Annotated in this window: 53 protein-coding genes (1 of these 53 cut by a window edge); 32 read left to right on the forward strand and 21 right to left on the reverse strand. The window is 68.6% G+C overall.

Annotation, left to right across the window (positions count from 1 at the left end; translation table 11 throughout):
• Nucleotides 1–1064: murein transglycosylase A (gene mltA / locus AC07XP_RS17185; protein WP_495265359.1), on the forward strand; the 1064-nt coding region annotated here is incomplete at its 5' end.
• A gap of 160 nt (nt 1065–1224) precedes the next feature.
• Nucleotides 1225–3480 (forward strand): PhoX family protein, encoded by a 2256-nt coding sequence (locus tag AC07XP_RS17190; protein ID WP_492698409.1) that lies wholly within the window; start codon nt 1225–1227, stop codon nt 3478–3480.
• A gap of 119 nt (nt 3481–3599) precedes the next feature.
• Here AC07XP_RS17190 and AC07XP_RS17195 read toward each other — a convergent pair whose 3' ends face one another.
• Nucleotides 3600–4073, reverse strand: coding sequence for an Lrp/AsnC family transcriptional regulator (locus AC07XP_RS17195; RefSeq protein ID WP_062480783.1), 474 nt, complete (start codon nt 4071–4073; stop codon nt 3600–3602).
• A 105-nt stretch (nt 4074–4178) separates the two neighbouring features.
• Here AC07XP_RS17195 and mdeB point away from each other — a divergent pair, with 105 nt between their 5' ends.
• Nucleotides 4179–6839 (forward strand): alpha-ketoglutarate dehydrogenase, encoded by a 2661-nt coding sequence (mdeB, locus tag AC07XP_RS17200; protein ID WP_495265360.1) that lies wholly within the window; start codon nt 4179–4181, stop codon nt 6837–6839.
• A 5-nt stretch (nt 6840–6844) separates the two neighbouring features.
• Here the strand turns inward: mdeB and AC07XP_RS17205 are convergent, their stop codons facing one another.
• Together AC07XP_RS17205 and AC07XP_RS17210 are read right to left on the reverse strand one after the other, a co-directional pair.
• Nucleotides 6845–7813, reverse strand: a complete 969-nt coding sequence (locus AC07XP_RS17205) for a hypothetical protein (protein WP_369630648.1) — start codon at nt 7811–7813, stop codon at nt 6845–6847.
• Nucleotides 7797–8462 (reverse strand): DUF6932 family protein, encoded by a 666-nt coding sequence (locus tag AC07XP_RS17210; protein WP_495261359.1) that lies wholly within the window; start codon nt 8460–8462, stop codon nt 7797–7799. The genes AC07XP_RS17205 and AC07XP_RS17210 overlap by 17 nt, the downstream gene beginning before the upstream one ends.
• 79 nt (nt 8463–8541) lie before the next feature.
• On the opposite strand from AC07XP_RS17210, the gene AC07XP_RS17215 reads away from it, so the two are divergent.
• The 9 genes from AC07XP_RS17215 (at nt 8542) to AC07XP_RS17255 (ending at nt 17238) form a co-directional block, all read left to right on the forward strand.
• Entirely contained in the window at nt 8542–9318 is a 777-nt protein-coding gene (locus tag AC07XP_RS17215; protein WP_070063260.1) for a FadR/GntR family transcriptional regulator, read from the forward strand.
• Between the two features lie 157 nt (nt 9319–9475).
• The gene (locus AC07XP_RS17220) at nt 9476–10801 is read left to right on the forward strand and encodes an MFS transporter (RefSeq protein WP_139700796.1); all 1326 of its coding nucleotides are present in this window, start codon (nt 9476–9478) and stop codon (nt 10799–10801) included.
• A 16-nt stretch (nt 10802–10817) separates the two neighbouring features.
• Nucleotides 10818–11747: an L-threonate dehydrogenase gene (gene ltnD / locus AC07XP_RS17225; protein ID WP_495265361.1), complete on the forward strand. Its 930-nt coding sequence runs from the start codon at nt 10818–10820 to the stop codon at nt 11745–11747.
• A gap of 43 nt (nt 11748–11790) precedes the next feature.
• Nucleotides 11791–12804: a D-erythronate dehydrogenase gene (gene denD / locus AC07XP_RS17230; protein WP_495265362.1), complete on the forward strand. Its 1014-nt coding sequence runs from the start codon at nt 11791–11793 to the stop codon at nt 12802–12804.
• Between the two features lie 3 nt (nt 12805–12807).
• Complete coding sequence (gene otnK / locus AC07XP_RS17235) at nt 12808–14079, forward strand: 3-oxo-tetronate kinase (RefSeq protein ID WP_495265363.1); 1272 nt, start codon at nt 12808–12810, stop codon at nt 14077–14079.
• The gene (locus AC07XP_RS17240; protein WP_495265364.1) at nt 14076–14741 is read left to right on the forward strand and encodes a class II aldolase/adducin family protein; all 666 of its coding nucleotides are present in this window, start codon (nt 14076–14078) and stop codon (nt 14739–14741) included. Before otnK ends, AC07XP_RS17240 begins: the two co-directional genes overlap by 4 nt.
• A gap of 12 nt (nt 14742–14753) precedes the next feature.
• Nucleotides 14754–15572 carry a 2-oxo-tetronate isomerase gene (gene otnI / locus AC07XP_RS17245; protein WP_307695228.1) on the forward strand — a complete coding sequence of 273 codons (819 nt, stop codon included), beginning with the start codon at nt 14754–14756 and terminating at the stop codon, nt 15570–15572.
• Complete coding sequence (locus tag AC07XP_RS17250; RefSeq protein WP_495265365.1) at nt 15569–16774, forward strand: amidohydrolase family protein; 1206 nt, start codon at nt 15569–15571, stop codon at nt 16772–16774. The genes otnI and AC07XP_RS17250 overlap by 4 nt, the downstream gene beginning before the upstream one ends.
• Nucleotides 16771–17238, forward strand: a complete 468-nt coding sequence (locus AC07XP_RS17255) for a RidA family protein (RefSeq protein ID WP_062479653.1) — start codon at nt 16771–16773, stop codon at nt 17236–17238. The genes AC07XP_RS17250 and AC07XP_RS17255 overlap by 4 nt, the downstream gene beginning before the upstream one ends.
• Here AC07XP_RS17255 and AC07XP_RS17260 read toward each other — a convergent pair.
• From AC07XP_RS17260 to AC07XP_RS17300, 9 genes are all read right to left on the reverse strand, one after another.
• On the reverse strand, nt 17231–17881 hold the full coding sequence (locus AC07XP_RS17260; RefSeq protein ID WP_495265366.1) for a TetR family transcriptional regulator C-terminal domain-containing protein: 651 nt from the start codon (nt 17879–17881) through the stop codon (nt 17231–17233). The genes AC07XP_RS17255 and AC07XP_RS17260 overlap by 8 nt on opposite strands.
• The gene (locus AC07XP_RS17265) at nt 17878–18840 is read right to left on the reverse strand and encodes a PDR/VanB family oxidoreductase (protein ID WP_495265367.1); all 963 of its coding nucleotides are present in this window, start codon (nt 18838–18840) and stop codon (nt 17878–17880) included. The genes AC07XP_RS17260 and AC07XP_RS17265 overlap by 4 nt, the downstream gene beginning before the upstream one ends.
• A 21-nt stretch (nt 18841–18861) precedes the next feature.
• Nucleotides 18862–19455 (reverse strand): NAD(P)H-dependent oxidoreductase, encoded by a 594-nt coding sequence (locus AC07XP_RS17270; RefSeq protein ID WP_139700783.1) that lies wholly within the window; start codon nt 19453–19455, stop codon nt 18862–18864.
• Nucleotides 19456–19595: 140 nt separating this feature from the next.
• A complete protein-coding gene (locus AC07XP_RS17275) occupies nt 19596–20624 on the reverse strand; it encodes an ABC transporter substrate-binding protein (protein WP_492687034.1) in 1029 nt (342 codons plus the stop codon).
• Nucleotides 20625–20680: 56 nt separating this feature from the next.
• The gene (locus AC07XP_RS17280; protein ID WP_495265368.1) at nt 20681–22078 is read right to left on the reverse strand and encodes an FAD-binding oxidoreductase; all 1398 of its coding nucleotides are present in this window, start codon (nt 22076–22078) and stop codon (nt 20681–20683) included.
• A complete protein-coding gene (locus tag AC07XP_RS17285) occupies nt 22050–22937 on the reverse strand; it encodes an ABC transporter permease (RefSeq protein ID WP_495265369.1) in 888 nt (295 codons plus the stop codon). Before AC07XP_RS17285 ends, AC07XP_RS17280 begins: the two co-directional genes overlap by 29 nt.
• Nucleotides 22915–23724, reverse strand: a complete 810-nt coding sequence (locus AC07XP_RS17290; protein ID WP_062479639.1) for an ABC transporter ATP-binding protein — start codon at nt 23722–23724, stop codon at nt 22915–22917. The genes AC07XP_RS17285 and AC07XP_RS17290 overlap by 23 nt, the downstream gene beginning before the upstream one ends.
• Before the next feature lie 14 nt (nt 23725–23738).
• Nucleotides 23739–24560, reverse strand: coding sequence for a creatininase family protein (locus AC07XP_RS17295; RefSeq protein WP_062479637.1), 822 nt, complete (start codon nt 24558–24560; stop codon nt 23739–23741).
• A gap of 170 nt (nt 24561–24730) precedes the next feature.
• Entirely contained in the window at nt 24731–27349 is a 2619-nt protein-coding gene (locus tag AC07XP_RS17300; RefSeq protein ID WP_495265370.1) for an autotransporter family protein, read from the reverse strand.
• Between the two features lie 201 nt (nt 27350–27550).
• On the opposite strand from AC07XP_RS17300, the gene AC07XP_RS17305 reads away from it, so the two are divergent.
• The 6 genes from AC07XP_RS17305 to AC07XP_RS17330 are packed head-to-tail and all read left to right on the forward strand — an operon-like array spanning nt 27551 to nt 32730.
• Nucleotides 27551–28066 carry a hypothetical protein gene (locus AC07XP_RS17305; protein ID WP_062479635.1) on the forward strand — a complete coding sequence of 172 codons (516 nt, stop codon included), beginning with the start codon at nt 27551–27553 and terminating at the stop codon, nt 28064–28066.
• 57 nt (nt 28067–28123) lie between these two features.
• The gene (locus AC07XP_RS17310) at nt 28124–29293 is read left to right on the forward strand and encodes a c-type cytochrome (protein WP_495265371.1); all 1170 of its coding nucleotides are present in this window, start codon (nt 28124–28126) and stop codon (nt 29291–29293) included.
• Complete coding sequence (locus AC07XP_RS17315; RefSeq protein ID WP_495265372.1) at nt 29290–31077, forward strand: cytochrome c oxidase subunit I; 1788 nt, start codon at nt 29290–29292, stop codon at nt 31075–31077. Before AC07XP_RS17310 ends, AC07XP_RS17315 begins: the two co-directional genes overlap by 4 nt.
• Nucleotides 31074–31691, forward strand: coding sequence for a cytochrome c oxidase subunit 3 family protein (locus tag AC07XP_RS17320; RefSeq protein WP_159274119.1), 618 nt, complete (start codon nt 31074–31076; stop codon nt 31689–31691). Before AC07XP_RS17315 ends, AC07XP_RS17320 begins: the two co-directional genes overlap by 4 nt.
• 11 nt (nt 31692–31702) lie before the next feature.
• Entirely contained in the window at nt 31703–32395 is a 693-nt protein-coding gene (locus tag AC07XP_RS17325) for a heme-copper oxidase subunit III family protein (protein ID WP_070063243.1), read from the forward strand.
• An 11-nt stretch (nt 32396–32406) separates the two neighbouring features.
• Nucleotides 32407–32730: a cytochrome C oxidase subunit IV family protein gene (locus AC07XP_RS17330; protein ID WP_495261370.1), complete on the forward strand. Its 324-nt coding sequence runs from the start codon at nt 32407–32409 to the stop codon at nt 32728–32730.
• A 12-nt stretch (nt 32731–32742) separates the two neighbouring features.
• Here the strand turns inward: AC07XP_RS17330 and AC07XP_RS17335 are convergent, their stop codons facing one another.
• The 4 genes from AC07XP_RS17335 to AC07XP_RS17350 form a co-directional block, all read right to left on the reverse strand.
• Nucleotides 32743–34368 carry an MFS transporter gene (locus AC07XP_RS17335; protein ID WP_095950483.1) on the reverse strand — a complete coding sequence of 542 codons (1626 nt, stop codon included), beginning with the start codon at nt 34366–34368 and terminating at the stop codon, nt 32743–32745.
• A gap of 30 nt (nt 34369–34398) precedes the next feature.
• Nucleotides 34399–35169: an amino acid ABC transporter permease gene (locus tag AC07XP_RS17340; protein ID WP_070063241.1), complete on the reverse strand. Its 771-nt coding sequence runs from the start codon at nt 35167–35169 to the stop codon at nt 34399–34401.
• A 93-nt stretch (nt 35170–35262) separates the two neighbouring features.
• Nucleotides 35263–36021 carry a basic amino acid ABC transporter substrate-binding protein gene (locus AC07XP_RS17345; protein ID WP_062479619.1) on the reverse strand — a complete coding sequence of 253 codons (759 nt, stop codon included), beginning with the start codon at nt 36019–36021 and terminating at the stop codon, nt 35263–35265.
• 81 nt (nt 36022–36102) lie between these two features.
• A complete protein-coding gene (locus AC07XP_RS17350) occupies nt 36103–36825 on the reverse strand; it encodes a hypothetical protein (protein ID WP_495265373.1) in 723 nt (240 codons plus the stop codon).
• Nucleotides 36826–37026: 201 nt separating this feature from the next.
• Here AC07XP_RS17350 and AC07XP_RS17355 point away from each other — a divergent pair, with 201 nt between their 5' ends.
• From AC07XP_RS17355 to AC07XP_RS17370, 4 genes are all read left to right on the forward strand, one after another.
• Nucleotides 37027–37650: a hypothetical protein gene (locus AC07XP_RS17355; RefSeq protein WP_369630630.1), complete on the forward strand. Its 624-nt coding sequence runs from the start codon at nt 37027–37029 to the stop codon at nt 37648–37650.
• A gap of 12 nt (nt 37651–37662) precedes the next feature.
• Nucleotides 37663–38205, forward strand: a complete 543-nt coding sequence (locus AC07XP_RS17360) for a GTP-binding protein (RefSeq protein WP_495265374.1) — start codon at nt 37663–37665, stop codon at nt 38203–38205.
• Nucleotides 38202–38591, forward strand: coding sequence for a roadblock/LC7 domain-containing protein (locus AC07XP_RS17365; RefSeq protein ID WP_495265375.1), 390 nt, complete (start codon nt 38202–38204; stop codon nt 38589–38591). Before AC07XP_RS17360 ends, AC07XP_RS17365 begins: the two co-directional genes overlap by 4 nt.
• Nucleotides 38592–38688: 97 nt before the next feature.
• Nucleotides 38689–39048: a hypothetical protein gene (locus AC07XP_RS17370; RefSeq protein WP_307695214.1), complete on the forward strand. Its 360-nt coding sequence runs from the start codon at nt 38689–38691 to the stop codon at nt 39046–39048.
• 84 nt (nt 39049–39132) lie between these two features.
• Here AC07XP_RS17370 and AC07XP_RS17375 read toward each other — a convergent pair whose 3' ends face one another.
• Complete coding sequence (locus tag AC07XP_RS17375; RefSeq protein WP_062478228.1) at nt 39133–39609, reverse strand: Lrp/AsnC family transcriptional regulator; 477 nt, start codon at nt 39607–39609, stop codon at nt 39133–39135.
• 179 nt (nt 39610–39788) lie between these two features.
• On the opposite strand from AC07XP_RS17375, the gene AC07XP_RS17380 reads away from it, so the two are divergent.
• The 5 genes from AC07XP_RS17380 to AC07XP_RS17400 all read left to right on the forward strand — a co-directional run bounded on the left by AC07XP_RS17380 (nt 39789) and on the right by AC07XP_RS17400 (nt 49457).
• Complete coding sequence (locus AC07XP_RS17380; protein WP_495265376.1) at nt 39789–43400, forward strand: indolepyruvate ferredoxin oxidoreductase family protein; 3612 nt, start codon at nt 39789–39791, stop codon at nt 43398–43400.
• Between the two features lie 258 nt (nt 43401–43658).
• A complete protein-coding gene (gene yajC / locus AC07XP_RS17385) occupies nt 43659–43994 on the forward strand; it encodes a preprotein translocase subunit YajC (protein WP_062478234.1) in 336 nt (111 codons plus the stop codon).
• A gap of 89 nt (nt 43995–44083) precedes the next feature.
• The gene (gene secD / locus AC07XP_RS17390; RefSeq protein ID WP_495265377.1) at nt 44084–45967 is read left to right on the forward strand and encodes a protein translocase subunit SecD; all 1884 of its coding nucleotides are present in this window, start codon (nt 44084–44086) and stop codon (nt 45965–45967) included.
• Between the two features lie 18 nt (nt 45968–45985).
• Entirely contained in the window at nt 45986–46948 is a 963-nt protein-coding gene (secF, locus tag AC07XP_RS17395; RefSeq protein WP_062478240.1) for a protein translocase subunit SecF, read from the forward strand.
• 112 nt (nt 46949–47060) lie between these two features.
• Nucleotides 47061–49457, forward strand: a complete 2397-nt coding sequence (locus tag AC07XP_RS17400) for a DUF1631 family protein (RefSeq protein ID WP_062478243.1) — start codon at nt 47061–47063, stop codon at nt 49455–49457.
• 60 nt (nt 49458–49517) lie between these two features.
• Here AC07XP_RS17400 and AC07XP_RS17405 read toward each other — a convergent pair whose 3' ends face one another.
• Genes AC07XP_RS17405 through AC07XP_RS17415 form a run of 3 tightly spaced genes read right to left on the reverse strand, consistent with a single transcriptional unit; the run spans nt 49518 to nt 52513 of the window.
• Nucleotides 49518–50054: a Smg family protein gene (locus tag AC07XP_RS17405; RefSeq protein ID WP_489060728.1), complete on the reverse strand. Its 537-nt coding sequence runs from the start codon at nt 50052–50054 to the stop codon at nt 49518–49520.
• 59 nt (nt 50055–50113) lie between these two features.
• Nucleotides 50114–51256 carry a DNA-processing protein DprA gene (gene dprA, locus AC07XP_RS17410; protein ID WP_139700754.1) on the reverse strand — a complete coding sequence of 381 codons (1143 nt, stop codon included), beginning with the start codon at nt 51254–51256 and terminating at the stop codon, nt 50114–50116.
• A gap of 33 nt (nt 51257–51289) precedes the next feature.
• On the reverse strand, nt 51290–52513 hold the full coding sequence (locus AC07XP_RS17415) for a LysM peptidoglycan-binding domain-containing protein (protein WP_070063232.1): 1224 nt from the start codon (nt 52511–52513) through the stop codon (nt 51290–51292).
• Between the two features lie 160 nt (nt 52514–52673).
• On the opposite strand from AC07XP_RS17415, the gene def reads away from it, so the two are divergent.
• From def to AC07XP_RS17440, 5 genes are read left to right on the forward strand one after another with little or no spacing between them, the layout of a single operon-like run.
• Nucleotides 52674–53195, forward strand: coding sequence for a peptide deformylase (gene def / locus AC07XP_RS17420; protein WP_070063231.1), 522 nt, complete (start codon nt 52674–52676; stop codon nt 53193–53195).
• The gene (locus AC07XP_RS17425; protein ID WP_495265378.1) at nt 53192–53689 is read left to right on the forward strand and encodes a hypothetical protein; all 498 of its coding nucleotides are present in this window, start codon (nt 53192–53194) and stop codon (nt 53687–53689) included. Before def ends, AC07XP_RS17425 begins: the two co-directional genes overlap by 4 nt.
• Nucleotides 53686–54642, forward strand: a complete 957-nt coding sequence (fmt, locus tag AC07XP_RS17430; protein WP_495265379.1) for a methionyl-tRNA formyltransferase — start codon at nt 53686–53688, stop codon at nt 54640–54642. Before AC07XP_RS17425 ends, fmt begins: the two co-directional genes overlap by 4 nt.
• Nucleotides 54642–55382 carry an AzlC family ABC transporter permease gene (locus AC07XP_RS17435; protein WP_495265380.1) on the forward strand — a complete coding sequence of 247 codons (741 nt, stop codon included), beginning with the start codon at nt 54642–54644 and terminating at the stop codon, nt 55380–55382. The genes fmt and AC07XP_RS17435 overlap by 1 nt, the downstream gene beginning before the upstream one ends.
• Nucleotides 55379–55720, forward strand: a complete 342-nt coding sequence (locus tag AC07XP_RS17440) for an AzlD domain-containing protein (protein WP_095747259.1) — start codon at nt 55379–55381, stop codon at nt 55718–55720. Before AC07XP_RS17435 ends, AC07XP_RS17440 begins: the two co-directional genes overlap by 4 nt.
• A 10-nt stretch (nt 55721–55730) precedes the next feature.
• On the opposite strand, the gene AC07XP_RS17445 is transcribed toward AC07XP_RS17440, so the two are convergent.
• On the reverse strand, nt 55731–55798 hold the 3' portion of the coding sequence (locus tag AC07XP_RS17445) for a Bug family tripartite tricarboxylate transporter substrate binding protein (RefSeq protein ID WP_159274110.1). It continues 907 nt past the right edge of the window; only the last 68 of its 975 coding nucleotides appear in the window; its start codon lies off the right edge, out of view — the gene reads right to left on this strand; it ends in the stop codon at nt 55731–55733.

Below are 55798 nucleotides of genomic sequence, written 5' to 3' on the forward strand. Positions count from 1 at the left end.
CCCCCACCCGACCCACCGTCACCCCGCCGCGCGACCTCGGTCCGCTGACCGGATCGCTCGCGCATCCGAAAAGCCGCTGGGTGCCCGTGGGCTGGTCCGAACTGCCGGGCTTCAGCGAAGACCCGCTGCATGAGGCGTGGATCGCGCTGCTGGCCAACTGCGCACGCCCCAACGCCGCCTTCGCGCCGCTGTGCCGCGAGGTGCGCCAGCTCGCCATCGCCACGCCCGAGGAGCAGCGCCGCTGGATGACCGACCGGCTGCAGCCCTACCGCGTCGAATCGCTCGCGGGCCAGAGCGAAGGCAAGCTCACCAGCTACTACGAGCCCGTGTACGAGGCCTCGCGCGTGCCCTCGGCCGGCTTCAGCGTGCCGCTGTACCAGGCGCCCGACGGCCTCGTGCCCAAGCGCCCCTGGTTCACGCGCCAGGAGATCGAGACCCTGCCCGAGGCCCAGGCCGCGCTGCGCGGTCGCGAGATCGCCTGGATGGCCGACCCCATCGACGCGCTGATGCTGCACATCCAGGGCTCGGGCCGGCTGCGCATCACCGAGGCCAACGGCTACCAGCACACGGTGCGCGTGGCCTACGCGGCCACCAACGAGCAGCCCTATCGCAGCGTGCAGCAGTGGCTGATGAGCCAGGGCGTGGCCAAGGTCGGCAAGTGGCCCGACGACACCAAGGCCTGGGTGGCGCAGAACCCGCAGCGCGTGTCGCAGCTGCTGTGGAGCAACCCGCGCTATGTGTTCTTCCGCGAAGAGACCATGAGCGAGCTCGACGCCGCCTTCGGCCCGCGCGGCGCGCAGGGCGTGCCGCTGACGGCGGGGCGCTCCATCGCGGTCGACCGCGAGAGCATTCCCTACGGCACGCCGGTGTGGCTCGCATCGAACGGCCCGACCGCGCAGCTGCAGAAGCTCGTGGTGGCGCAGGACACTGGCAGCGCCATCCTGGGCGCCGTGCGCGCCGACTACTTCGCCGGCACCGGCGCCGAGGCCGGACGGCTGGCGGCGAGCGTGAACCAGCCGCTGCGGCTGTGGGCGCTGTGGCCGAGGCAACTGCCGGCGCCCTGAGGGGCGCAGCGTCCGCGCTGCAACGTGTGGCGCGGATGTGAAGGTTTTTTGACGAAATCTCGCCGCATTCCACCAACGGCCGAGCGTTTCACGCGCATGTCATGCGAAGTGCCTAACTTCGCGGGCTGGTTTCAATCCCAACCCACGAAAGATATTGCGCATGACCGCAAACACCCGCACGGACGCCCACGGCGTCGATCTCGACGATGTCGGCACCAACCCGACCGCGAACCCGTCCTTCACCGACCTGATCGCGTCGCGCCTGAGCCGCCGCCATCTGTTCGGGCTGGGCGTCGGCACCGCCGGCACCGCGCTGCTGCAGGCCTGCGGCGGCGGCAGCGGTGGCGGCTCCGCGTTCCCGATCCTTCCGCCCGCACCGGCTCCCGCGCCGGCGCCGGCTCCCGTCCCGGCCCCCTCGCCGATGAAGCTGGGCTTCAATGCCGTCGCGAAGAGCCTCGACGACGTGGTCACTGTGCCCGCCGGCTACACCGCCAGCGTGCTCTACCGCCTGGGCGATCCGATCGCCGCCGGCGTGGCCGCGTACAAGAACGACGGCACCGACGATCCGGTCACCTACGATCGTCGTGCCGGCGACCACCACGACGGCATGACCTTCTTCGGCATGAACGCGAGCAACAAGTGGGACGCGGCCAACCCTTCGCGCGGTCTGCTGGTGATGAACCATGAAGCCATCACGCCGCTGTTTCTGCATCCCAAGGGGCAGACCATCTCCGGTACCGCTGTGGCTGCGGTTCGCACCAGCACTGACGAAGTGCTGCGCGAGTTCTACCTGCACGGCGTGAGCGTGATCGAGGTCAACAAGAGCGGCAACGCCTGGAGCTACAAGCAGGATTCGAGCTTGAACCGCCGCGTCCACACGCTGACGGAAATGACCTTCTCGGGCCCGGCCGCCAAGACCGACTACCTGAAGACCAAGTACTCGACCGACGGCAGCAAGACCCGCGGCACGCTCAACAACTGCGCCAACGGCACCACGCCCTGGGGCACGTACCTGACCTGCGAAGAGAACTGGGCGGGCTACTTCCGCCGCATCACGGCCAACGACGATGCCAAGCGCAGCGTCAAGGAGCTGGCTTCCTTCAAGCGCTACGGTATCGGATCGAAAAACTCCAACGGTGTCGACACCGCGACGGGGCGTGAACTGTGGGCCACGCCGACGCCTGACACCAGCGATGACCTCTACGGCCGCTGGAACACCGAGGTCCTTGGCGCCTCCGCCGTCGCTGACTATCGCAACGGCCACAACACCTACGGCTGGGTGGTCGAGATCGATCCGTTCAACCCGACGAGCACGCCGAAGAAGCGCACCGCCCTCGGCCGCTTCGGCCACGAAGGCGCCTGCCTCGGCCCGGTCGTGGCCGGCAAGCCGCTGGTCTGGTACATGGGCGACGACTCGCGCAACGAGTACATCTACAAGTTCGTCTCTACCAAGAACTGGGACGCGGCCGACATCGGCGGCGGCATCGCCGCGGGCGACAAGTACATGGATGACGGCCGCCTCTACGTGGCCAAGTTCAACGCCGACGGCACGGGCGTGTGGCTCGAGTTGAAGCTCGGCGTGAACGGCATCACCTCCAGCAATTCGACCTACGCCTTCGCCGATGCCGCCGACGTCGTGACCAACGCCCGCCTGGCCGCCGACGCCGCGGGCGCGACCAAGATGGACCGCCCCGAGTGGGCCGCCGTCAATCCGAAGACCGGCGATGTCTACGTGACGCTGACCAACACCAATGCCAGCGCGCGCCCGATCGGCAGCACCGACGCGGCCAACCCTCGCTTCTACAACGACAAGAAGGGCGCGGCCGACCAGAAGGGCAACCCCAACGGTCACATCGTGCGCTTTGCGGACGACAACGCCGACCCGACCTCGCTGAGCTTCAAGTGGGACGTGTACCTCTTTGGCGCGCGCTCGACGGCCTCGGCCGACGTCAATCTCTCGCAGCTCACGGCCGACAACGACCTGTCCAGCCCCGATGGCATGTGGTTCAGCCAGGCCGCGCCCGGCCTGCTGTGGCTCGAGACCGACGACGGCGCCTACACCGACGTCACCAACTGCATGCTGCTGGCGGCTCTGCCTGGCAAGGTGGGCGACGGCGGCGCGAAGGCGATCACCAACGTCGACGGCGCCACCACCCGCACGCAGAACACCTTCGTGGGCAAGGCGCCCGGCACGGATGGTCTGCGCCGTTTTCTGGTCGGTCCGAAGGACTGCGAGATCACCGGCATCGCCGAATCGGGCGACGGTCGCGCGCTGTTCGTGAACATTCAGCACCCCGGTGAAGACACGAAAGATGTCGCGGTGCCGAACAGCCACTGGCCGGACGGCGGCACGTCCCGCCCGCGCTCGGCCACCGTGGTCATCACCAAGAACGACGGCGGCCTGATCGGCCTGTAAACGCCCTCAACCCCCTTCGGGAAACACCGTGGAGCCGGCTTCGCCGGGCCACAGGTGTTGCCCCCGGCGAGGGGGTTGGCGCAGCGACACGAAGTGCGCGAAGCCTGGGGGAGGACCTATTACAACGGCGCTGCTGGCAACGGCAGCGCCGTTTTGTATCTCACCTGCTTGAGCGCAAAGCTCGAGCGGATCTTCTCGATCCCCGGGATCGGCGTGAGCTGCTCCATGATGAAGCGCTCCAGCGCCGCCATGTCGGCCACGGCGATGCGGATCAGGTAGTCGCTGTCGCCGGTCATCAGGTAGCACTCCATCACCTCGTCGTGCTCGGCGATGCGCTGCTCGAAGTCGGCCAGCGACTGCTTGCTCTGCGTGGTCAGGCTGATCGAGATGAACACGTTGAGCCCCAGGCCCAGCGCCTTGGCGTTCGCGAGCGCCACGTAGCGGTCGATCACGCCGCTGGTCTCCAGCACCTTCACGCGCGCCAGGCAGGGCGAGGGCGACAGGTGCACGCGGCGCGCCAGTTCGACGTTCGACAGGGCGCCGTCGCGTTGCAGCTCGTCGAGAATGCGCAGGTCGATGGCATCGAGTTCCATGAAATTCCGCGAAGCTGTTGAATGACGGCATTTTATGCTTCTGAATAGCCATGAAATCAGAGGTGCCGGTAGCTAATTTTCCCCGAGGCGGCTTAAAGTGCTGGCATGAACGCCCCGATCTCCGCCGACCAGATGCGCGCCCTGTTGCTCGACACGCCGCCGTCGCACGACCCCGACCCCGAAGAGACCGCCGAATGGCGCGACGCCTTCCTGGCGCTGGCGCAGACGCAAGGTCCCCAGCGCGCGCGCCAGATGCTGGCCGAGCTGGCGCGCCTGGCGCGGCAGCAGCGCATCGGCTGGCAGCCCGAGCTGGCCACGCCGTACGTCAACACCATCGCCGCGGCCGACCAGCCGCCGTTCCCGGGTGACCTCGCGGTCGAGGAAAAGCTCGCCTCGCTCATGCGCTGGAACGCGCTCGCCATGGTGGCCAAGGCCAACCAGGCGTACGGCGAACTCGGCGGCCACATCGCCAGCTATGCGAGCGCGGCCGACCTGTTCGAAACCGGCTTCAACCACTTCTTCCATGCACGCAGCCCGGCGCACCGCGGCGACCTCGTGTTCTTCCAGCCGCACAGCGCACCCGGCGTGTATGCGCGGGCCTACCTCGAAGGCCGCCTGAGCGAAGAAGACCTGAACCACTACCGCCAGGAACTCACCGCGCCCGCCTTCACCGACGGCAGCGGCGCGCGCGGCCTGTGCAGCTACCCGCACCCGTACCTGATGCCGGACTTCTGGCAGTTCCCGACCGGCTCGATGGGCATCGGCCCGATCAGCTCGATCTACCACGCGCGCTTCATGCGCTACCTCACGCACCGCAACCTCTTGAACTGCGAAGGCCGCAAGGTCTGGGGCGTGTTCGGCGACGGCGAGATGGACGAGCCCGAATCGATGAGCGCCCTGACGCTCGCCGCGCGCGAAAAGCTCGACAACCTCGTGTGGGTCGTCAACTGCAACCTGCAGCGCCTCGATGGCCCGGTGCGTGGCAACGGCCGCATCATCGACGAGCTCGAGAAGCTCTTCGCCGGCGCCGGCTGGAACGTCGTCAAGCTCGTGTGGGGCAGCGACTGGGACGGCCTGTTCGCGCAGGACGTGAGCGGCGCGCTCGCGCGCGTGTTCGCGGAAACCGTCGACGGCCAGATGCAGACCTTCGCCGCGAAGGACGGCCGCTTCAACCGCGACAACTTCTTCGGCCAGAACCCCGAGCTCGCGCGCCTGGCCGAAGGCATGACCGACGAGCAGATCGACCGCTTGAAGCGCGGCGGCCACGACCTCGTGAAGATCCACGCCGCGTACGCCGCCGCAGCTGCGCACAAGGGCCAGCCCACCGTCATCCTGGCCCACACCAAGAAGGGCTACGGCATGGGCAGCGCCGCGCAGGGCAAGATGACCACGCACTCGCACAAGAAGATGGGCGACGTCGACCTCATCGAGTTCCGCGACCGCTTCAACCTGCCGCTCACCGACGCGCAGGCCACCGCGATGGACTTCTACCGCCCGGCCGAAGACAGCGCCGAGATGCGCTACCTGCGCCAGCACCGCGAAGCGCTCGGCGGCGCCATGCCGCGCCGCGAAACCGCCTGCGACGTCGTGCCCAAGCCCGACATCGCGGCCTACGCGCAGTTCGCCACGGCCGCCGCGGGCAAGGAGATGAGCACCACCATGGCCTTCGTGCGCATGCTGGGCAACCTCATGAAGGACAAGGCGCTCGGCCCGCGCATCGTGCCCATCGTGGCCGACGAGGCGCGCACCTTCGGCATGGCCAACCTGTTCAAGCAGGTCGGCATCTATTCGAGCGTGGGCCAGCGCTATGCGCCGGAAGACATCGGCTCGGTGCTGAGCTACCGCGAAGCGACCGACGGGCAGATTCTTGAAGAGGGCATCAGCGAAGCCGGCGCCATCGCGAGCTGGACGGCCGCGGCCACCAGCTACAGCGTGCACGGCCTGGCGATGCTGCCGTTCTACATCTACTACTCGATGTTCGGCTTCCAGCGCGTGGGCGACGCCATCTGGGCCGCGGCCGACCAGCGCGCACGCGGCTTCCTGCTGGGTGCCACGTCGGGCCGCACCACGCTCGGCGGCGAAGGCCTGCAGCACCAGGACGGCAGCAGCCACCTCGTGGCCGCGACCATTCCCAACTGCAAGGCCTACGACCCGGCCTTCGCGGGCGAGATGGCCGTCATCGTCGACGCGGGCATCCGCGAGATGATGGTCGAGCAGCAGGACGTGTTCTATTACGTCACGCTCATGAACGAGAACTACGCGCAGCCCGACCTGCCGGCCGGCGCCGAGGCCGACATCCTGCGCGGCTGCTACCGCTTCGGCACGTATGCGCCGGCATCGGGCAAGGCGAAGCAGAGCGTCACGCTGCTGGGCTCGGGCGCGATCCTCACCGAGGTCATCAAGGCGGCGCAGCAACTGGCCGACGAAGGCATCGCGGCCGAGGTGTTCAGCGTCACGAGCTGGAGCGAGCTGGCACGCGACGGCCAGGCCTGCGAGCAGCGCGCACTGGCCGGCGAGAAAGACGCCGGCACGCCCTTCGTCGCGCAGCAGCTCGGCAAGGGCAGCAACAAGGCCCCGATCGTCGCCGCCACCGACTACGTGCGCGCGCTGCCCGAGAGCGTGCGCGCCTTCCTGCCCGAAGGTCGCCGCTATCTCACGCTGGGCACCGACGGCTTCGGTCGCAGCGACACGCGCGCCGCGCTGCGCGGTTTCTTCGGCGTGGACGCAGCGAGCATCGCGCGGGCCGCGCGGCACGCGCTCGGGTAAAGGGCTTAGATGGACTGCTGGACTGGCCGAGGGGGCCAGTCCGCCGGTGCGTCGATGGTCTCGAGCGACTGCAACGCAAACGTTCGGCGCGGCGCGCGGTTTCGCAGCCGCGCCTCACGCACCTTGACTTGGGCACGCACGTGCCGATGCAGAGGAACAAGTCCGTCCTGGAGCGAGCGCTCCATCGCAGTGTGTGCCACGGTGCCGACGATCACACTTCGATCCGTGTGCAGGCGCAACTCGAAACGCGATGAATGCTCGGCCCAGCCGATGATTTCACCCTGAAATGTTTCGACTCGATCTTCGATCGTCATGGCCTCGGCGCGTTGTCGCGCTCGTTGTATGGCCTGCGTCGTCAGTTCGAAATCGCGCTCGCCCTCGACCACGCGAAGGCTGGCGCCTTCATCGTCGAGCAACTTGAAGAATTCTCTCAATGCCCCGAGTTGTCGGTTGTCGACATCGGCCGAGGCTTCATCGAACAGCGCATCGTCTGCGGCGGCCATGCGCGACAAGGTGTTGGCAACCTGATCGACCACCTCCTTGAGCACCACATCGCCAGAAGCGGGTTCGTTGCCTTCCAGAACGAAGCCAAATGATCCGCGCACGACGTCGGTGACCACCAATTGGGTGTCGTGGCTCATGGGGACCCGGCCGCGGGATGAAAGAGGGCCTGTCTCCACTGCGGCGTAACGCTGGCTGATCAGCTTCTGGAATTTTCCGACCGCCTGCGTGCCGAATGCGGCCTTGATCCCATGAGAGCCGACGACGGGTCGGCCACCAAAAAACAGGGCGACGCCAACGGGCGCCTGCACGCTGACGTTCGACAGTTCTGCCAGCTCTTTTTCGAGGCGCAAGACGCGTTGCCCGTATTGGCGTTCTGCGATCGGATCCTCATGGGTCCGGCCATCGGCCAGCAACTGCCGTGCTTGTGCCAGGTCTGCCTGCAGGAATTGCTTCTCAAGCTGAGCCAACATGGGGTTCTCCTTGGGGCATCAGGGAATCGAGCATCGGGCGCGCGATGACATCGTCAGAACTCAGCGGCAGTTGCAGCATGCCTTTCCACAGTGCATCGCCTCGACGATGGGAGTACAAGCCATACCAATAACGTGTTTGCTGTACCAGCCATTCAGGCGCCGTTGTGAGATTAACAATGTTGGTGTCGCAATGGAATTCATGTTTGCATCGGTCCAGATCGAACAGATCGGGCCGAGCATCCATCATTTGATTGATATCCGTCTTGCTCATTCCATGAGGAGGGTGAGCAAAGGTCACGACATCGATATCCCTTGGCGCTCGATCTTCGCGGGCTTCGATATCTTCGACGAAGCTGCCATCGAGCCACTGAAAGCCCTGTACGAAACCCAGCGCGTTCAACTCGGCCCGATAGCGTAGCAGTCCATCGAGTACGCGACACCGCTGCGGATTGATTGCGAACCGTTGCACCAATTCACCCGCCGCGACCGCATAGGGCGAGCTGTGCGGGCTTGTCATTCGTTCGCCAACAAAAGGCGGCAAGACGTGCGAGTGGTTGAAGTCGGGAATCACAGGGGGAGGATAGCGGTCATATACAACCTGTTGCTTGTCGCGCGCTGAAACTGCGCCTCGAAATGCGCCGAAATACATCCTCGCCGCCTCTTCGCAACAACCGGTGAACCATTCGTCCCTAAGTTAGAGTCGCAGGCCCCACCGCCTTCCCCCGCCCATGACCGCCCGCTTCCAGTCCCTTGCTCCCGCCGTCCGCCTGGCCGACCAGGTGGCGGAAGCGCTCGTGGCCGAGGTGCGCAGCGGGCGCTTGTCGGAAGGCGACCGGCTGCCCACCGAGACCGCGTTGGCCACCCAGTTCGGCGTGAGCCGCACGGTGGTGCGCGAGGCGGTGTCGCGACTCAAGTCGCTCGGGCTGGTCGATTCGCGACAGGGCAGCGGCGTGTACGTGCGCGCTGCCGGCGTGGAGCCGCTGCGCTTCGAGATGCCGCACGTGGCCTCGCGCGAAGCGGTGGTGCAGATGGTCGAGCTGCGCCGCGCGCTCGAGGCCGAGGTGGCCGCGCTCGCGGCCGAGCGCCGCACGCCCGAGGACATGCTGCGCATCCGCGACGCCATCGATGCGCTGCACGCGGCGGTGTCGATGGGCGGCAACGGGGCCGACGAGGACGTGCGCTTTCACCGCGCCATCGCCGAGGCCGCGCGCAACCCCTTCCTCATCGGCACGCTGCAGTACCTGCGGCAGTTCCTGCATGGCGCCACCCGCGTCACGCGCGCCAACGAGGCGCGCCGTGCCGACTTCGTGCGCGAAGTGGCGCAGGAACACGCGCGCATCGTCGAGGCGATCGACGCCGGCGACCCGCTGGCCGCGCGCGAAGCCGCCAAGGCGCACATGGACAACGCCATCCGCCGCATCGAGCAGGCCGACCCGGCCTTCTGGCAGCAGGAAGGCGCCCAGCTCGCCCGACCCTTGGTCGAAGGCTGGCCTGCGGGCAAGTAAGCCCACGCTCACAACTTTTTGGCAGGGGCAGAATGTGCGGGTTATCCCGTATCCGGGAGCTTGTCTTAAATTTGTATGATGACCTGACAAGTAAGGGGCGACCGCGCCGCAGGGTGACGGGACGGCCCCGTTTTTTCATCCAGCGGACTCCCTCCCAATGACTTCCACCCTCCAGGCCGGCGCGCCCCTCGCGGCTGACGCGCCCGACGCCGCGCTCGAAAAACGCGCCTACGCCAAGGTGTTCTGGCGCCTCGTGCCCTTCCTGATGCTGTGCTACGTGGTCGCGTACCTCGACCGCGTGAACGTCGGCTTCGCCAAGCTGCAGATGGGCGCGGACCTCGGCTTCAGCGAAACCGTGTTCGGCCTCGGTGCCGGCATCTTCTTCCTGGGCTACTTCCTGTTCGAAGTGCCCAGCAACCTGCTGCTCAATCGCGTGGGCGCGCGCGTGTGGATCGCGCGGATCATGATCACCTGGGGCCTGCTGTCGGCCTGCTTCGTGTTCGTGGAAACGCCGACCAGCTTCTACATCCTGCGCTTCCTGCTCGGCGTGGCCGAGGCGGGCTTCTACCCCGGCGTGATCCTGTACCTGACGCACTGGTACCCGTCGCACCGGCGCGCGCGGATCATCGCGGTGTTCATGTCGGCGATTCCCGTGGCGGGCATCTTCGGCAACCCGCTGTCGGGCTGGATCATGGACGCCTTCCATGGCGTGTCGTCGATGCACGGCTGGCAGTGGATGTTCATCATCGAAGCCATTCCCGCCGTGCTGGTGGGCGTGATGGTGCTGTTCTACCTGGACAACGGCATCAAGCACGCACGCTGGCTCTCGCCTGAAGAGAAGCAACTGCTGCAGCGCGAGGTCGACCGCGACCAGGCGCACGGCGCCAAGGGCCCGCACTCGGTGGGCGCGATGTTCCGCGACGCGCGCGTGTGGTGGATGGCGCTCATCTACTTCGCCTTCGTGATGGGCCAGTACGCGCTGACCTTCTGGCTGCCCACGCTGGTGAAGGCCACGGGCGTGCAGGGCAACTTCAACATCGGCCTGCTCAGCGCCATTCCGTTCCTGTGCGCGATCGTCGCGATGAACCTGTTCGGCCGCAGCGCCGACGCGCGCCGCGAACGCCGCTGGCACCTGATCATCCCCGCGATGATGGGCGCCGTGGGCTTCACGGTCGCGGCCTCGTACACGCAGAACACGGTCGTGTCGCTGACCTTCCTGTCGCTCGCGGCCGCCGGCGTGCTCACCTGCGCGCCGCTGTTCTGGTCGCTGCCCACCGCCTTCCTCTCGGGCACGGCGGCGGCCGCCGGCATTGCGGTCATCAACTCGGTGGGCAACCTCGCGGGCTTCGTGAGCCCGTACCTCATCGGCTACCTGAAGGATCTCACGGGCAGCACGCAGATCGGCATGTACGTGCTGGCCGGCGCGCTGGTGCTCGGTGCCATCGGCGTGTGGCTCACCCCGAAGCAACTGGTCAACCGTTGATCGAAGGACGCACGACATGACTTCTTCTTCCAGCAACACCCCCGTCGTCGGCCTCGTGGGCCTGGGCGCCATGGGCAGCGGCATGGCGCAATCGCTGCGCCGCGCGGGCCATGCGCCGCATGTGTTCGACGTGCGCCCCGGCGTCGCCGAAGCCTTCGCGCGCGACGGCGGCACGGCCTGCGACACGCTGGCCGCGCTCGGCGCGCAGTGCGACATCGTGGTCAGCGTGGTCGTCAATGCGGCGCAGACCGAGTCGGTGCTGTTCGGCGACGGCACCACGCCCGGCTGCGCGGCATCGATGAAGCCCGGCAGCCTGTTCGTGATGTGCTCCACCGTCGACCCGAACTGGTCGGTGGCGCTCGAAGCGCGCCTCGCTCAGCAGGGCATCCTGTACCTCGACGCACCGATCTCCGGCGGCGCCGCTAAGGCCGCGAGCGGCCAGATGACGATGATGACCGCCGGCACCCCCGCGGCGTATGAGAAGGCCGGCGCCATGCTCGACGCGATGGCCGCCAAGGTCTACCGCCTGGGCGATTCGGCCGGCGCGGGCAGCAAGGTGAAGGTCATCAACCAGCTGCTGGCCGGCGTGCACATCGCCGCCGCGGCCGAGGCCATGGCGCTGGGCCTGCGCGAGGGCGTGAACCCCGACGCGCTGTACGAGGTCATCACCCACAGCGCCGGCAACAGCTGGATGTTCGAGAACCGCATGGCCCACGTGCTGGCGGGCGACTACACGCCGCTGTCGGCCGTCGACATCTTCGTGAAGGACCTGGGCCTGGTGCTCGACGTGGCGCGCGCCAGCAAGTTTCCGCTGCCGCTGTCGTCCACCGCGCACCAGATGTTCATGCAGGCCTCCACGGCCGGCTTCGCGCGCGAAGATGACAGCGCGGTCATCAAGATCTTCCCGGGCATCGAGCTGCCCGTTGCGAAAGAATCGAAAAAATAACATCGAGCGACAGCGCTCCACCGACCCAGGAAAGACACACACCATGAACGTTCTCATCACCGGCGGCTGCGGCTTCCTCGGCGCCCGCCTCGCCCGCACCCTGCTCGCCGGCGGCCCGCTCGCACTGGCCGGCGGCGCGGCGAAAGACATCGCACGCATCACGCTCGCCGACCGCGTGCCGCCGCCCGCCGACCTCGCCGCCGACGCGCGCATCCAGTTCGTGCAGGGCGACCTGTACGAGCAAGCCGCCAGTGGCGCGCTGCCGCTGGCCGACACCGACGCCGTGTTCCACCTCGCCGCCGCCGTGAGCGGCGAGTGCGAGGCCGACTTCGACCTCGGCATGCGCAGCAACCTGGACACCACGCGCGCCCTGCTCGACGCCTGCCGCAGCGCGGGCCATGCGCCCGTGTTCGTGTTCTCCAGCTCCGTCGCCGTGTTCGGCGATTCGCCCGAGCAGCGCCTGCCCGCGGTGATCGAAGACACCACGCTGCCCACGCCGCAGAACAGCTACGGCATCCAGAAGTTCATCGGCGAGCAGCTGGTGGCCGACTACACGCGCAAGGGCTTCGTGCAGGGCCGCAACGTGCGGCTCATGACGGTGTCGGTGCGCCCGGGCCGCCCGAACGGCGCGGCCTCCAGCTTCCTGAGCGGCATGCTGCGCGAGCCGCTGGCCGGCGTGCGCGCACGCTGCCCCGTGGCCCCCGAAACGCCGGTCGCGCTGGCCTCGCCCGGCAACACCGTCGCCGGCATCGTGCGCGCGGCCACCGCCGGCGCCGCCGAATGGGGCGCGCGCACCGCGGTCAACCTGCCCGCGCTGACCACCACCGTGCGCGAGATGGCGCAGGCGCTCGAGCGCATCGCCGGCACCGAGGCCACCGCCCTCATCGACTGGGAACCCGACGCCGCCATCGCGAAGATCGTCACCAGCTGGCCCAGCCGCATCCACGCGGCGCGCGCCGAGGCGCTGGGCCTGAAGGCCGACGCCAGCTTCGACGCCATCCTGCGCGACTACGTGCGCGAGAACGCGCAGGCGGTCACGCTGGCGCTGAAGGGCTGAGCGATGGCGAAGCTCGTGCTCGGCTGCATCGCCGACGACTTCACCGGCGCCACCGACCTGGCCAACAACCTCGTGCGCGCCGGCATGCGCGTGGTGCAGACCATCGGCGTGCCCGCCGGCCCGCTCGATGCCGACGTGGATGCCGTGGTGGTCGCGCTCAAGTCGCGCACCATCGCGCCGGCCGAGGCCATCGCGCAGTCGCTCGATGCGCTGCGCTGGCTGCAGGCGCAGGGCGCGCAGCAGATCTACTTCAAGTACTGCTCCACCTTCGACAGCACGGCCCAAGGCAACATCGGCCCCGTGACCGAGGCGCTGATGGACGCGCTGCAATGCGACTTCACCATCGCCACGCCCGCCTTCCCCGACAACAAGCGCACCGTGTTCAAGGGCTACCTGTTCGCGGGCGACGTGCTGCTCAACGAGAGCGGCATGCAGAACCATCCGCTCACGCCGATGACCGACCCGAACCTCGTGCGCGTGCTGCAGGCGCAGTGCACGCGCAAGGTGGGGCTCATCGACCACGCGGTGGTCGCACGCGGCGCAGCGGCCATCGAAGAACGCATCGCGCAGCTGAAGGCCGAGGGCGTGTCGATCGCCATCGTCGACGCGGTGTCGAACGACGACCTGCTGCGCATGGGCCCGGCGCTCGCGAAGCTGCCGCTGCTCACGGCGGGCTCGGGCGTGGCCATCGGCCTGCCGGCCAACTTCGGCCTCGCGCCGTCGTCGCAGGCCAGCGCGCTGCCGAAGGCCGGCGGCAAGACCGCGGTGGTCTCGGGCAGCTGCTCGCTCGCCACCAACCGGCAGGTGCTCGACTTCATCCAGCGCGGCGGCGCGGCCATGGCCATCGACCCGCTGCGCATCGCGGCGGGCGTGGACGTGACGGCCGAAGTGCTGGCCTGGGCCGCACCGCTGATCGACCAAGGCCCCGTGCTCGTCTACTCGACCGCCGAAGCCGGCGCCGTGAAGTCGGTGCAGGGGCGGCTCGGCGTGGAAGAAGCCGGTGCGATGGTCGAACGCACCATCGCCGCCATTGCGCGCGGCCTGGTCGAGCGCGGCGTGCACCAGCTGGTGGTGGCCGGCGGCGAGACCTCGGGCGCCTGCGTGCAGGCGCTGGGCATCGCGCAGATGCAGATCGGTCCGCAGATCGACCCCGGCGTGCCGTGGTGCCATGCGCGCTGCGACGCGGCGCCCGAAGCGGGGCTGCACATCACGCTGAAGTCGGGCAACTTCGGCAGCGACGATTTCTTCACCAAAGCTTTTACAGTGCTCGCATGACCGAGAACGAAGCCCGCGACGAAATCTGCCGCGTCGGCCGCAGCCTGTTCGAGCGCGGCTACGTGCACGCCACGGCCGGCAACATCAGCGTGCGGCTGGACGACGGTTTTCTCATCACGCCGACCGACGCCTGCCTGGGCTTTCTCGACCCCGCGCGGCTTGCGCGGCTCGATGCGCAGGGCGTGCAGACCGGCGGCGACCGCGCCAGCAAGACCATCGCGCTGCACACGCGCATCTACGCCGCCGCGCGCGGCTTCGATGCGGGCACGGCCTGCGTGATCCACACGCACAGCACGCACTGCGTCGCCCTGACCCTGGGCAACCCGCAGGCCGAACTGCTGCCCGCGCTCACGCCCTACTTCGTGATGAAGGTCGGCCATGTGCCGGTCATCCCGTACCACCGCCCCGGTGCGCCCGAAGCGGCCGAACAGGTGGCACACACCATCGCGCGCTACGGCGCGGCCGGCACGCCGATCCGCGCGGCGATGCTCGCGCGCCTGGGCCCCAACGTCTGGCACGAGACGCCGGCCGCTGCGATGGCTGTGCTCGAAGAGCTGGAAGAAACCGCCCGCCTGCAGATGCTCACGCAGGCCACCCGGCCCGCACCGCTCACCCCCGACCAGATCGATGAACTGCGCCGCACTTTCGGTGCGCGCTGGTAGTACAAACACCCCATGCCCCAATTCGCCGCCAACCTCTCGATGCTCTATCCGGAGCTCGCATTTCTCGACCGCTTCGACGCCGCCGCGAAAGACGGCTTCCAGGCCGTCGAGTACCTCTTTCCCTACGACTTCAGCAAGGAAGACATCGTCGCGCGCCTGAAGCACAACGGCCTGCAGCAGGTGCTGTTCAACGGCCCGCCCGGCGACTGGGCCGGCGGCGAGCGCGGCCTGGCCTGCCTGCCGGGGCGCGAGGGCGAGTTCCGCGAAGGCATTGCCAAGGCCATCGACTACGCCGTGGCGCTCGACTGCCCGCGCATCCACGTCATGGCCGGCCTCGTGCCCGAAGGCCTCACGCGCGAGGCGGCAGAGGCCGTCTATGTCGGGAACCTGCGCTGGGCCGCGGCCGAGGCTGCGAAGGCCGGGCGTGACGTGCTGATCGAGCCGATCAACACGCGCGACATCCCGCGCTTCTTCCTCAACCGGCAGGACCACGCGCACCAGATCGTCGAGACCGTGGGCGCCGCCAACCTCAAGGTGCAGATGGACCTGTACCACTGCCAGATCGTCGAAGGCGACGTGGCGATGAAGCTGCGCCAGTACCTGCCGACCGGCCGCGTCGGCCACCTGCAGATCGCGGGCGTGCCCGAGCGCCACGAGCCCGATGTGGGCGAGCAGAACTACGACTACCTCTTCGGCGTGATCGACGAGGTTTCGGCGCAGTGTGGCTGGCAGGGCTGGGTCGGTTGCGAATACCGCCCGCGCCGCGGCATGGAGCCCGGCGGCACCTCGGCCGGCCTGGGCTGGCTGCGCGACTGGCGCCAGCGCGCATGACGACGACGCTCGAAGCGCTGCGCATTCCGGCGCCGCTGCGGGGCTTTGCTGCAGCGGGCGATGCGCAGGTCTTCGACGTCACGATCGACGGCGACAAGGTCGCGGCCATCGCGCCCAGCGCCTCGCAGACGCAAGCGCGCGGCACGCTGCTGAGCGCGCTCGTCGAGGCGCACGCGCACATCGACAAGAACTTCACCGTGCAGGACGTCGGCGCCGCGCAGGGCGACCTGTTCACCGCCATCGAACGCATGGGCCGTCACCGCGCGAGCTGGACCGGCGCCTCGCTGCGCCTGCGCATGGAGCGCGCGCTGCACGAGGCCTGGCGCGCCGGCACGCGCGCGCTGCGCACGCACCTGGACTGGGTCGAGCCCGAGCCGCCGGCCGCGCTGGCCGTGTTCGAGGCGCTGCGCGAGGAATGGGCCGGCCGCATCGAGCTGCAGTTCGTCGCGCTCGTGCCGCTCGACGTGTTCGCCGACCCCGCCGCCGGCGAGCGCATCGCGCGCGACGTGAAGCGCGCGGGCGGTTCGCTGGGCGCTTTCATCTACCGCAACGACGGCCTCTTCGCCAAGCTGGGCCGCGTGTTCGACCTCGCGCAGCAGCACGGGCTGGGGCTCGACTTCCATGTCGACGAAGGCCTGGACACCGACGCCAGCGGCCTGCGCAGCATCGCGCAGCTGGTGCGCGCGCGCGACTTCAAGGGCCGCGTGGTCTGCGGCCACGCCTGCTCGCTCTCGGTGCAGGACGACGCCGTGGCCGCAGAAACGCTCACCTTGTGCGCCGGCGCCGGGCTGCACCTCGTCGCGCTGCCGACCACCAACCTCTACCTGCAGGGCGCGTGGGACCGCACGCCCGTGGCGCGCGGCATCACGCGCATCCGTGAGGCGGCGGCGCACGGCCTGCGCGCCAGCCTGGCCACCGACAACGTGCAGGACGCCTTCTATCCCTACGGCAGCTACGACCTGCTTGAGACCTTCGGCCTGGGCGTGCAGATGGCGCACCTCGCGCCCGCCGCCGACTGGCTCGACACCATCACCGTGAACCCCGCCAAGGCGCTGGGCCTCGCGTGGGACGGCCGCATCGCGCCGGGCTGCCCGGCCGACCTGGTGGTGCTGGCCGCCACCGACGAACACGAACTCATCGGCCCGCGCGGACGGCAACGCACCGTCTACCGCGCAGGCCGGGCACTGGAGAACACACCATGAGCATGGGCAAGCCGATGGCCAACTATGCCGCCGCCAAGCGCGTCGGCGATTTCGTCTTCATGAGCGGCGTGGTCGCCGTCGACCCGGCCACGCGCCGCGCGGTGGCCGGCTACGACGCCATCCCGGAAGAAGCCCGCACCGCGCTGCAGGGCGTGGGCTATGCCACGGGCCAGATGTCGGTCGACATCTTCGAGGCGCCCATCGTGGCGCAGAGCTGGTTCGTGCTGGAGCGCATCCGCCAGATCGCCGCCGAGCACGGCGGCACCATGGAAGACGTGGTGAAGCTGGTGCAGTACTTCCGCCACCTGCCGCACTACGCCTTCTACAACCGCGTGCGCGGCCTGTTCTATCCGGGCGAGCCGCCGGTGAGCACGGTGGTCGAGGTGTCGCGCTTCCTGCCGGGCGACGAGGTGCTCGTCGAGGTGGAAGCCACCATGTACCTGCCGCAACGCGCGGCTACTTGACGCCCGCGCCCTTGAGCAGGAACTCCGTCACCTGCTCGATCAGGTAGCGCCGGTCCTTGTCGTCGCCCTGCTGCGCCGTGTTGCGGTAGTAGGCGGCTTGCGTGGCGTGGTCGGCGTAGAACTGCGTCACGGCCCAGATGTGGAACAGCACCAGCATCGGGTCGGCGGTGTCCATGAGGCCCTGGTTCATCCAGTTCTGGATCACGGCGGCGGCCTGGTCGGTGCGCTGCTTGCTCGTGTCCATCATGCTGTTGATGACGGGCGCGCCGCGCATCATCTCGGCGGTGAAGATGCGCGAACGCAGCGGATGTTCGAACGAGAACATCATCTTGCGCTGGATCAGGTCGCCCAGCACCTTGCGCGGGCCGAAGGCCTCGTCGCTGAAGCCGAACACCACGATCCAGTCGGTCAGGATGTCCTGCAGCACCTGGCGGTACAGCGCCTCCTTGCTCTCGATGTAGTAGTGCAGCTGCGCCTTCGACAGGCCCGCCTTGTCGGCGATGGCCTGGGTCGAGGCGCCGGCCAGCCCATCGCTGGCGAACACCTCGATGGCGGCCTGGTTGATGAGGCCCAGCACCTGCGTGTACTTGCGCGATCGCCCGCGCGTGGCGGGGGCTTCGCTGTCGGTGTCCGTCACGCTCACAGCTGCAGCACCAGGTCGGGGCCCTTGGCGCGCGAGCAGCACAGCGCCACCTTGGTGCGTCGTTCGGTGCCCGTGAGGCAGAAGTCGCGGTGCTCGGCGCCGTCGCCGTCGCCCTCGACCACGCAGGTGCCGCACAGGCCCTGCTGGCACGACACGGGGATGTCGATGCCCACTTCGTGCAGCGCGTCGACCGCGGTCTGGTCGGCCGCCACCGGCACCTCGATGCCACGCCGCGCCAGCTTCAGCGTGAAGGGCAGGCCGGTGGTGGCGGCGGCCGTGCCGGTGGGCGCGGCGAAGTACTCGGTGTGCAGCGCGTCCTCGGGCCAGTGCGCGGCGGCCTCGCGCACCGCCTGCATGAAGCCGCCGGGGCCGCACACGTACAGGTGCGTGTCGGGCGTGCGCTCGGCCAGCAGGGCGCGCAGGTCGATGCGTTGCGTCGCATCGCCCTGGTCCAGGTGCAGCTTCAGGTGCGGCGCCAGCGCGGGCGCGCGCAGCGCCTCGGCGAAGGCCAGGTGCTCCTCGCTGCGCGCGAACACGCACAGCGTGAAGTCGGCGCCGCGCGCGGCCAGCGCCTGCGCCATGGCCAGCAGCGGCGTCATGCCGATGCCGCCGGCCAGCAGCAGGTGGCGCCGGGCTTCGGCGCGCAGCGGAAAGGTGTTGCGCGGTGCGCTGATCGCAATGAGGTCGCCCTCGCGCACGCGCTCGTGCATCGAGGCCGAGCCGCCGCGGCTGGCGTGTTCGCGCTTCACGCCGATCACGTAGCCGCCGGTGCCCGAGGGCGCGCGCGCCAGCGAGTACTGGCGCGAGAAGCCGCCGGGCATGTGCACGTCGATGTGCGCGCCGGCCTCGTAGCCGGGCAGTGCGCGTCCCCACGGATGCGTCAGCTCGAAGGCCAGGATTTCCGGCGTCTGCCGCGAGATGCGTTCGACACGGACGGTCAGCGTGCGTTCGAGGCTCATGGTGTGTGTCTCCCTGCGTGTCTACTGGATGTTGTGCAGCGTGCGCGCCACGCGCGCGATGAAATGGGTGCGGTCGCTGTCGGTGACGGCGTTCATGTCGTGCAGCTGCAGCCACGTCACCTTGCAGCGCCACGCGAACAGCGCCCGCAGCGCGCGCGTGAACAGCCGCCGCCCCGGGTCGCCGATGGCCATCACGAACCAGCGCGGCGAGCCGCCGGTGGTCACCACCGTCAGCCGGCGGATGTGCCGCATGCCCGACTTCGCGAGCTGCCCCTTGCGCTCGGCGGGCAGGAAGGCCACGCCCGGCAGCCACACGCGCTCGAGCCAGCCCTTGAGCATGGACGGCGGTCCATGGAACCAGGTGGGGTAGACGAACACCAGGTGTTCGGCCCACAGCAGCGCTTCGACGTGGGGTTTCACGCGTTCGCGGATCAGTTCGGGGTTGTCGAGGTAGGCGATGCGCTCTTCGCGTGTCAGCGTCGGGTCGAAGCCCTCGGCGTACAGGTCGATGGCCTTGACGGGATGTCGCGGCGTGAGGGCCTCGAGGGCGGTGCGGTACAGCGCGTGGTTGAAGCTGTCAGGGTTCGGATGGCAGTGGACGACGAGCGTTTTCATGGTTCGGGCCGGTTCGCCTGTTCGGCGAGACGGGGTCAGAGCCCAGGGATAAAAGGCCGCGCGTGCCTTATGGCAACCCAGGCGCCGGCATCTGACCCCGGCGCAAGCCCCGCGCGACCCACGGGAAAAAACGAAGCGAATTACTTGCCGGTGAGCTTCTTGCGGATGTCGACGCCGACGCCCTTGTTGACGAACTGCGTGGTCGCGACCTTCGACAGGTCGATCTCGCCCGGCTTGTACAGGCCGGCCTTGACCATCTTGTCGTAGAAGTCCTTCACGCGTGCTTCGTCCATGGCGCCGATGCCCTTGGTGAGCGAGTCGCCGCTGTCGATGATGCCCATCTTCTTGATGAGGTCGATGGAGCCCTGCAGCGCGGCCGGCGTGGCGTCGGGGTTGGTCTTGGCGATGAGCTCGTTGGCGGCCTTGTTGTCGCCGTAGAGGTAGTTGTTCCAGCCGACGATCGAGGCCTCGATGAACTTGCGCACCGTCTCGGGCTTGGTCTTGATCAGGTCGGCGCGGGTCTCGATGGTGGTGGCGTAGGTCGAGAAGCCGTGGTCGGCCAGGAGGTGCACCACCGGGTCGAAGCCGGCCTGGGCCTTGATCGACAGCGGCTCCGAGATGGCGTAGCCCTGTTGAATGGATTTCTTGTCGGCCAGGAACGGGCCCACGTTGAAGGTGTAGGGCTTGAGCTGCGCGTCCTTGAAGCCGTGCTCCGACTTCATCCACTGCCAGAAGCTGAACTGGCCGTCCTTGCCGATGAAGGCCACGGGCGCCTTGGTCATGTCCTTGAAGGTGTCGTAGCCCTGGCCCGGGTGGGCGAACATGGCCTGCGGGTCTTTCTGGAAGATGGCGGCGACCACCACGGTGGGCACGCCGTTCTTCACGTTGTCGAAGGACTGCAGCAGGTTGCCGGTCATGAGGAAGTCGACCTTGCCGGCTGGCAGCATGGGCCGGTTGTTGACCATCGGGCCGCCCTGCATGATTTCCACGTCGAGCCCGTACTTCTTGTAGGTGCCGTCCACCAGCGCCTGGTAGAAGCCGCCGTGGCCGGCCTGCGCCTTCCAGTTGGTGGCGAACACCACTTTGTCCTGGGCCTGTGCGGCGAGGGCGGCGCCTGCGAGGGCCAGGCCGAAGGCCAGCGGCCGAAGAGAGAAAGCGGGGATGCGCATGGGGACGGACTCCTGTGGAGGTTGGGGTGGGGACGGAATGCGAAGGCTCGGTATTTTCAGCGCTCGACGGCCATGTCGGGCGTCCAGCCGCGCGTCTTGCCGGGGTTCATCAGGCCCATCGGGTCGCTGCGCTTCTTGAACTCGATCTGCTGCGTGTCGATGGTCTTCATGCCGCCGTCCTCGATGGTGAAGACGTGCGGGTTGAAGATCTGCGCGCCGCCCTGCGACTCGATCTCGCGCATCACCTCGTACTGGTGGGCCTCGCCCTTCCAGCGCACGAGCAGGATGCCGAAGGTGCCGCACTGGCCGTTGGCGCGCGCGAAGTCCTGGTGCTGCAGCACGTCGTCGCCGAAGATGGCCAGGTGGCGCTCGACCACGGCCGGGTCGAAGGGCTGGGCGTAGGCCACCTGCAGGTAGGTCCAGCTGCGGTCGGCCTTCAGCGCCTGCAGCGTCGTGTGGTTGAAGGCGCACTCGTAGGCCGGCGGCAGGCCCTCGGCCTGCAGCTCGGCCTCGGTGCCGGCCACCGACAGGGTGCCGCCGTGCGCCGCCGCGAGCGCGCGGAATTCGGCCATCGAGTCGGGCGAGACCATGGTGAACACCGCGTGCCGGTCGGGCGGAAAGCGATCGCCCATGGCCGTGTAGTAGGGCGAGAAGCGCGCCTCCACGGTCGACAGCAGGAAGATGTCCAGCGAGGGCGCCTGCGCGGCAATGCCGAAGTCGAGCGCGCCGCGGTAGGTGTCGAACAGCGCCGTGCAGTGCACCCAGTCGACCGCCGGGCTCAGCGCCACTTCCACGTCGAGGATCACGCCGTTGGTGCCGTAGGCATGGTGCACCTGCTGGATCTCGTCGCCGACCAGCTCGATGACGCGCGGCTCGCGCTCCACCGTCATCACGCGCGCGCGCAGCAGGTTGCCGGGGTCGCGCAGGATGCCGTGGCGGAACGACCCGATGCCACCGAAGCCGCCCGCGATGAAGCCGCCGATGCTGGCCACGTGCCAGGTCGAGGGCCACATGCGCAGCGCCTGCCCGGTCTCGCGCGCGGCCAGGTCGATGTCGTGCATGCGCGCACCGGCCTCGACGCGGATGCGGCCGTCGGCCAGGTCGAGCACGCGGCACATCTGCGTCACGTCGAGCACGAGCCCGCCTTCGAGCGGCACGCACTGGCCGTAGTTGCCGGTGCCGCCGGCGCGCACGGTGAGCGGCAGCTTCCACTTCGCGGCCACGGCCGCGGCCTGGCGCACGTCGTCCTCGGTGCTGACCTTGACCACGAGGTCGGCCACACAGCCCGCGAGCTGCGCCGTGAGGATCGGGCTGTACCAGTAGAAGTCCTTCGACAGCTGCTTGCGCTGGCTGGGCGTGGCGATCACGTTCAGGCCGCGCAGGTCGTCGTGCACGGCGTCCCAGTCGACGGTGGACAGCGGGGTTCTAGCGTTCACGGCGCATTTCGCTTTCATGCCAGTGGCCGAGCACGAGGCGCGACAGGGCGGCGAACACGATGAAGATCACGATGCCCAGCAACGACACCAGCAGCAGCGCCGCGAACATCATCGGGATCTCGGTGCGGAAGCTCGATTCGAGGATGCGCGAGGCCAGCCCCGTTTCCTTGCCCGCCGTGCCGGCCGTGAACTCGGCCACCACCGCGCCGATCAGGCTCAGGCCGCCGGCGATCTTCAGGCCCGCCATGAAGTACGGCAGCGCGCTGGGCGCCAGCAGGTAGCGGAAGGTCTGCCAGGGCGAGGCCTTGTACAGCTGGAACAGGTCGCGCAGGTTGCTGTCGGCGCTCTTCAGGCCGATGACGGTGTTCGACAGGATAGGGAAGAAGGCCACGATCCACGCGCACAGCAGCAGCGCCGCGGTGGTGCTCGACACGTAGATCAGGATCAGCGGCGCGATCGCGATGATCGGCGTCACCTGCAGGATCACGGCGATCGGGAACAGGCCGATTTCCACCCACTTGAACAGCGCGAACGCAATCGCCAGCAGCACGCCGCCGACGATGGCGGCGCCCAGCGCCAGCAGCGTGAGCTTCACCGTGAACCACAGCGCGCCCGAGAGCGACCCCCAGTTGTCGAACAGCGTGCGCAGGATGAGCGAGGGCGCGGGCAGGATGTAGTGCGGGATGTCGTTGGCGCGCACCATCCACTCCCACACCAGCAGCAGCGCCGCGACGATAACGACCGGCACGACGATGCGCAGCGTGGCCTCGCGCCGGCGCAGCTTGTCTTCGTGCGCGCGCAGCATCTCGGCGGACGGCGTGGCTTCGTTGGTGGTGTCGAGGGGCATCACGGTTTCAATGGTCGATGTCGAGGCCATGGAGCGCTCCGTGCAGAGATTGCGAAACAGCCGTGCAGTGCGCGTTGTAGCGGCTGGAGGTGCGGAAGGCCTCGCCGCGCGGGTAAGGCTCGTCGATGGCGATCTCGTCGATCACGCGGCCCGGGCGCGCCGCCATCACGACGATGCGGTTCGACAAATACACCGACTCGTACACGCTGTGCGTGACGAACACGATCGAGAAGCGGTGCTCGCGCCAGATGGCCAGGAGGTCGTTGTTGAGCTTGATGCGCGTCATTTCGTCGAGCGCGGCAAAGGGCTCGTCCATGAGCAGCAGGCGCGGGTGCGTGACCAGTGCGCGCGCGATCGACACGCGCATCTTCATGCCGCCCGAGAGCTCGCGCGGGTACACGTCGGCAAAGCGCGAGAGGCCGACCAGCTCCAGCACGTGCTGCACCACCGGCGCGGCTTCGTCGCGGCTCATGCCCGCGAGCTTGAGCGGCAGCCAGACGTTGTCGAACACCTTGGTCCAGGGCATGAGCGTGGGCTCCTGGAACACGAAGCCCAGGTCGCGGTCGCTCTTGCTGTCCTTGGCGCTGCCGGTGTTGGCGCCCGACCATTGCATGTCGCCCGAGCTGATGCGGGTGAGCCCGGCGATCAGCCGCAGCGCGGTGCTCTTGCCGCAGCCCGAGGGGCCCAGGAAGCTGACGAAGTCGTGCTCGCCGATGTCGAGCGTCATGCCCTGCAGGGCGAGCGTGCCGTTGGCAAAGCGCTTGCCGACGTTGCGCAGGCGGACCAGGGGCGGCGTGGATGGCGTGGTGCTTTCCATGGGACTCCTTGGTGTCAGCGCCAGGCCGGAACGTTGGCCAGGCGCGAGAGCGGGAAGCGGTCGATCTCGTGCAGCAGCTCGACGAAGCGCTGGCCCACGTGGTCGAGCACCGCGGCGCCCTTCTCGGCGCTGGCGCGCGTGGCGTCGCCGGCGGCGCCGGCCGGGTTGATGTCGTGCATCTGCCAGCCGAGCTTGCCGCTGGGCGTGATCGACAGGAACTTGTTCTCGGCCGCCAGCTGCTCGGTCATGGAGCCGAAGTTCTGGAACTGATCCTTGCGCACGTAATCGGGCGTGAGGTGCAGCATCACCGAGCTCTCGAGATCGCCGGCATGGATGCCGTGCTTGCCTTCGTGCGCGGTGAACAGGCCCTCGGGCAGGCCCAGCGTGTACCAGTTGGCGGCCACGACCATCATGTCGTGCTCTTCGCGCAGGTCGCGCGCCACGATGTCCATGACGCTCATCTGGCCGCCGTGGCTGTTGTAGAGCACCAGCTTGCGCACGCCGGCCTTGGCGACGCAGGCGCCGACGTCCTTCCACAGCGAGATCAGCGTGTTCGCCGACACCGTGAGCGTGCCCGGGTAGCGCGAGTGCTCGTTGCTCTTGCCGTAGGGCACGGTGGGCAGGAACAGCACCGGCAGGTCGTCGGGCAGGTAGGGCAGGCTGGCGCGCACCATGCCGTCGATGGTGGCGGTGTCGGTCGACATCGGCAAATGGGGGCCGTGCTGTTCGGTCGCCCCCACCGGCAGCACGGCGATCAGCCGTTCGCGGTCGAGGCGGGAGAACTCTTCACTGGTCAGGTCGGACCAGAAGCGGCTGCGCAAGGGGGGGTGATTCATCGGGGTGTACCTCGTGGCGGGCGGACGGGATGATGGGCTAAATTATCCATACGGTCAAAAAAGACTGGCTATCCGTGGATACCCGTTGATATTTATCAAGCAAACCGCATGCCATCAAATTTGCACGGACGGTCAAAAGTCGAGCCGTCCGGGCGCCCGGCGCCCCGGGGTCACCAGCGCATGCGCAGCCCCAGTTGCCCCTGCACGCCGGTCTGCTCGGTGATGCCGATGGCGCTGGTGTAGGCCAGGCCGCCGTAGACCGACAGCGTCTTGTTCACCTGCCCGACGATGCCGCCGCCCACTTCGAGGGCGCTCGCGTTGCGGCGGTTGGCGACCCGGTCGGTCGGCCCGAAGTAGAGGGCGTTGCTGCCGCTGAAGGTGTGCCACAGGTTGAGCTTCAGGTAGGGCTTCCAGACGCCGCCGCCCGCCTCGAAGCGGCCTTCGAGCCGTGCGCCCAGCCGGCCGGTGACGGCGTTGTCGCGCTGGAAGCGCACGGTCGAGAGGCCGTCGTCGAAGTCGTCGAGCGAACTGCGCTGCCAGATCAGCTGCACCTGCGGCTGCAGCGTGACGGTGTCGCTCAGCGCCAGCGGGTAGCCGGCCTCGAGCGAGGCGGTCACGCTGGTGCCGTGCGGGCGGCCGCCGCGCCCCAGGGTGGAGCGCGCATCGGCCTTGTAGCGCGTGGCCAGCAGCACGGCGTCGCTGTACCAGCCGCTGCTCGCGATGCGCGTCCAGTAGGCGCCCAGGCTGTAGCCCTCGACGGTGAGCCGGCCGGCCGCCGCGTTGGTGGCGCCGCCGGCGACGCCGCTCGCGTGGCCGCTGGCCCGCGTGTAGCCGCCCAGCACGCCGACGCGGTGGCGCCCGCCCGCGCCGTCGGTGGCCGCCAGGAAGTCGTGGCCCAGCTGCAGGCCGCTGACGCTGCCGTCGAACTGCGGGTTCGCATCGCCGCGCAGGCGCTGCCGCGTGCTTTCGCCGAACACGCGGCCCCACGAGGCCTGCCGGCCTTCACCGTCCGTGAGCAACTGCGCGTCGCCCTGCCGGTCGTGGAAGGTGCCCAGCTGCGCCCGCCCGAGGCGGCGCACGGCGATCGGCAGGGCGCTGTACAGCGGTACCTCGGGCCGGTAGAGCTTGACCTGCTCCACCGTCGCCGGCGCGCCGGTCTCGGCGATCACCTCGGCGGCTTCCTCCAGCGAGCCCACCACGGTGCCGCCCACGAGATAGCCGTTGTTGCGCAGGTACCAGTTGTCGCGGTTGCTGCCTGTCGCGCCGCCGCGGAACAGCCGGTAGTTGTAGGCACCGGCCTCCACCGCCTGGGTCAGCGAGAACGCGTGGTCGGCCGTGGTGCCGCCGTTGACGGCCTGCACCACCAGGATGCCGTCGGCCAGCGTGGGCGCGCCCAGGCCGCCGCGGTTCACCACGCGCAGGCCGGTGGACCCCGTGGCCGCGCCGCCGTCGATCACCAGCTTGTCCGAGGGTGCGTTGTCGCCCGCCAGCACGGTGTTGACCTGCAGCAGCGCGCCGCTGCCGCCCACGTAGTTGCCGCGCACCGTGAAGGCGCCGAAGCCGACGCCGTCGTTCGGGCCAGGCAGCAGCGTGCCCTGGTTGGTGACGTTGCCCGCGAAGGTGCCGGTGCCGGCCACGGTGGTGCCGGGCAACACCGCGATGAGCGGGCTGGTCAGCGTGGCGGGCAGGGTGAAGCGGCCGGACTCGACGCGGATCGAATCCGAGAAGCTCGCGTCGGTCTGCCACGACCACGCGGTGCCGCGCATCGTCAGGTGCTGGAAGTTGCGGAAGGCGTTGTCGACCGTGCCGCTGCCTTCGAGAAAAGTGCTGGCCGTCTTGCCGACGCCGCCGTCGGCGCCGCCCTTGATGACCGAGCCGGTCTGCAGGATCAGCGTGCCGTTGCCGAGCGCGCCCATGTAGATCGCGTCGGTGCTGGCGGTGCCGCCGTGGCCTTCGACGGTGCCGGCGTTGACCAGCACGTCGTTGCCGTTCTGGCCGCGGTAGCCGTAGCCGTTGGCGCTCGAGAGCGTGGCGCCGGCCCGGTTCTCCACGCGCGAGAAGAAGGTGCCGCCCAGCGTGTTCGCATGCACCGCGTCGGCGCCGCCCGACGGCGAGTTGGCGCCCGTGGTGGCGATGCTGCCGGTGTTCACCAGCAGGTTGGCCACGAGGTTGCCGCCCTGCAGGTACACGCCCTTGGCCGAGTTGCCGATGGCCGAGATGCTGCCGTTGTTGATCACCGTGTTGCCCGGGCCCAGCAAAGAGATACCGTGCGAGCTGCCCCCCGTGGTGACGATGCTGCCGTTGTTGGTGATGCGCGTGCGCGTGCTGCTGTTCGACGTCACCAGGATGCCGGAGGTGCCGCTGCTCGTGGTGCGCAGGCTGCCGTTGTTGGTCAGCGTGTTGTCGTTGCCCGTGGCGACCATTGCCGCGCGCGCCGAGCCCGAGCCGCCCGACACCGTGATCGTGCCGTTGTTGGTGATGGTGCTCGCATCGCGCACCAGCAGCGCCTGCGTGGCGTTGGTGGTCAGCGTGGCGCCGCTGTTCACGGTGATGGTGACGCCGGTGCTGCCCGGCGTGGCGATCACGCTGGGCGATACGGTCGTGGTGCCGTCGCAGACCACCGTGTCGCCGGTGACCGGCGTGGCGGTGGGGCCGCAGGCCGCGTGCGCGGCGCCGCCTGCGAGCCCTGCAAGGGCGGCCGCGAGCCAGGGAAGGGGGGATGCCGGATGACGGCGGGGAAAAGAAAACCGAGAAAAGTGGGAAAACCGGGGGCCTCGCTCCATGCGCATGTCGTTTGCTCCTTCTTGTTTTTCATGAGGCCGTGGGGGCCTGGAGCGGCGGATTATTCAGTGCAATTGCCCTTCTGGAAACCGACGAACTTCCGTACTCACCGGGTCGGTCCCGATGGCGCGCCGACTTGAATGCGGCCCTTGTTGAGCCTATAACTCAAGCATGGTCTCTTGCTCGTCGCAAGACGGAAAGGAGGCGCCGTGAAAAGACGCATCTATTGGCTGTTGCCGGACCTGGCGAGTGCCAGGCAGGCGATGCACGATCTGCTGCAGGCGCGTGTCGACATCGCGCACCTGCATTTCGCCGCACGCGAAGGCCAGGACATGGCCGGGCTCCATGCGGCCAACGTCTGGCAGACCTCCGACCTCGTTCACGCCGCCAAGACCGGCTGGGTGCTCGGCACCGCCTGCGGCGTGGTCGTCGGGCTGCTGGCCGCGCTGCTGTTCCCTGTGTTCGGCGACGAGCCCGAATGGGCCGTGGCCGTGGGCCTGGCGCTGCTGGGCGGCGTGGTGGGCGCATGGTCGGCCACCATGGTCGGCGTGTCGATCCCGAGCCCGCGGCTGGCGCGCTTCGAGAGCGCCATCGCGCAGGGCCAGGTCCTGTTGATGGTCGACCTGCCGCCGTCGCGCGTGCGCGAGGTCGAGGCGATGCTGGAGGCCACGCACCCCGAGGCCCGCTTCGAGGGCGAAGAGCCGCGGATCCCGGCGATCCGCTGAAGCCGCCGCGCATGCGACTCCCGGACCCCACGATGGCCACCCCAGGGAGCGCAGCACATGACCATCGCCGTCGTCCTGTTGCTCATCGTGGTGGCCTCGGTGGCGTTCCACGCCGTCAACCCGTGGTGGACGACGCCGCTGGCCTCCAACTGGCAGCGCATGGACGACACGCTGACCATCACGCTGCTCATCACGGGCCTGTTCTTCGTCGTCATCAACCTGTTCCTCGCCTACACCGTGGTGCGCTTTCGCCACCGCGAGGGGCGCCGCGTGGCGCCGCATGCGCCCGAGAGCCGCACGCTGGAGCGCTGGCTCATCGGCGGCACCACCGTCGGCATCATGGCGCTGCTGGCGCCCGGCCTCGTGGTGTACGCGAACTACGTGCGCACGCCGCATGACGCGCGCGTGCTCGAGGTGCTGGGCCAGCAGTGGCAGTGGCGCTTTCGCCTGCCCGGCGCAGACGGCAAGCTGGGCGCGACCGATGCGCGCTTCGTCAGCGCCGCCAACCCCTTCGGGCTCGACCCGGCCGACGCGGCGGGACTGGACGACCTGCTGGTCCCCGGCGACGAGGTGCACCTGCCGATCGGCCAGCCGGTGCTGGTGCTGATGCGCTCCCACGACGTGCTGCACGACTTCTTCGTGCCACCCATCCGCGCCCGCATGAACATCGTGCCGGGGCAGGTCAGCCGCTTCTGGTTCACGCCCACCGTCGCGGGCCGCTACGAGGCGCTGTGCGCGCAGCTGTGCGGCGTGGGCCATCCGAACATGCGCGGCTTCGTGGTGGTGGAGGACGCGGCGGCCTACGACGCCTGGCGCACGGCGCTGCCGACCTTCGGCGCGATGCAGCTGGCGCAAGCGGCCAAGGCGGCGCAGGCTGCCCAGGCACCGGCCGGCGGCGGCGCGCGCGTCGACCAGGGCCGCGCGCTGGCCGACGCCAAGGGCTGCGTGGCCTGCCACACCATCGACGGCAGCACACGCGTCGGACCGACCTGGAAGGGCCTGTACGGCAAGAACGAGTCGATGGCCGACGGCAGCACCGCGCTGGTCGACGAGGCCTACCTGCGCAGCTTCATCCGCGACCCGCAGGCGCGCCACGTGAAGGGCTTCCCGCCGGTGATGCCGAAGATCGACCTGAGCGACGAGGAACTGGCCGCGCTGGTGGCCTACATCCAGAGTCTGGGCAGCCCGCCGGCGCAGGCTGCCACCGAACAGAAGGCCGCGCGATGACTTCTTCTGCGCTCACTCAAGACGACGAGCACGACGACGCCGGCCACCCGGCGCCGCAGGGCTTCCTGCGCCGCTACGTCTGGAGCCAGGACCACAAGGTGATCGCCGTGCAGTACGCCTGCACCGCCATCGCGGTGGGCGTGGTCGGCCTGGTGCTGTCCAACCTGATGCGGCTGCAGCTGGGGTTTCCGGGCCAGTTCGAGTTCATCAACGCCGAGCGCTACTACCAGTTCGTGACCATGCACGGAATGATCATGGTGATCTACCTGCTCACGGCGCTGTTCCTGGGCGGCTTCGGCAACTACCTGATCCCGCTCATGGTGGGGGCGCGCGACATGGTGTTCCCCTATCTCAACATGCTGAGCTTCTGGGTCTACCTGCTGTCGGTGGTGGTGCTGATGGCCAGCTTCTTCGTCGCGGGCGGCCCCACCGGCGCGGGCTGGACGCTATACCCGCCGCAGTCGATCCTGCCCGGCACGCCGGGCCACGGCGGCGGCATCGTGCTGATGCTGGTGTCGCTGCTGATCTTCATCGTGGCCACCACCATGGGCGGCCTGAACTACGCGACCACCGTACTGCAGGCGCGCTGCCGGGGCATGACGCTGCTGCGCATGCCGCTCACGGTGTGGGGCATCTTCGTGGCCACGGTGCTGGCGCTGCTGGGTTTTCCGGCGCTGTTCGTCAGCGGCGTGATGCTGCTGCTGGACCGCACGGTGGGCACCAGCTTCTTCATGCCGGCGCTGGTGTCGATGGGGCAGCTGTCGGGCCACAAGGGCGGCAGCCCGCTGCTGTTCCAGCACCTGTTCTGGTTCTTCGGCCACCCCGAGGTCTACATCGTGGCGCTGCCGGCCTTCGGCATCGTGTCGGACCTCATCAGCGTGCACGCGCGCAAGCGCATCTTCGGCTACCGCACGATGGTGTGGGCCATCGTGGCGATCGGCGGGCTCAGCGTGGTGGTGTGGGCGCACCACATGTTCGTGAGCGGCATGAACCCGTACTTCGGTTTCTTCTTCGCCACCACCACGCTGGTCATCGCGGTGCCCACGGCGATCAAGGTCTACAACTGGCTGCTCACGCTGTGGCGCGGCGACATCCACCTGTCGGTGCCGATGCTGTTCGCGCTGGCCTTCGTGTGCACCTTCGTCATCGGCGGGCTCACGGGCCTGTTCCTGGGCAACGTGAGCGTGGACATTCCGCTGTCGGGAACCTACTTCGTGGTGGCGCACTTCCACATGGTGATGGGCGTGGCGCCGCTCCTGGTGGTGTTCGGCGGCATCTACCACTGGTTCCCCAAGATCACCGGGCGCATGCTGGACGACCGGATCGGCCGGCTGCATTTCTGGATCACCTTCCTGGGCACCTACGCGATCTATTTCCCGATGCACTACCTGGGCGTGCTGGGCATGCCGCGGCGCTACTACAACTTCGACGGCTACAAGTTCATTCCGCCGTCGGCCTTCAGCCTGAATGAATTCATCACCGTGGTCGCGCTGGTGGTCGGCGCGGCGCAGCTGCTCTTCATCGTCAACCTGGCTTGGAGCGCCTGGCGCGGCCGGCCGGCCGGCGCCAACCCGTGGCGCGCTGCCTCGCTCGAATGGCAGACGCCCGAGACGCCGCCCGGTCACGGCAACTGGGGGCCGCGGCTGCCCGTGGCCTACCGCTGGGCCTACGCCTACGGCGTGCCGGGCGCGGCGGAAGACTTCATCGCGCAAAACGCGCCGCCGCAGGCCAGCGACGACAAGGACGACGTGCCGGTGAGCGGCGCGCGCGGAGCCCCGGCATGAACGCGGATGCCGCCCTGCGCCTGCGCGGCCTGCCCCGCGACGTGCGGCTGCGCGACGCGCACGCGAGCGCCGCGGGCATCGGCCTGTGGGTCTTCATGGGCGTGGTCACCGCGCTGTTCTCCCTCTTCACCGTGGCCTACGTGATGCGCATGAGCAGCGGCGACGCGGTCGCGCTCGCGCTGCCGTGGCAGCTGTGGCTCAGCTCGGCGCTGCTGGCGGCGGGCAGCGTGGCGCTGGAAGCCGCCTCGCGCCGCGTGGACCCGGCGCGCATGCGTCGCCTGCTGCTGGCCGGCGGCCTGTGCGCGGTGGGTTTCCTCGGCGTGCAGCTGTGGGCCTGGGGCGCGATGGCGCACGCGCAGGTGCTGCCGGCGGGCAACCCGTCGGGCAGCTTCTTCTACCTGCTGACCGCCATGCACGGGCTGCACTTGGCGGGCGGGCTGGTCGGGTGGGCGATGGCGGCGCGCGTCGCGTGGGCCGACCCCGCCCGGGCCGGATGGCGCATCGCGCTGTGCGCGCGCTACTGGCACTTCATGCTGGCCGTGTGGCTGGCGCTGTTCGCGCTGCTGGGGTGGGTGACGCCGGAGGTGGCGCGCGTCCTCTGCGGCACGGCGTGAGGAGGCTTCGCATGAACTCCAGCACCGCAACCCTCACCGGCTCCGCCGTCGCCACGAGCGGCTGGCGCGGCCTGGTGGCCGACTGGTCGTCCGACCGCCAGGCCTTCCACGTCTCGTGGGGCAAGGCCATGATGTGGATCTTCCTGCTGAGCGACATCTTCATCTTCAGCTGCTTCCTCACGGGCTACATGACGGTGCGCGTCTCGACCACCGTGGCCTGGCCCAACCCGAGCGAGGTGTTCGCGCTGCACGTGGGCGGGGCCGACGTGCCGCTTTTGCTGATCGCGATCATGACCTTCGTGCTCATCAGCAGCAGCGGCACGATGGCGATGGCGGTCAACTTCGCCTACCGCGGCGACCGCGTGAACGCCGCCACGCTGATGCTCGTGACCGCCACCTTCGGCGAGCTCTTCGTGGGCATGCAGGCCTTCGAGTGGTCCAAGCTGATCCTCGAGGAGGGCGTGCGGCCCTGGGGCAACCCGATGGGCGCGGCGCAGTTCGGCGCGGCCTTCTTCATGATCACGGGCTTCCACGGGCTGCACGTGTCGGCCGGCGTGGTGCTGCTGTTCGCGGTGGCCTTCAAGCTCATTCGCGGCGACTACGACAAGGCCGGCAACTACCAGGTGGTCGAGATCGTGGGCCTGTACTGGCACTTCGTCGACCTGGTGTGGGTCTTCATCTTCGCGCTGTTCTATCTCTGGTGAGGACCATCATCATGAACACCACCCACGCCACCACTGGCCAGCAGCACCCGATCGGCCTGTACCTGAAGATCTGGGGGCTCCTGTTCGTGCTCAGCGCAATGTCGTACATGGTCGACTACCTGCACGTGCAGGGCTACCTGCGCTGGGGCCTGATCATCGTCTTCATGCTGCTGAAGGCCGGGCTCATCGTCGCGGTCTTCATGCACATGGCCTGGGAGCGGATGGCGCTGGTCTACGCGATCCTGCTGCCGCCGCTGTGCCTGCTGGTGCTGGTCGGCCTGATGGCGGCGGAGGCCGACCACACCTTCCTCGCGCGGCTGGCGTTCTTCCGCTGACGGCCCTGCTGCTCAGCGCCGCACCACGAAGCGCGTGATCACCGGCGGCGACTCGCCCAGGTGGAAGGCCAGGCGGCGTTCGCGCAGCGCCATGTCGGCGGCCGTGGCGCGGTTGAAGCGGCGCAGGTGGTCGGTCCACGACTCGTCCACGATCTGCTCCACGTAGCGTTCGGGCTGTGCGATGTCGTGCAGCAGCTCCCAGCCGATGGCGCCCTGGCCCAGGCGCGCGCGCCGGGTCTGCTGCATCACGAGGTGGAAGGCCGCGGCGCGCGACGGGTCGATGAGGTATTCGACCGTGATCACCACGCGGCCGTCTTCCTGCGGCGCCTCGGCGGGTGGGCCCGTGGCCCAGCCGGCCTGGGCGGGGCGCACGTCGTCCTCGCCGCTCACGTCGGTCACCCAGCGCATGGCCGCGAGCATCAGCAGCGTGCCGCTCACGGCGGCGATGGCCAGGCTCAGCTTCAGCGACGTGACGGTGGCCACCTGGCCCCACAGCGCCGCGCCGATCGCGCTCGCGCCCATGATCGCCATCTGGTAGGTCGACATGCCGCGTGCGCGCACCCAGTCGGGCAGCGCCAGCTGGGCCGACACCGACAGCGAGTTGGCCACCGTGATCCACGCCATGCCGCCGAAGAACATCGCCGGCACCGCGACCCAGGCGTTGGGCGCCACGGCCATCACCGCCGTGGCGGCCGACTGCAGCATGGCGCCGCGCAGCACCAGCTGGTCGCGCCCGAGCGCCTGGCGCAGCCGCGGCAGGAAGAGCACCGCGATGATCGCGCCCGTGCCCATGGCGGCCAGCAGCAGCGTGAAGGTGCCGGCGCCGCCGCCCTGGAGGTTGCGTGCCAAGAGCGGCAGCAGCGCCAGCAGCGCCGTCGAGTGGAAGAAGAACAGCGACACGCGCGTGAGCACCGCCCGCATGCGCTGCGACTGGCGCACGAACTGCACGCCCACGCGCATCGCGCTGATGAGCTTCTCGCGGCCCAGCGGGTTGGGCGTGTGCTCGCGGCGCCAGCGCAGCACCACGAAGCCCGAGGCCACCGACAGCACCGCGTTGAGCGCGAACACCCAGACGCTGCCCGCGCTCGCGATCAGCATGCCGGCCGTGAGCGGGCCGACGATGCGCGAGGCGTTCATGGCGATGCCGTTCAGGCCCAGCGCCGCCGGCAGCTGTTGGCGCGGAACGAGCTCGGGCACGATGGCCGAGAACACCGGCCAGCGCAGCGCCAGCCCGATGCCGTTGGCGAAGGTGAGCGCCAGCAGCAGCGGCGCGGTCATCACGTCGAGCGCGATGGCGGCGCACAGCACCACGGCGGTGCCGGCCAGCCAGAACTGCGTGGCCACCAGCCAGCGCCGGCGATCGAGGATGTCGGCCAGCGCGCCGCTGGGCAGGCCGAGCAGGAACACCGGCAGGGTGGAGGCCGACTGCACCAGCGCGACCCAGATCGGCGAGGTGGTCAGCGAGGTCATCATCCACGCCGCCGCCACATCGTTCATCCACATGCAGATGTTGGCGATGAGCCAGGTGCTCCACAGCATGCGGAACACGGGGAGCTTCAGGGGCTCGAGCGCCGCGAGGTTCGAGGGCTGCGGCCGGGCCGGCGGGAGGGGTGTCTCTTCGGGGGATATGGGCGGCATGTCGCGCTATTGTGGCGCGAGGCGGCGCGCCTAGCCCCGGTCGCTGCGTGCGAGACGGTGTTCCAGCCGGCGCAGCAGCGTGGTCAGCACCAGCGTCATCACCCAGTACACCACCGAGATCGCCAGGTACGGCTCCCAGTAGCGCGCATAGGCGCCGGCCACGGTGCGCGCGGCGTAGGCCAGTTCGGCCAGGCCGATGGCCGACACCAGCGAGGTGTCCTTGAGCAGCGCGATCGCGTTGTTGCCCAGCGGCGGCAGCATGCGGCGAAAGGCCTGCGGCAGCACCACGTAGCGCATCACCTGCGCCGGGCTCAGGCCCAGCGAACGGCCGGCGTCGAACTGCCCGCGCGAGATCGACTGGATGCCGGCGCGGAACACTTCGGAGATGTAGGCCGCCGAGTTCAGCGTGAGCGCGACCACGCCGGAGATGAGGGCGCCGTGCTCCTGCTTGAGCGTGCGCGCCAGCTCGCCGTCGATCAGGATGCCCGTGCTCGGGTGGATGAACACCGGCATCACCGCGAAGTGGATGAGCAGGATCTGCACGAACAGCGGCGTGCCCCGGAAGAAGCTCACGTACACCGTGGCCGGCCAGCGCAGCAGCAGGCGCGTGACCCAGGTCCATGGCGCGTGGCGCGCCTGCGCCAGCCGCGCCAGCGCCAGGCACAGGCCCCAGCTGGCGCCCAGCAGCACGCAGACCACGGTCATGCGCAGCGTCATCCAGGCGCCTTGCCAGAACAGGTCCTTGTATTCCACGAGGATGTCCCAGCGGAACCATCCGAAAAGCAGCACTGGTTGTTCCATGCTTGCGTCCTCAACTCTCTGTCTATCTGTCGGTCAGCGGAAAAACGAAACGGCCGCGTGAGGGCGGCCGTGTTCAGGAAATTGCCGTGCGGCTCAGCGCACGTTGGGGTCCTTGTTGAACCACTTCTTGTAGATCGTCACGTAGCTGCCGTCGGCGCGGATGGCCGCCAGGCCGGCGCTGAGCTTGTCCAGCAGCGCCTTGTCGCCCTTCTTCACGACGATGCCGAAGCCTTCTTCGGGGAAGGACTTGTCGTCCAGCGTCTTCAGCTCGGGGTGCTGCGCCACGCGGTAGGCGATCACGCCGTTGTCGCCCATGGCGGCATCGACGCCGCCGCCGGCCAGCTCGGAAATGATGAGCGGCGTGCTCTCGAAGCGGCGGATGTTGGGGCTGGTCTTGCCGAACTCGCGCGAGGCGATGTCGTCGGCGGTGGAGGCGCTGACCACGGCGATCTTCTTGCCCGTGAGGTCCTTCAGCGAGGCCACGGTGCTGTTCTTCGGCAGCGCGATGAGTTGGCGGGCCGCGAAGTACGGCGGCGTGAAGTCGTAGCTCTGCTTGCGCTTCTCGTTGATGGTGACGCCCGAGATCACGAGGTCGACGTCGCCATTGTTCAGCGCGCCGAAGATGCCGGTGAAGGGCGTGTTGACGATCTTGATCTTCAGGCCTTGCTGCTTGGCGATGGCGTTGATGATGTCGATGTCGAAGCCGACGATCTGCTTGTCCTTGTTTTCGAAGGCAAACGGCGCGTAGGTGGCGCTGGAGGCCACGGTGAGTTCGCGGTTCTGGGCCTGGGCACCGAAGGCGAGCGTGGCGGCAGCGAGGCCGAGGGCCAGGGCACGGCGTAGAGAGTTCATTCGGGGTCCTTGTGTCTTTGCCGCCCGGCGGGAAGCGGTGGGCGAGCATTTTAGGCGGTCGCTATCGGGACCCTTTGCCGCCTACCGGGCGAACAGGAGGTAGAGCGCGACGGCCACCACCGCCACGACAGCGATCACCTTGCCCGCGCGGGGCGAGCCGGAGGCGCCAGTGGAACTCCACGTCACGCTGTGGGTGCGCACGGTCTTCGTGCGCCCGCCGCTGCTGCGCTCCGTGCGGACGAGCGCGTCGGCCACGACCTGCCGGCCTTCCGGCGAGACCGCGGACATCGGCGTGGCGAGCATCTGCAGCTGCGCGGGCGTCAGCACGCCGGTGCGTACGGCCCAGGCCAGCGTGGCGGCCGGCGAGGCGGGCGCCGCCCATTCGGGGTCCTGTGCGGGCAGCAGGCCGAGGGCCTGTGCGTGCTGCGCGGGGTCGACCAGCTGCAGTGCCTGCAGTTGATCGAGGGCGCTCTCGGTCACGCCGTCTTCCAGGCGGTTCGCCATGAGGCTGATCTCGAGCAGCACCCAGGCCGGCGCCTGGCCGCTGACCATGGCCACCGCATTCGCCACGGTGCGGTGCGCCTCGTCTTGCGCGTGGGGGGCGGCGCGGCTGCGCAGGCCGGGCAGGGCCTGCGCCGCGACGATGCCCTTGGCGGCCGCCCAGCCCAGCGCTTCGCTCGGGGTGCGCAGCGGCGTGTTGGGCAGGTCGGGGTGCGCGAGCGCCTGCGCGTGTTCGGCGTCGGTCAGCAGGCCCAGGGTGTGCAGGTGCGACAGGGCCCGTGGGCCGGTTTCTTGGGGATTCATGGGGGCCCAGTGTCCCAGAGGTCTCGCGAAGGGCCGCGCCGCCGGCCCGGCGCTCCAAGCGTGTGCGTTACTTCTCGGTGCGCGTCCAAATTTGGGCATCGACTCGATACACAACGCATCAATTAGTTAACACATATAACAATAAGGAACTATTAAAAACAATTGCTCAGGGAAGAAGGTATGCCATTGGTTTTGGGCGTCATGGGGCTCCCTCAGGTCGAGGTCGAGCTCCTGCGGATCATCGTTCGCCTCAGCTCCAATCTCCGGTCGTTGTGGACGGTCAGCGAGTCGCAGCCCTGCGACCTGTTGCTGGTGGACGGCGATGCGCCGGCCGCCGAGCGGCAGACGCCGGCCGCGCGCTTCGTGGTGCCGATGGTGGCGCGCGGCGAGGCCGTGGCCGCCGCGCCCGCGCGCCGCACGCTGGCACGTCCCATCTATGCGGAAGAGCTGGTCGCGCTGCTCAACCAGGTCGCGCCCAGCGGGGCCTCGGGCGACGCGGCGCGCGCCATGGTGCGCTCGATCCGCGCGCGGGCCTCGCTGATCCGCTGGCCCTCGCAGGTGACCCTGCAGCGCCATCCGATCTACGTGCGGCTGGCGGCGGCGCTGTCCAAGAGCGCGCAATCGGCCGAAAGCCTGAGCGTGCTGGGGCGCATCGACGTGCAGGAGTGCAGCACCTTCCTCGGCCTGCTGGAGGAGGAAGGCGCACTGACCTGGTCGGAGGAAGCCCGCGCGCCGCGCCCGTCGGGCGCCAGCGCCGGCGGCGAGGCCGCGCAGCACAAGCGGGGCCTGCTCTCTCGCATCCGCCGACGCCTCGGGCTGGCCTGAACGGGGCGCCGCATGAGGGACTTCAAGCTCGTCTTCACGGGCCCGATGGGCGCGGGCAAGACCACGGCCATCGCGGCCATCAGCGAGACCGCGCCGATCGCCACCGAGGTCGCCAACGCCGACACCTCGGTCGCCAAGGCCACCACCACGGTGGGGCTCGACTTCGGCCAGGTGACGCTGGACAACGGCGACCGGCTGCGCCTGTACGGCACGCCGGGCCAGAGCCGCTTCGACTTCATGTGGAAGATCCTGGTGCGCGATGCGCTGGGCCTGGCGATCCTGCTGGACAACAGCCGCCCCGACCCGATGGCCGACCTGGCCCAGTACCTGGACGGCTTCGCCGGCGCACTCGAGCGCATGCCCTGCGCCGTGGGCGTGAGCCGCCTGCCGTCGCACCCCACCCCCACGCTGGACGACTACGCGCAGGCCCTGGCGGCGCGCGGGCTGGTGCTGCCGCTGCTGGCGGTCGATCCGCGCCGCAAGGACGACGTGGTCGCGCTGATCGAGACGCTGCTGATGCAGATCGAAGTGCTCGACGAGGAGGCCGCGCCATGAAGATTCCCCACGCCCTGAAGCTGCGCGCCGCGGTCGAGGCCCGCCGCGTGCTCGACGAGGTCACGGGCATCGCCTCGGTGGTGATCGCCACGCCCGATGGCTTCGAGATCGCCAGCGTCGCGCGGCGCGACGTCGAGCCCGCACGCATCGCCGCCATGGCCAGCTCGATCGCCGCCATCGGCGCGGTGGTGTCGCAGGAGGCGCGTCTGGGTCGCTGCACCTGCATCACGGTCGCGACCGACAACGGCTTTGCGCTCGTCAGCCCGGTGCACAGCGGCGAGACCTCGCTGGTGGTGAACGTCATCGCCGACGCCGGCGCGGTGCTCGCGCAGGCGATGTACCGCACGGCGGCCTGCGTGCGGGCGCTCGAGGCGCCGCAGCCCTAGGCCCTATCCACGAATTCACGGGCGAAGACGGATTGGCATGCGACGTCTCCACCCTCTTTTTTCATTCGCATGAATTTCACTCACAGGACTTACTGACATGGCCTCGATCCAGACCAGCCTCGACACCCTCCTGACCGCCGACGGCGCCCTGTGCGCTGCCGTGGTCGATTCCGCCAGCGGCATGATGCTGGGCGCCGCCGGCACCGGCGTGGACCTCGAAGTGGCCGCCGCCGGCAACACCGAAGTGATGCGCGCCAAGCTCAAGACGATGCGCGCGCTGGGCCTGAGCGACACCATCGAAGACATCCTCATCACGCTGGGCAAGCAGTACCACCTGCTGCGCCCGATGGCGCAGAAGGAAGGCGTGTTCATCTACTTCGTGCTCGACAAGGCGAAGTCGAACCTGGCGCTGGCGCGCCGCAAGCTGCAGGACGTCGAGAAGGACATCACCTTCTAACCAGATAGAAGGTGCACCGCCCTCGGGCGGATGGTCGGGCCGGCTCCCTCGCGGGAGGCGGCCCTTTTCTTTTTGGAGGGGCGGCTACTTCGCCAGGTGCCCCAGCGGCAGCGCGCTGTTGGCCTTCACCTCGCCCAGCGAGAAGCTGGTGTGCAGGTCTTTCACGTTCGGCAGGTTCATGAGGTTCTGCCGCGCGAAGGCCGAGAAACCGTTCAGGTCCTGCGCCACCACCTGCAGCTCGAAGGTGCCGGTGCCGCTGATGTAGTGGCAGGCCACCACCTCGGGCATCTTGCGGATCGCGTCTTCCAGCTTGCGCGTGGCCTCGTGGGTGACGCGCTCGGTGTCCACGCGCACGAAGGCCAGCACGCCCAGCCCGATCTTGTGGCGGTCGATCTCGGCGCGGTAGCCCTTGATGAAGCCGGCGTCTTCCAGCGCCCGAACGCGGCGCCAGCAGGGCGCCGCCGACAGGCCCACGCGCTGCGCCAATTCGGCGTTCGTGAGGCGGCCATCGGTCTGCAGTTCTTGCAGGATAGCGAGGTCGAACTTGTCAATGCTTTCCATAGGGGTGGATGTTAAGCAAGATTCTTTCTGAAAGTCGTTTTTTCAAGGCAAAAAACGCAAACACCTGTCGCGGACCCCGGCATACACTTTGCGTCACCATGGGCTTGCGCCCTACCGGGCACAGACCCACCGCCAATTCAGCCAGGCCCACAAAGCCCTGCCACACGGAGACAGACCACATGAACGCCCCGCTGCCCGAGCACATTCGCCGTGCGCTAGAAACCGTCACGCTCGACGACAAATACAGCCTCGATTACGGGCGCGCCTTCATGAGCGGCGTGCAGGCCCTGGTCAAGCTGCCGATGCTGCAGCGCCTGCGCGACAAGCAGGTCGGCAAGAACACCGCCGGCTTCATCAGCGGCTACCGCGGCTCCCCGCTCGGCGGCTACGACCAGGCGCTGTGGAAGGCCAGCAAGTTCCTCAAGGAACAGAACATCGTCTTCCAGCCCGGCGTGAACGAAGAGCTCGCGGCCACGGCGCTGTGGGGCACGCAGCAACTGGGCTTCTCGCCGCAGGGCACCAACAAGTTCGACGGCGTCTTCGGCATCTGGTATGGCAAGGGCCCGGGCGTGGACCGCTGCTCCGACGTCTTCAAGCACGCCAACATGGCCGGCACCACCGCCTGGGGCGGCGTGATCGCGGTGGCCGGCGACGACCACATCTCCAAGAGCAGCACGGCCGCGCACCAGAGCGACCACATCTTCAAGGCCTGCGGCACGCCGGTGTTCTTTCCGGCCAACGTGCAGGAAATCCTGGACCTGGGCATCCACGCCTTCGCGCTGAGCCGTTTCTCGGGCGTGTGGTCGGGCATGAAGACGATCCAGGAGATCGTCGAGTCCAGCGCCACGGCCATGATCGACCCCGAGCGCGTCGACATCGTCATTCCCACCGACTTCGAGATGCCGCCCGGCGGCCTGCACATCCGCTGGCCCGACCATGCGCTGGAGCAGGAAGCCCGGCTCATGCACTACAAGTGGTACGCCGCGCTGGCCTACATCCGCGCCAACCGCCTGAACCACAACGTGATCGAAGGCCCGAACGACCGCTTCGGCATCATGGCCAGCGGCAAGGCCTACAACGACACGCGCCAGGCGCTCATCGACCTGGGCCTGGACGACGCGGCCTGCCGCCAGCTGGGCATCCGCCTGCACAAGGTGGGCGTGGTGTGGCCGCTGGAGGCGCAGCTCACGCGCGAGTTCGCCACCGGCCTGCAAGAGATTCTGGTGGTCGAGGAGAAGCGCCAGGTCATCGAGTACCAGCTGAAGGAAGAGCTCTACAACTGGCGCTCCGACGTGCGCCCCAACGTGGTCGGCAAGTTCGACGAAGGCGCCAGCTCCACGGACGACGGTTACTCCGGCGGCGAATGGTCGATGCCCAACCCGACCTCGCACACGCTGCTGCGCGCCAACGCCGACCTGAACCCGGCGCTCATCGCCAAGGCCATCGCCGCGCGCCTGAAGAAGACCGGCCTGCTGGCCGCCGCGGGCGCCGACATGGCCGCGCGCATCGACGCGCAACTGGCCATCCTGGAGGCCAAGGAGCGCGCGATGGTGGTGCAGCAGGCCTCCACCAGCGTGGCCGACGCCACGCGCCAGCCCTGGTTCTGCTCGGGCTGCCCGCACAACACCAGCACCGTCGTGCCCGAAGGTTCGCGCGCGATGGGCGGCATCGGCTGCCACTTCATGGCGACCTGGATGGACCGCTCCACCATCGGCTTCACGCAGATGGGCGGCGAGGGCGTGCCATGGGTGGGCCAGCAGCCCTTCACGACCGACCAGCACATCTTCGCCAACCTGGGCGACGGCACGTACTTCCACAGCGGCCTGCTGGCCATCCGCCAGAGCATCGCGGCGGGCGTGAACATCACCTACAAGATCCTCTACAACGACGCGGTCGCCATGACCGGCGGCCAGCAGGTCGGCGAGCGCCCCGAGGGCCACTCGGTGCTGCAGATTGCCGAGAGCCTGCACGCCGAAGGCGCCAAGAAGGTCGTGATCGTCACCGACGAGCCCGAGAAGTACGAGGGCGTGAGCATTCCGGGCGACCACGTGCAGGTGAAGCACCGCGACCTGCTCGACGACATCCAGCGCGAGTTCCGCGCCATCGCCGGCACCACGGCCATCATCTACGACCAGACCTGCGCCACCGAGAAGCGCCGCCGCCGCAAGCGGGGCACGGCCGTCGATCCGGCCAAGCGCGTGGTCATCAACGAGCTGGTCTGCGAAGGCTGCGGCGACTGCAGCGTGCAGAGCAACTGCCTCTCGGTGGAGCCGCTGGAAACCGAATTCGGCCGCAAGCGCACCATCAACCAGAGCAGCTGCAACAAGGACATGAGCTGCCTGAAGGGCTTCTGCCCGAGCTTCGTCACCGTCGAAGGCGGCCAGCTCAAGAAGAAGGGCAAGAACAAGGCGGCCACGCCGGCCGAGTTCGGCCTGCTGGCCGAGCCCGCCATTCCGTCGCTCGCGGGCGGCAAGGTCTGGGGCGTGGTGGTGGCCGGCGTCGGCGGCACCGGCGTGATCACCATCGGCCAGCTGCTGGGCATGGCCGCGCACATCGAGGCCAAGGGCATCGTCACGCAGGACGCGGCGGGCCTGGCGCAAAAGGGCGGTGCCACCTGGAGCCACGTGCTCATCGGCGACACGCAGGACGACATCCGCACCACCCGCGTGGGCACTGCGGCGGCCGACCTGATCCTGGCCTGCGACCCGCTGGTGACGATCAACGCCGAGACCATGGCGCGCATGCGCGAAGGGCGCACGCACGTGGCGCTCAACAGCCACAGCGCGCCCACGGCGGCCTTCGTGCGCAACGCCAACTGGCAGAACCCCGAAGACGCCTGCGCCGCTGAAATTGCACGCGCCGTGGGCATCGACGGCCTGGGCGCCTTCGACGCCGACGCCGCCGCCACCGCGCTGATGGGCGACACCATCTACGTCAACCCGATGATCCTGGGCTACGCCTGGCAAAAGGGCTGGGTGCCGCTGGCGCACGAGTCGCTGATGCGCGCCATCGAGCTGAACGCCGTGGCCGTCGAGAACAACAAGACCGCCTTCGAGTGGGGCCGCCAAGCCGCCGTGCGTCCGGACGAGCTGCAAAAGCGCGTGCGCCCGGGCCAGGTCATCGAGTTCAAGAAGCGCGAGACGGTCGAGGCCCTGGTGGCGCGCCGCGCCGAGTTCCTGGCCGGCTACCAGAACGCCGCCTACGCCGAGGAATACAAGGCCTTCGTCGGCCGCGTGCAGCAGGTCGAGTCGACCGTCGGCAAGAGCACGGGCCTGGCCGAAACGGTGGCGCGCTACCTGTTCAAGCTCATGGCCTACAAGGACGAGTACGAAGTGGCCCGCCTGCACACCGACCGCACCTTCCTGGACCGCGTCGAGGGCATGTTCGAAGGCGACTACAAGCTCAACTACCACCTGGCGCCGCCGCTGCTGGCCAAGAAGAACACCAAGGGCCAGCTGCAGAAGCAGAAGTTCGGCCCCTGGATGCTCACGGGCTTCCGCTTCCTGGCGAAGCTCAAGGGCCTGCGCGGCACGGCGCTCGATGTCTTCGGCCGCACCGAGGAACGCAAGACCGAGCGCGCCCTCATCGGCGAGTACCGCGCCAGCATCGAGGAAGTGCTCAAGGGCCTGCGCGCCGACAACCACGCGCTGGCGCTGGAGATCGCGAGCCTGCCCGAGCAGATCCGCGGCTACGGCCACGTCAAGGAGCGCAACCTCGCAGCGGCCCGCACCCGCTGGACCGAGCTGATGGGCAAGTGGCGCAACCCCCAGGCGCAGCGCGCAGCGGCCTGATCCGCCAGGCCCGTTTCCCCTGACAAAGAGCGCCCCTGCGGCGCTCTTTGCTATTTAAACGATAGCTGAAAGCCCTCGGGGGTGCGCCGGATAAGGGCGCGAAACGGCCATCCGCGCCGAATACAATGCCCGACTGCGCGCGGCCTCCCCCGCCGAGCCTTTGACTTGCGGCCCGCATCCCTCGTGGGCGCGGAACCGCGGGCCCGGCCCGCGCATCTGAAGTCTTTTTCTTCTCTCTTCCCTCTGCTGGAGACTCTCTTGTTCATTTCCTCTGCTTTCGCTCAAACCGCGCCCGCAGCCGCCGGTGGTGGCGACATGTTGTCTTCGCTGGGCAGCATGCTGCCGCTGGTGCTGATGTTCGTGGTGCTGTATTTCGTCATGATCCGTCCGCAAATGAAGCGCCAGAAAGAGGCCCGCGCCATGATCGAAGCCCTGGCCAAGGGTGACGAAGTCGCCACGGCCGGCGGCGTGCTCGGCAAGATCACCTCGCTGAACGACCAGTACCTCGGCCTGGAAATCGCCAACGGCGTCGAGATCAAGATCCAGCGCAGCGCGGTGGTCCAGGTGCTGCCCAAGGGCGCCGTCAAGCAATAAAAGCGTGAGCTGAACCTTGCGCTTCACGGCGCAGGGCCCCAAGTCACGCCGTGTTCCATTTCTGAAACGCTTGTGAAAAGCGCCTTCTCATGAACCGTTACCCGGTCTGGAAGTACACGATCATCGTGATCGTGCTGCTCGTGGGGCTCATCTACGCCCTGCCCAATTTCTTCGGCGAGGCACCCGCGGTGCAGGTGTCCGCGGCCAAGACGACCGTCAAGGTCGATGCCGCCACCCAGACCCGGGTCGAGGAGGCGCTGAAGGCGGCCGGCCTGACGCCCGACATGGTGACGCTGGACGCCGGCTCGCTGCGCGCCCGCTTCACCACCACCGACGACCAGCTCAAGGCGCGCGACGTCGTGCAGCGCGCCCTGGTGCCCGACGCCAGCGACCCGCCCTACACGGTGGCGCTGAACCTGCTGTCGCGTTCGCCCAAGTGGCTCACGTCGCTGCATGCGTTCCCGATGTACCTGGGCCTGGACCTGCGCGGCGGCGTCGACTTCCTGCTGCAGGTCGACATGAAGGGCGCCATCGACAAGAAGGCCGAATCGTTCGCGAGCGACCTGCGCACCACCTTCCGCGACAAGAGCATCCGCGGCACCCAGGTCAGCCGCAACGGCCAGACCGTCGAGGTGACCTTCCGCGACGCGGCCTCGCTGGAGACCGCCAAGCGCCTGATCGTGGACCAGTTCCCCGACCTCAGCACCACCGACACGCAGGACGGCACCAACTGGCGCCTGACCGCCACCATCAAGCCCGAGGCGGCCCGCCGCCTGCAGGACGCCGCGCTCAAGCAGAACATCACGACCCTTCACAACCGGATCAACGAACTCGGCGTGGCCGAGCCGGTGATCCAGCAGCAGGGCCTGGACCGCATCGTCGTGCAGCTGCCCGGCGTGCAGGACACGGCCAAGGCCAAGGAAATCCTGGGCCGCACCGCCACGCTCGAAATGCGCATGGTGGACGAAAGTGCCGAAGGCCGCGCGGCTGAACTGAGCGGCGCGCCCGTGCCCTTCGGCTCCGAGAAATTCCTCGACCGCGGTGGTCGTCCGGTGATCGTGAAGAAGCAGGTGCTCGTCACCGGCGAGAACCTCACCGACGCCCAGCCCGGCTTCGACCAGCAGAGCAACCAGCCCAAGGTCGACCTGACCATGGACGCCAAGGGCGGTCGCATCATGCGCGACGTCAGCCGCGAGAACTACAAGAAGCGCATGGCCATGCTGATCTTCGAGAAGGGCAAGGGCGAAGTGCTCACGGCCCCGTCGATCAACGGCGAGCTGGGCAACCGCTTCCAGGTCTCGGGTTCGATGACGGTGGCCGAAGCCAGCGACCTGGCCCTGCTGCTGCGCGCCGGCTCGCTGGCCGCGCCCATGGAGATCATCCAGGAGCGCACGATCGGCCCGACGCTCGGCGCCGACAACATCGAAAAAGGCTTCAAGAGCGTGATGTACGGCTTCCTGGCCATCATGGTCTTCATGTGTGCCTACTACGCGCTGTTCGGCCTGTTCTCGTCGATCGCGCTGGCCGTGAACCTGATGCTGCTGGTCGCCATTCTCTCGATGCTGCAGGCCACGCTCACGCTGCCCGGCATCGCGGCCATGGCGCTGGCCATCGGCGTGGCCATCGACTCCAACGTGCTGATCAACGAACGTGTGCGCGAAGAATTGCGCAACGGCGCCTCGCCGCAGGCCGCCATCCATGCCGGCTACGACCGCGCCTGGGGCACGATTCTCGATTCGAACGTGACCACGCTGATTGCGGGCATTGCGCTCTTGGCCTTCGGCTCGGGCCCGGTGCGCGGCTTCGCGGTGGTGCACTGCATCGGCATCGTCACCTCGATGTTCTCCGCCGTGTTCTTCTCGCGTGGCCTCGTGAACTTCTGGTACGGCCAGAAGAAGAAGCTCAAGTCTGTGTCGATCGGCACCGTCTGGCGGCCCAAGACCGACGGCACGGCCGTGGTCGACACCAAGTAACGGCCGAGGACCATCGCCATGGAATTCTTCCGCATCCACAAGACCATCCCGTTCATGCGCCATGCCCTGGTGCTGAACATCATTTCCTTCGCAACCTTTGCGCTGGCGCTGTTCTTCCTGTTCCACCGCGGGCTGCACCTGTCGGTGGAGTTCACCGGCGGCACGGTGATGGAAGTGGCCTACGAGCAATCGGCCGACATCGGCAAGGTGCGCGAGGCCGTCACCAAGCTCGGCTATCCCGAAGTGCAGGTGCAGAACTACGGCACCTCGCGCGACGTGCAGATCCGCCTGCCCACCCAGAAGGGCATGAGTTCCGACCAGCAGAGCGCGCAGGTCATGCAGGCGCTGAAGTCGGTCGACCCGTCGGCCACGCAGCGCGGCATCGAGGTCGTCGGGCCGCAGGTCGGCGACGAGCTGACCTCCAACGGCATCAAGGCGCTGGCCATGGTGGTGATCGGCATCATGATCTACCTGGCGTTTCGTTTCGAGTGGAAGTTCGCGCTGTCCACCGTGCTGGCCAACCTGCACGACGTGGTGATCATCCTGGGCTTCTTCGCCTTCTTCCAGTGGGAGTTCTCGCTGGCGGTGCTCGCGGCGGTGCTCGCGGTGCTGGGTTACTCGGTGAACGAGTCGGTCGTGATCTTCGACCGCGTGCGCGAGAACTTCCGTCGTTACCGCAAGATGACGACCACCGAAGTGATCGACAACGCGATCACCTCGACCATCAGCCGCACGATCATCACCCACGGCTCCACGCAGCTCGTGGTGCTGTCGATGTTCTTCTTCGGCGGCCCCACGCTGCATTACTTTGCGCTGGCGCTGACCATCGGCATCTGCTTCGGCATCTACTCGTCGTGCTTCGTGGCCGCCGCGATCGCGATGTGGCTGGGCGTGAAGCGCGAGGACCTGATCAAGGGTCCGCCGGTCAAGCGCGACGGCGATTCCGGCGGCGACGACCCGAACGCCGGCGCCGTCGTCTGAGGGATACTTCGGCGCCAGCTTCGCGTCACCCGCACTTGTGCGGTGGCGCATCCCGATGCAAGCTCGGGGCTGTCGCCGATGAACCGTTCTCTCCGGCCTTTCCGATCCATCAATGAGCACTGCGCGGTCCGCTTCTTCCCTGCAGCTCGCACGCGAGGCGCGTGAGCGTTTCGTGGCGGCCACGGAAGGCGCGATCGCTCCGCTGGCCCAGGCCATCCGCGACCGGCTGACCGCGGTGGCCTCCGATGTCGGCAGCGCGCGCACCATGCAGGAAAGCCGCGACGACCTCGTGGCGTTCCAGGGCCATGCCTCGCAGTGGGTGTCGCTGGCGCAGACCGGCTGGCGCAAGGCGCTGGGCACGGGCCCGGCGGGCGGCACCTCGTCGGCCCCCGCAGCGCTGCGGCTGGAGCTCATCGGCGACGAGGTGGTCGAGAGCAACATCCTCGCCTCGCGCCTGGCACAGACCATCCACGACAAGGCCAGCTTCGAGCTCAGCGACCTGCGCCTGCGCATCCAGCACCTCGAAGGCACGAACGAGCTCGACGCCCGGGACGTGCTGAAACCCGAGACCCTGGCCAAGCTGCTGGTGGAACAGTGGCTGGCCGCCGGCCTGAGCCGCGAGGCCTGGGGCCGCGTGCAGGGCACGGCGCAGCAGGCCCTGGCGGACGTGGTCGTGAAGGCCTACGAAAGCGCCAACGCCTTCCTGATCGCGCAGGGCGTGATGCCCGAAATCGACCTCAAGAGCTTCGTGCGCCGCACGGGCGATTCGGGCGGCGGCCCGTCGTCCATGGGCATGCCGGTGTCGTCGAGCATGCCGATGGGGCAGGGCTCGCCGGCAGGTGCGGCCGTGCCGCACGGCCAGCAGCCATCGCAGCCGCAGCGTCCGGGCTTCGCTTTCCAGGCCTCGCATGCGGCGTCCGTGCCGTCGTCGGGGCCGGCCTCCAGCTCGATGATGGGCAGCTCGCCGCTCGCGTTCGCGCGGCAGCGCGCGCAGACCGCGCTGCTGAGCCTCAAGCGCTTTGTCGCCGCGCGCATCGGCGGCGAGGCCGGCGCCTCGCAACCGGGCGGTGGCACGACCGGCACCGGCGGCGGCGTGGCCGCGCCCCGCGTGTTTTCACGCACCTTTGCCGGCGCCATCGCCGATGCCGAGGTCGCCTACCGCATGGCGGCCACGCAGTACATCGACGGCGGTGGCGAGCAGGCCACGCTGATCCAGCAGACCGCGGTCGACCTGCGCCGGCGCACCGCCGAGCTCAAGAAGCGCGCGCCCACCACGGCCGACAAGGCCACGGTCGAGATCGTGGCGCTGATGTTCCAGGCCATCCTCGCGGAAGAGCGCATTCCGTTCTCCGCCCGCGTGTGGTTCGCGCGGCTGCAGATGCCCGTGCTGCGCGTGGCCATCGCCGAGCCCGAGTTCTTCGGCACCCTGCAGCATCCCGCGCGCATGCTGATCGACCGCATGGGCTCCTGCGTGATGGGCTTCGACGCCGCCGCCATCACCGGCAGCGCGCTCGAGAACGAGATCAAGCGCGTGGTGCAGGTGATCGAGCAGTACCCCGAAACCGGCCAGCGCGTGTTCAAGCTCGTGTTCGACGAGTTCGTCGCCTTCCTCAGCCGCTACCTCACGCAGAGCGACGCCACGCAGCGCGTCATGAGCGTGGCGCAGCAGGTCGAGCAGAAGGAGACGATGGCGATCCAGTACACCATCGAGTTGCGCAAGATGCTCAACGACATGCCGGTGCGCGACGAGATCCGCGAGTTCCTGTTCAAGGTCTGGGCCGAGGTGCTGGCCATCGCCGCGCTGCGCTACGGCGCACAGGGCGAGCACACCGTGATGCTCAAGCGCGTGGCCTCCGAGCTGGTCTGGGCCGCGAGCGCCAAGCCCAACCGCGCCGACCGCGCCCGCGTGATTCAAGACCTGCCGCAGCTGCTGCAGCGCCTGCGCCAGGGCATGGACCTGCTGGGCATCGTCGGCGAGCCGCAGGAAGGCCACATCAAGACCATCGGCGCCACGCTCACCGACGCCTTCATGTCGAAGACCGAGGCCATTCCCCAGGCCAAGATCGAGGCCATGGCCGAGCGGCTGGCGCATCTGGAGGATTTCGTGACCGACGACGGCAGCGCCTCCAGCCTGCCGCTGGACGCGCAGAGCATCGAACTGCTGCTCGGCGTGGACGCGACCGCGATCGAGGTCATTTCCGACACCGCCGGCGTCAAGGTGGCTGAAGACATGCTCGCGTGGACGCACGAGCTGCAGGTGGGCAACTGGTTCATGCTGGACCACAACGACCGCGTGACTCAGGTCCAGTTCGTCTGGCGCAGCGACCGCAAGCAGCTGCACCTGTTCGCCTCGGCCGACGGCCGCAGCTTCCTCATCCAGGCTGGGCGCTTGGCGATGTACCTGCAGGCCGGCCTGCTGGTGCCGGCCGAGGAAGAAACGCTCACCGCGCGCGCGACGCGCGAGGCGCTGGCGAAGCTCGATGCGAATCCCGAGCGGCTGCTGAACTAGTCAGCCGCGCGGCGGTTCTCGTCTGTTCCGGGGAGAGTTTGAACTGCCTTGGGGGCGAGCTCAGTGTGCCGTACGGCCTTCGCGGCTCTCGCAGAGCTCGTCGAGCACGAGGGCATCGGGCTCGATGCCGGTGCTCCAGTGCACCATCAGCACGATGATCTTGAGTTCGTCCAGCGCCACCGGGTCGCCCGGTGCGGCCATCGCGCGCTCGACGACGATCTCGCGCAGGCCGCAAGGCAGCACGTTCGACAGTTCAAGAAAACGGATGAAGCCGAGGCATTCGGCGCCGAGGTGTTCCTGCTCCGACGGCGAGTACACACGCATCGACTGGCTCGACTGGGGCAGCGCCGCATCGGGCGCGCCGCCCAGCGTGACGCGGGCGGTGGTGATGGCGTTGTCGTCATCGCCTTCACGGGCCTGGTGTTCAAACTGCAGGCCTTGCGTGGCAAGGCTCAGGCCGTCGAGCCACTGCAGGGCGTCGCGAATTTCTTCCGCCTCGAAACCGTGCGCACTGAGCTTGCGGCCCAGCTGTTCGGGTTCGGGGCAGGCATCGCCGCGCCAGTAGTTTTCATACACAAACACGAGCACTTCGAACATAGGGCCAATATAGCCCAGGAATCTGTCGTGTGTCCCCGGGCTTTCGTGCACTTTGCGCGTCAGCCGACGGCGGCTCTTTGAAACAGGCCGCCGGGCAAGCGCGAGACGTGCCCGTCGAGTTCAAGCTCGAGCATCTTCGCCTGCAGCTGGGCCGCGCTCCAGCCGGTGCGTGCGCTCAGTGCATCGAGGCTCACCGGGTCGAAGCCAAGGGCATCGAGCAGCGGATGCTCCGGGGCCGGCGAAGGCGTGTCGGTGGAAGGCGTGCGAGCGGCCGGCGCGAGCGGCGGAAGCTCTTCGAGGATGTCGTTCACCGACTCGACCAGCTTCGCGCCCTGCCGGATCAGCGCGTGGCAGCCGCGCGATTGCGGCGAGTGGATCGAGCCCGGGATCGCGAACACTTCCTTGCCCTGCTCCGAGGTGAGCCGAGCGGTGATGAGCGAGCCCGACGCCAGTGCGGCCTCGACCACCAGCGTGCCGCGCGCCAGGCCCGCGATGAGGCGGTTGCGCTTGGGAAAGTTCTGCGTGAGCGGCGGCGTGCCCAACGGCAGCTCGCTCACGATCAGCCCTTGCAGCGTGATGCGGTGCGCCAGGTCGCGGTGCCGCGCGGGGTACACGCGGTCCAGGCCGGTGCCGACCACGGCCACCGTGGCGAGTACCGGTGCGTCGCCGGCCGCGTCGAGCGCGCCCAGGTGCGCCGCGCCATCGATGCCGAGCGCCAGTCCCGAGACCACGGGCAGGCCCGCTTCGCCCAGCGCCCGTGCGAAGGCGCGCGCATGGCTGGCGCCCTGCGGCGTCGGGTTGCGGCTGCCGACCACGGCAAGGCTGCGGCCGAGTTGCGTGAGGTCGAAGGCGGCGGCGCCTAGCACGTAGAGCATCAGCGGCGGGTCGACCATCTCGAGCAGCGAGCCCGGGTAGCCGGCGTCGCCGAGCGTCACGACGCGGCGCGTGATGGCGCCGCCAGTGGGGTCGTCCGCGGGGTGCAGCCATTGCCAGGTCTGGTCGACCTGCGCCTGCAGGCCGGAAGGCGGCTGCTTCAGCGCGGCGGCCTGGGCGGTGCTGACGACTTCGCACAGCGTTGCCTCGGGCTGCGCAAAGATCGCGTCAGGCAGCCCGAAGGCCGCGAGCAGGCGGCGTGCGGCGCCGTCGCCGACGCCTGGGGTCAGTGAAAGTCGCAGCCAGCCTGCGAGTTCTGCGCGTTCCAAACGAGTGTGCGAGAAAGAAGCCTCAGGCGCGTGTCAGGGATTGACGAGGAAGTCGCCGGCGCGGGGAGTGTCGTTGATTTCGAGCACGAGTGCGTACGAGACTTTCTCGAAGGTGCGGAACACCATCAGCAGGCCGATGCGTTCGTTCGGCAGCTTGATGGTTTCCTTGCGTGCGCCGGTGCGGTCGAGGATGGTCTCGCCGTTCTTCAAAATGGCCAGCACGTGGCCGTTGTCGACGCCGTCGCGCGTGCCCTTGTTGATGGCCACGACCTGGTTCTGCGCCGCGTACTGCACGGCGTTGCCGTAGACCGACACGATGCGGCCGTCCACCTGGGTGGAGGGCGCGCGCGGTGCGTAGCTCAGCAGCTGGCGCGGCGGCTCGGGCAGCAGGCGGTCGCCGGCGCGCATTTCCTCGCGCGACGCAATGATGTCGATGCTGGCCGGCACGACCGTGATGACGTCCTTGTCGCCGGTCGTCTCGATGGTGGTCGATTCGCCGCGCTGCAGCTGCGCCTTGCCCAGGTACTGCGCCTCGTAGCCGAGGATCTCGCCGGTGCCGGGGTCTTTCAGCGGTGTGGCGCTGCGGAAGATGCGGTAGTGCTGCACCGGGCCCGGCTTCTCGACCAGCGGCGATTCGGCGTTGCCGCGCGCATAGGCGCGGTCGCCACGCGACAGCAGCACGCGGCTGTCATTGCCGGCCACGATGCGCGGCGCGGCGTCGAGCGTGTTGGCATCGACCACGATGGGTTCGCTGAGGAAGGGCTCGATCAGGCTCGGGTTGAGCGTGGGCAGGGCCATGCCGGCGAGCGAGTCGAAGCGCGTGCGCGGCGACAGCTTGATGGTGCCGCCGTCGCCGCCAGAGACGCCGCGGCGCGTGGTCAGGCGCGCGCGGCCGCCGCTCTTGTCCAGGTACAGCACCTGCCCCGGGTAGATGCGGTGCGGGTCCTGGATCTCGTTGATGTTCATGCCCCACAGCTCCGGCCAGCGCCAGGGGCGCAGCAGGTACAGGCGCGAGATGGCCCAGAGCGTGTCACCGGGCTTGACGGTGTACTCGTCGGGCGCCTTCGGCGACAGCTCGCTCAACGGCACGCCGGCCTGGGCGGTCTGCTGGGCGGTGGCGCGCTGCTGGGGCGTGACGGGGTAGGTCGTCTGCGCCCAGGCCGCCGTGGCGCCGCAACTGCCGGCCACTGCCAGGGCGGCCGTCCAGAAGGCAAAGAAGGTCGGGCGCTGGTGTTCGGTGGAGCTGGGCTGTGTCATGTCTGGATGGGTGAGCGCACGAAGTATCGTGGCGCATACGAATCTCACAATTTGCTACGAATTCTGCGCCCGAAGCCCTTGCAAGGGCAACGTTTTCGCGTCAATGCGCCGCGACGCGTCGCGGAATTGGCGAAAATAGCCACAACTTCCCCCCGATTTCATGGCCAAACGAATCATTCTGAGTTACCCCGACAAGCGCCTGCACACGGTGGCCAAGCCGGTGCAGGGCGTGGACGCGCGCATCAAGACGCTGGTCGCCGACATGCTGGAAACCATGTACGACGCGAGCGGCATCGGCCTGGCCGCGACCCAGATCGACGTGCACGAGCGCGTGGTCGTGATCGACGTCTCCGAAGAGCGCAACGAGCCGATCGTGCTCATCAACCCCGAAATCACCTGGGCCAGCGACGAAAAGGTGCTGAATGAAGAGGGCTGCCTCTCGGTGCCCGGCATCTACGACGGCGTGATGCGTTCCACCTCGGTGAAGGTTCAGGCGCTCGACGCCGACGGCAACACCCACACCATCGAGGCCGACGGCCTGCTGGCCGTGTGCATCCAGCACGAGCTCGACCACCTCATGGGCAAGGTGTTCGTCGAATACCTGTCGCCGCTCAAGCGCAACCGCATCAAGAGCAAGCTCCTCAAGCAGCAGCGCGAGGACATGAAAGAAGCACGGGCATGAGCCACCGGGCTGCGTGGTCCTCGCTGGCCGCCGCCGGACTGTTGTTCCTGGCAGGTTGCGTCAGCGAACCCACGCGCATCCCGCCCGGCACCTCCGCCGCCGAAACCCTGCAGCGCCTGGGCGCGCCCACCGGCCGCTACCCGCTCAACGGCGGCGGCGAGCGCCTGCAGTACTCGCGCATGCCGGCCGGCTTCGAGGTGGTCGACATCGACCTCGACGCCTCCGGCAAGGTCGTCTCGGTGACCCAGGTGCTCACCGAGGCGCGCTTCGACCACGACATCCAGATCGACCGCTGGCGCCAGAACGAGGTGCTGGCCTTCTACGGCAAGCCCTACGAAATCAGCCGCGTCAGCTCCTTCGACGGCACCGTCTGGACCTGGCGCTACAAGGCCATCAACGAGCGCCGCATGCTCTATATCTACATCGACCCCACCGGCGTGGTGCGCCGGTACCACACGGGGGATGACCTCGAATTCGAACGGATCCGGGATTGAGCGCGTTGAAAGTCGTTTTTGCGGGCACGCCCGAGTTCGCGCGCGTCGCCCTGGAGGCCATCGCCGCCGCCGGCCATGACATCGTCGGCGTGATGAGCCAGCCCGACCGGCCCGCCGGCCGCGGCATGAAGCTGCAGGCGTCGCCCGTCAAGCAGTGCGCCGTGGCCCACAACTGGCCCGTGGCCCAGCCGCGCAGCCTGCGGCTGGACGGCAAGTACCCCGACGAGGCCACGGCCGCGCGCGACACGCTGCTCGCGTGGCAGCCCGACGTGATGGTGGTCGCGGCCTACGGGCTGATCCTGCCGCAGTGGGTGCTCGACCTGCCGGTGCACGGCTGCCTCAACATCCACGCCAGCCTGCTGCCGCGCTGGCGCGGCGCGGCGCCGATCCACCGCGCCATCGAGGCCGGCGACGCGCAGACCGGCATCACCATCATGCAGATGGACGCGGGCCTGGACACCGGCGACATGCTGCTGCGCGAGGCGCTCGACATCGCCCCCGACGAGAACACCGCCCGCCTGCACGACCGGCTGGCCGCGCTCGGCGGCCGCATGGTGGTCGAGGCGCTGGCGCAGATCGGGCAACTCACCCGCACGCCGCAGCCCACCGAAGGCATCACCTACGCCCACAAGGTCGAGAAGCACGAAGCGCTGATCGACTGGACACAGCCGGCCGCCGCCATCGTGCGCCGTGTGCTGGCCTTCGATCCGTTCCCCGGCGCAAACAGCCCGCTCGGCGGCGAGACCGTCAAGCTCTGGGCCGCGCACGTGGCGGCCGGCCCTGCAGGCGCCGCGCCCGGCACCATCGTCTCGGCCGATGCAACGGGCGTCGCCGTGGCGGCGTCGGACGCCACCGTGGTGCTCACCGAACTGCAACGCCCGGGCGGCAAGCGCCTGCCCGCGGCGGACTTCCTGCGCGGCTTCGACCTGAAGGCCGGCCAGGTCTTCGGCTGATGTTTCTCTCGTCCACGCTGCGCCGCCAGCCCGAGTTTCGCGCCGGCATGCGCGACATGGCCTCGGCCGCGCTCGGCATCGGCGCCTGGGGCCTGATGACCGGCGTGGCCATGGTCAAGTCGGACATGAGCGTGCTCGAGGCCGTGGCGATGACGCTGTTCGTCTACGCCGGCAGCTCGCAGCTGGCCGCCATCCCGCTGCTGGCCGCGGGCGCGCCGGCCTGGGTGATTTTGGCGACCGGCTTCTGCGTCAACCTGCGCTTCGTGGTGTTCAGCCTGCACCTGCGGCCCTACCTCATGCACATGCCGCGCTGGCGCCGCCTGCTGCACGGCTACCTGACGGCCGACCTGAGCTACGCGCTCTTCACGAAGCAGTACACGGCCCCGCCGACCACGCCCGCCGAGCGGCTGGCGCAAGAGGCCTACCTCACCGGCAACTACTTCGTGACCTGGTGCGCGTGGATGGGCATGAGCCTGCTGGGCATCGCGCTGGCCAACCTCATTCCGCAGACCTGGGGCCTGGGCTTTGCCGGCGTGCTGAGCCTGGTGGCCATCGTCTGCTCGATGGCGACGACGCGGCTGCGCGTGCTGGCCGCGCTCATCGCGGGCGCCACGGCGGTCGCGGCCTACGCGCTGCCGCTCAAGCTCAACATCGTGGTCGCGATCGGCGTGGCCGTGCTGCTGTGCTTCTGGCTCGAAAAGCAGTTCGGGCTCGACCCCGACGCGGAGGACGACAAATGAGCGGCGGCGGCACCGACTGGTGGTCCCTGGCCGTGATCGCCGGCCTCGCCGGTGTCACCGTGCTCACGCGCTGCTTCTTCTTCATCCTCGACCGGCCCTGGGGCCTGCCCGAGTGGGCGCACCGCGCGCTGCACTACGCGCCAGCCGCCGCGCTGGCCGGCGTGATCGCGCCCGAGATCGTGATGACGCAGGGCCACCTGATCACCACCTTGCACGACGCCCGCCTCTACGCGGCGGTCGTCGGCGGCGCTTATTACTTCTGGCGGCGCGGCGTGCTGGGCACGATGCTGGCCGGCATGGCGGTGTATCTGCCCCTGCACCTCGGCCTAGGCTGGTGATCGGCTCAGACTAGTCGAGCTTCACGCCGGCGGTCTTGATGATGTTGCCCCAGCGCTCGCTCTCCGCGCGCGAGAGCT

The organism is Variovorax sp. GW531-E2 (genome assembly GCF_059423125.1).

Excerpts from the sequence above, each read along its gene's own strand:
- ltnD (WP_495265361.1), top strand. The coding sequence starts at position 10,818 with ATGACTTCTTCTTCCAGCAACACCCCCGTCGTCGGCCTCGTGGGCCTG.
- AC07XP_RS17310 (WP_495265371.1), top strand. The coding sequence starts at position 28,124 with ATGACCATCGCCGTCGTCCTGTTGCTCATCGTGGTGGCCTCGGTGGCG.
- def (WP_070063231.1), top strand. The coding sequence starts at position 52,674 with ATGGCCAAACGAATCATTCTGAGTTACCCCGACAAGCGCCTGCACACG.
- AC07XP_RS17285 (WP_495265369.1), bottom strand. The coding sequence starts at position 22,937 with ATGGCCTCGACATCGACCATTGAAACCGTGATGCCCCTCGACACCACC.
- AC07XP_RS17320 (WP_159274119.1), top strand. The coding sequence starts at position 31,074 with ATGAACGCGGATGCCGCCCTGCGCCTGCGCGGCCTGCCCCGCGACGTG.
- AC07XP_RS17300 (WP_495265370.1), bottom strand. The coding sequence starts at position 27,349 with ATGCGCATGGAGCGAGGCCCCCGGTTTTCCCACTTTTCTCGGTTTTCT.
- AC07XP_RS17210 (WP_495261359.1), bottom strand. The coding sequence starts at position 8,462 with ATGTATTTCGGCGCATTTCGAGGCGCAGTTTCAGCGCGCGACAAGCAA.
- AC07XP_RS17250 (WP_495265365.1), top strand. The coding sequence starts at position 15,569 with ATGACGACGACGCTCGAAGCGCTGCGCATTCCGGCGCCGCTGCGGGGC.
- AC07XP_RS17275 (WP_492687034.1), bottom strand. The coding sequence starts at position 20,624 with ATGCGCATCCCCGCTTTCTCTCTTCGGCCGCTGGCCTTCGGCCTGGCC.
- AC07XP_RS17295 (WP_062479637.1), bottom strand. The coding sequence starts at position 24,560 with ATGAATCACCCCCCCTTGCGCAGCCGCTTCTGGTCCGACCTGACCAGT.
- AC07XP_RS17255 (WP_062479653.1), top strand. The coding sequence starts at position 16,771 with ATGAGCATGGGCAAGCCGATGGCCAACTATGCCGCCGCCAAGCGCGTC.
- AC07XP_RS17265 (WP_495265367.1), bottom strand. The coding sequence starts at position 18,840 with ATGAGCCTCGAACGCACGCTGACCGTCCGTGTCGAACGCATCTCGCGG.
- AC07XP_RS17215 (WP_070063260.1), top strand. The coding sequence starts at position 8,542 with ATGACCGCCCGCTTCCAGTCCCTTGCTCCCGCCGTCCGCCTGGCCGAC.
- AC07XP_RS17335 (WP_095950483.1), bottom strand. The coding sequence starts at position 34,368 with ATGCCGCCCATATCCCCCGAAGAGACACCCCTCCCGCCGGCCCGGCCG.
- AC07XP_RS17315 (WP_495265372.1), top strand. The coding sequence starts at position 29,290 with ATGACTTCTTCTGCGCTCACTCAAGACGACGAGCACGACGACGCCGGC.
- denD (WP_495265362.1), top strand. The coding sequence starts at position 11,791 with ATGAACGTTCTCATCACCGGCGGCTGCGGCTTCCTCGGCGCCCGCCTC.
- AC07XP_RS17325 (WP_070063243.1), top strand. The coding sequence starts at position 31,703 with ATGAACTCCAGCACCGCAACCCTCACCGGCTCCGCCGTCGCCACGAGC.
- AC07XP_RS17405 (WP_489060728.1), bottom strand. The coding sequence starts at position 50,054 with ATGTTCGAAGTGCTCGTGTTTGTGTATGAAAACTACTGGCGCGGCGAT.
- AC07XP_RS17435 (WP_495265380.1), top strand. The coding sequence starts at position 54,642 with ATGTTTCTCTCGTCCACGCTGCGCCGCCAGCCCGAGTTTCGCGCCGGC.
- AC07XP_RS17345 (WP_062479619.1), bottom strand. The coding sequence starts at position 36,021 with ATGAACTCTCTACGCCGTGCCCTGGCCCTCGGCCTCGCTGCCGCCACG.
- AC07XP_RS17400 (WP_062478243.1), top strand. The coding sequence starts at position 47,061 with ATGAGCACTGCGCGGTCCGCTTCTTCCCTGCAGCTCGCACGCGAGGCG.
- AC07XP_RS17370 (WP_307695214.1), top strand. The coding sequence starts at position 38,689 with ATGGCCTCGATCCAGACCAGCCTCGACACCCTCCTGACCGCCGACGGC.
- AC07XP_RS17220 (WP_139700796.1), top strand. The coding sequence starts at position 9,476 with ATGACTTCCACCCTCCAGGCCGGCGCGCCCCTCGCGGCTGACGCGCCC.
- AC07XP_RS17205 (WP_369630648.1), bottom strand. The coding sequence starts at position 7,813 with ATGTTGGCTCAGCTTGAGAAGCAATTCCTGCAGGCAGACCTGGCACAA.
- AC07XP_RS17360 (WP_495265374.1), top strand. The coding sequence starts at position 37,663 with ATGAGGGACTTCAAGCTCGTCTTCACGGGCCCGATGGGCGCGGGCAAG.
- AC07XP_RS17355 (WP_369630630.1), top strand. The coding sequence starts at position 37,027 with ATGGGGCTCCCTCAGGTCGAGGTCGAGCTCCTGCGGATCATCGTTCGC.
- AC07XP_RS17240 (WP_495265364.1), top strand. The coding sequence starts at position 14,076 with ATGACCGAGAACGAAGCCCGCGACGAAATCTGCCGCGTCGGCCGCAGC.
- AC07XP_RS17375 (WP_062478228.1), bottom strand. The coding sequence starts at position 39,609 with ATGGAAAGCATTGACAAGTTCGACCTCGCTATCCTGCAAGAACTGCAG.
- AC07XP_RS17415 (WP_070063232.1), bottom strand. The coding sequence starts at position 52,513 with ATGACACAGCCCAGCTCCACCGAACACCAGCGCCCGACCTTCTTTGCC.
- mdeB (WP_495265360.1), top strand. The coding sequence starts at position 4,179 with ATGAACGCCCCGATCTCCGCCGACCAGATGCGCGCCCTGTTGCTCGAC.
- AC07XP_RS17350 (WP_495265373.1), bottom strand. The coding sequence starts at position 36,825 with ATGAATCCCCAAGAAACCGGCCCACGGGCCCTGTCGCACCTGCACACC.
- otnI (WP_307695228.1), top strand. The coding sequence starts at position 14,754 with ATGCCCCAATTCGCCGCCAACCTCTCGATGCTCTATCCGGAGCTCGCA.
- AC07XP_RS17380 (WP_495265376.1), top strand. The coding sequence starts at position 39,789 with ATGAACGCCCCGCTGCCCGAGCACATTCGCCGTGCGCTAGAAACCGTC.
- AC07XP_RS17190 (WP_492698409.1), top strand. The coding sequence starts at position 1,225 with ATGACCGCAAACACCCGCACGGACGCCCACGGCGTCGATCTCGACGAT.
- otnK (WP_495265363.1), top strand. The coding sequence starts at position 12,808 with ATGGCGAAGCTCGTGCTCGGCTGCATCGCCGACGACTTCACCGGCGCC.
- AC07XP_RS17270 (WP_139700783.1), bottom strand. The coding sequence starts at position 19,455 with ATGAAAACGCTCGTCGTCCACTGCCATCCGAACCCTGACAGCTTCAAC.
- AC07XP_RS17425 (WP_495265378.1), top strand. The coding sequence starts at position 53,192 with ATGAGCCACCGGGCTGCGTGGTCCTCGCTGGCCGCCGCCGGACTGTTG.
- AC07XP_RS17290 (WP_062479639.1), bottom strand. The coding sequence starts at position 23,724 with ATGGAAAGCACCACGCCATCCACGCCGCCCCTGGTCCGCCTGCGCAAC.
- AC07XP_RS17280 (WP_495265368.1), bottom strand. The coding sequence starts at position 22,078 with ATGAAAGCGAAATGCGCCGTGAACGCTAGAACCCCGCTGTCCACCGTC.
- AC07XP_RS17195 (WP_062480783.1), bottom strand. The coding sequence starts at position 4,073 with ATGGAACTCGATGCCATCGACCTGCGCATTCTCGACGAGCTGCAACGC.
- AC07XP_RS17440 (WP_095747259.1), top strand. The coding sequence starts at position 55,379 with ATGAGCGGCGGCGGCACCGACTGGTGGTCCCTGGCCGTGATCGCCGGC.
- AC07XP_RS17340 (WP_070063241.1), bottom strand. The coding sequence starts at position 35,169 with ATGGAACAACCAGTGCTGCTTTTCGGATGGTTCCGCTGGGACATCCTC.
- AC07XP_RS17365 (WP_495265375.1), top strand. The coding sequence starts at position 38,202 with ATGAAGATTCCCCACGCCCTGAAGCTGCGCGCCGCGGTCGAGGCCCGC.
- secD (WP_495265377.1), top strand. The coding sequence starts at position 44,084 with ATGAACCGTTACCCGGTCTGGAAGTACACGATCATCGTGATCGTGCTG.
- secF (WP_062478240.1), top strand. The coding sequence starts at position 45,986 with ATGGAATTCTTCCGCATCCACAAGACCATCCCGTTCATGCGCCATGCC.
- AC07XP_RS17330 (WP_495261370.1), top strand. The coding sequence starts at position 32,407 with ATGAACACCACCCACGCCACCACTGGCCAGCAGCACCCGATCGGCCTG.